The sequence below is a fragment of the Streptomyces blattellae genome (genome assembly GCF_009709555.1).
GTDB lineage: Bacteria > Actinomycetota > Actinomycetes > Streptomycetales > Streptomycetaceae > Streptomyces > Streptomyces blattellae.
The window spans coordinates 1-56565 of sequence record NZ_WJBG01000225.1; the positions used below are offsets into that span (position 1 = coordinate 1).

Consider the following 56565-nt stretch of genomic DNA (forward strand, 5'->3'; position numbering starts at 1 on the left):
GGACCTGCCGCGATACGCCGTCCCCCGACCACGACCCCACCGCGACCGTTCGCCCAACACAGCGGCCGCACCACGACTCAGCCCCCGCGCAGGACCCTGCCCGCATCCAGCCGCCCGACCCGATCCACGTCCTCCCGCCCCCCGTACCCTCACCACCACCGCCGGCCCGACCCCGCCCCAGCCGCTCCGCCGGACCTGCCGCGATACGCCGTCCCCCGACCACGACCCCACCGCGACCGTTCGCCCAACACAGCAGCCGCACCACGACTCAGCCCCCGCGCGGGCCCCTGTCCGCATCCAGTCGGCCGACGCGGTCCACGTTCTCGCGGTCCTCCGCGTCCTCGCTGGCCGTGCCGGCGAACCAGGCGTCGAGGATCTCCTTGAGCAGGGGTTCGGAGGTCAGGCGCAGGCTGAGCGCCAGCACGTTGGCGTCGTTCCAGCGGCGGGCGCCGTCGGCGGTGTAGGCGTCGGTGCACAGGGCCGCCCGCACCCCCGGCACCTTGTTCGCGGCGATCGACGCGCCGGTACCGGTCCAGCAGCACACCACCGCCTGGTCCGCCGCCCCGGCGACGACATCCCGCGCCGCCGCCTCCGAACACGCCGCCCACTGCGGGTCGTCCCCGGTGTGCAGCGCCCCGTGCGTCACCACCTCGTGGCCGCGTGCGCGCAGCTCCGCGACGAGGGCCCGGGCCACGGGTTCGTCCATGTCCGAGGAAACGGAGATCCGCATGTCCGTGAGCCTACCGGTGTGGTGCCGGGCGGGCGATGCGGTCGAGGATCGTCGGCGGTGGGCCGATCCTCATCGGCAGTCCAGGAGAACATCCGGTTCCTGCGATCCGCTTCCCGCTGCGAGGGCGTCGAGGTGGGCCTGGATGTACGGCTTGGCGACCGTGTCGAGTTCGCCGTCCACGAAGGCGGGCTGGACGTTGACCTCGAAGACGACGCCTCCGTTCTCGACGGCCAGGTCGACGCCGGCGAAGGGCAGTCCGACCGAGGCGGTGGCGGCCACGGCGAGGTCGGCGAGTCGGGTGGGGAGGTCGTGCGGGGCGATGGGGACGGCGGTGGCGCCCTGGCAGGTGTTGCAGGGGGTGTCGGGCTCTGGCTGGAGGTGTTCGCGGGCGTGGACGACCCCGCCGCCCAGGACGAAGACCCGGAACTGGTGGCGCCAGCCGTCGGAGGTGACGTTTCCCGCGTCCCGGGACAGCATCCAGGCGGTGCGGCGAGCGGCGTAGAACGTGGTGGCGCGCTCCAGCTGATCGCCGGTCGTGATGTGGAAGACGTCGTTGCCGCCGGTCCCGACCACCGGTCGCGCCCAGGTGTCCCGGCCGAGCTTGTCGAAGGCGGCGGCAGCCTCGTGCGGATCCGGCGCGGACAGGACGACGGTCTCCATGTGGGCGATGCCGTCCCGCCGGAAGCGCTCCACCGTCAGACTCTTCTCCGTGGCGGCCCGCCAGGCGGTCACACCGGTGCCCAGGGTCACCACGTCATGGCAGGCGAGGAGGTGCTGGAAGCCCGCGAGCGCACGGCGGCGGTGCGGCGGGATCTCGTACAGGACGACGATGTCGGGCACCAAGCGCAGTTCCTGCTCCGGGACTTCGAGGCATAAGCGGTCGCCGTCACGGACGCCGATGCCGGTACCGCCCACGGCGAAGTGCCGGGCGTCGACACGGACCGGCGGCCCGCCGGTGAGCAGTTCCACGGCCCGGGCGAGGACATCCCCGCACCCTTCGGGCGACGTGGGGTCGGTGATCAGGGCGATGCACGGTCGGGACACAGCGGCCTCCAGCGGTACTCGACGCGCACGGTTGCCGCGCACCGGCGGTGATGCGGCCCGGACGCTGTCACGGGGTGTCGTTACACGCGGGGCGGTCATCGGCACCCGTCGCTCTTCACGCCGCGCCGGTCTGCGACCCGTGCCGGAACCGGACGGTGGCCGGGCCTGGATAGCCGGTGACCACGAGGTGGGGCTCGCCCTGCCGGATTCGTGCCGCAGGGCCGTGGCGCCACACTGTAGGCGCGCGGCGGGAGCCCGTACCAGGGCGCACGAACAGCCGCCTCCTGCCCCTTTCCCTGCGCCCTCCGCCCCCTTCCGTGCGCCCTGCCGGACGGGGAGGGGACCGCGCCGGTAGCGCCGCGGAGTGCCCGCCCACGTGACCAGCGCCGCCGAAGCATCGATACTGCCGGGAGCGGCTTCCGGGACCGTCGGTCCACAGCACAGTCATGCCTGACGGTCCGCGGGGCAGGTACGAGGTCAGGTCAGCCGGGCTCATCAGGAGGTTCCCATGAAGATGTTGATCAACGTCCCGGAGACCGTGGTCGCGGACGCCTTGCGCGGCATGGCGGCGGCCCATCCCGAGCTGACGGTCGACGTGGAGAACCGGGTGATCGTACGGCGGGACGCGCCCGTCGCCGGGAAGGTCGCCCTGGTCTCCGGCGGCGGTTCGGGGCACGAGCCGCTGCACGGCGGATTCGTGGGTCCCGGGATGCTCTCCGCGGCCTGTCCGGGCGAGGTGTTCACGTCGCCGGTGCCGGACCAGATGGTGCGGGCCGCCGCGGCCGTGGACAGCGGGGCGGGTGTGCTGTTCATCGTGAAGAACTACACGGGTGACGTGCTCAACTTCGACATGGCGGCCGAACTCGCCGAGGACGAGGGCATCCAGGTCGCGAAGGTCCTCGTCAACGACGACGTGGCGGTCACCGACAGCCTCTACACGGCCGGGCGGCGCGGCACCGGTGCCACGCTGTTCGTGGAGAAGATCGCGGGCGCTGCCGCCGAGGCGGGGATGCCGTTGGAGCGCGTCGAGTCGCTCGCCCGTCAGGTCAACGAGAACTCCCGCAGTTTCGGTGTGGCGCTGAGCGCCTGCACGACCCCGGCCAAGGGCAGCCCCACGTTCGATCTGCCGCCCGGCGAGCTGGAGTTGGGCATCGGCATCCATGGCGAGCCCGGCCGTGAGCGGCGGGCGATGATGACGTCGGGCGAGATCGCGGACTTCGCCGTGAACGCGGTGCTGGAGGACCTCGACCCCCGCAACCCCGTCCTGGCGCTGGTCAACGGCATGGGCGCGACTCCGCTGCTCGAACTGTACGGCTTCAGCGCGGAGGTGCAGCGGGTACTCACCGCGCGGGGTGTCGCCGTCGCCCGCACCCTCGTCGGCAACTACGTCACCTCGCTCGACATGGCCGGCGCCTCGGTCACCCTGTGCCAGATCGACGAGGAAACGCTGGGGCTGTGGGACGCGCCGGTGAAGACACCGGGCCTGCGCTGGGGCATGTGAACCCGGCGCGGGCGCAGTCAACGCACCTACCACGCAAGGAGATCCAGTGCTCGACGCCGATTTCTTCCGCCGTTGGATGGCGGCGACGGCCGTGTCCGTCGACCGGGAGGCGGAACGGCTCACCGCTCTCGACTCGCCCATCGGGGACGCCGACCACGGCAGCAACCTGCGGCGCGGGTTCACCGCGGTGACCGCCACGCTGGAGAAGGAGGCCCCGGACACGCCCGGCGGCGTCCTCACCCTGGCCGGCCGGCAGTTGATCTCGACCGTGGGCGGCGCTTCGGGGCCGCTGTACGGAACGCTGCTGCGCCGCACCGGCAAGGCCCTCGGGGACGCGGCCGAGGTGAGCGGGGAGGAGTTCGCGTCCGCGCTGCGCACCGGCGTGCAGGCGGTGATGACGCTGGGCGGGGCCGTGCCCGGCGACAAGACGATGATCGACGCGCTGGTGCCGGCCGTGGACGCCCTCGACGACTCCTTCGCCGCGGCCCGCGCCGCCGCCGAGCAAGGGGCCCTCGCCACAACGCCGTTGCAGGCCCGCAAGGGCAGGGCGAGTTATCTCGGTGAGCGCAGCATCGGGCACCAGGATCCCGGTGCCACCTCGTCGGCGCTGCTGATCGCGGCCCTTGCGGAGGCGGGCGGTGAGTGACGGCAAGCTCGTCGGGATCGTGCTGGTGTCGCACAGCGCGCAGGTCGCCGCGTCGGTGGCCGAGCTGGCGCAGGCGCTCGCGGGCGGCGGCACGGCGGTGCCCGTCGCCCCCGCGGGCGGCACCGAGGGCGGCGAACTCGGCACCAGCGCCGAACTGATCGCCGCTGCGGCCACGTCCGTGGACCGGGGCGCGGGCGTCGCCGTCCTCACCGACCTCGGCAGCGCGGTGCTGACGGTGAAGGCCCTGCTCGCGGAGGGCGACGAACTCCCTGACGGTACGCGGCTCGTGGACGCTCCCTTCGTCGAGGGCGCGGTCGCCGCGGTCGTCACGGCGGCGACGGGAGCCGATCTTGCGGCGGTGGAGGCGGCGGCTGTGGAGGCGTACACGTATCGGAAGGTGTGAGGAGCCGTGGACCCCCAACCGGGCCTACGTGAGCCGCTCTTCCACGACGGCGAGGCCGAGCGGGACAACGCCGGGATCATGAACCGGATGTCGGCGCGGCGCTCGGCGAGGTGAGCGAGGCGGAGTGGAAGCGGGTCCTCCGGGTCGACCTGACCGCTCCGTTCCTGTCTGTTCCTGTCCGTCCCTGTCCGCTTCTGCTGACGCGTGCGGTACTGCCGCACATTCCGGAGGCGGGCCGGGGGCCGTCGTGAACACGGCCTCCGAGTCCGGTCTGCTGGGCAACGCGGCGGGCGCCGCGTTCAGGGCGTCGAAGCAGGGCATCCGGGCGAACGGGCGGCACGCAGACCGCCCTCGTGGTGGACGCCGATCAGAGCGCCCACGGCCCCGCCGCGCTGGGCCCGCACTTCGTCGACATCGGCATGCCGTCCCGGCCCGAGGGGCAGGCCGCCGCCATCGTCTTCCTCGCCTGGACGCGGCGAACAACGTCAATGGCGTGACCCTGCCCGTCGACGGCGGCTGGGCAGGGGTCTGGCCTCCGCGCGGCGTCCGGGCGAGAGCGCCCGCTTCCGGCTCACCGCCCCCGCACGAACTGCCTGGCCAGCCGCTCCCCGACGAGGACGGCTCCGGCGTGGTCCTCGATGGGCCTGACCCGGCTGTCCTTGAACACGATGTAGGTGACGCCTGAATCCGTGCCGCCGCCCCGCGGGTCGGGGTCGACACCCAGGGCCTGGGCGGTGGCGTAGGACGCCTCGCCGATGAGGTCGTGCGGGCCGGTGTCGCCCACGACGGCGTACTGGACCCGGTCCCCGTGGACCACGGCGGCCACCGCGCCTCCGGCGACTCCGTGGGCACGGTGGTCCCAGATGGAACCGGGGACGGGCACGACGATGTACGGGAGGCGCTCGGCGTCCAACTGGCTGCCGTCGGACTGCTGATAGGCCGTGGTATCGGAGAAGTGCGGGTCGGCCCGGGCGTTGCAGTGCGGGCCGGGCCGGCCGTCGCAGTCGATGTCGAGGTCGGCCTTCCAGAAGACGGCGCCCTCGGTGCCGCACACCGCGATGGTCGCGGGCGCGTCGGCATCGCTGCGATAGCGGCCCTTGGAGACGGGGACGCAGTCCCGCACTCTGGCCAGCAGGTCGGCGGCGCTGACAGCGCTGTCGCGCCGCACTTCCGGCAGTCCTTCCCGGACGGCAGGTTCGGCGCGGGGAGCGGAGTACGCCGTCGGAGCGAGCACGGCGCAACTGGCCACGACCAGCACAAGGGACTGGACACGCACGATGTGGGGGCCTCTCCTCGGGGACACTGACGGTCGCCCGGCCCAATCTGGTGCCGTTTCGATCTTGCGTCCAGCATTGGCGGTCCGGAGGGCGCATGTCTCTGAAGATCCGACCGGGGCCGGGTGGCCGGACCCGATCGGCTCCGGCCACCCGGCCGCTCGCGCCGGCGCGGGATCAGCGACGACAGCGTTCCGCGCCACCGGCATGAACTCCCGATTCCGCAAGGGAAGTTCCGCCGCGAGGAGCTTCAGCATACGTAACTCCGCCAGGAGGCGGGCCAACGACCGGCCTCTTGATGTGATCACGTCACTGACGTCATATTGGTTCGGACCATTGCTGTCGTGCCGCCCCTTGGAGGCAGAGACGTGCGACACGTGCCCCCTCCCCTTGCGGATCCGGGCGAAGCTGCCGGACGGTACCTGGGGCGGCTTCTCGGCGGAACGCACGGTGACGACCGGCGGTTAGGTCCTGTCCGGCGGATCACGGCGGCGCCGCGCTCTTCCGCCGCACGAAGGAGCCCGTCACCTGTCCGGGCGCGGTCCGCATGCGGGACGGACGGGGGGCACGTTGGCTTTCCCTGTGGCAGCACGGGCGTTTCCCCGACCTCGGCGGCGCTAGGGATGTACCGCCAACCGTGCCGCCGGAGGGCAGTCCACATGCGCAACAGATCGCTACTCCTCCGCTCCGGCCTCACCGTGGCAGCCGCCGCCGCGCTGCCGCTTCCGCTGGCCGCGGGATCGACCGCCGCCACGGGGATCTCCGTGAGTACCAGCGGATCCACGGTCTCCGTCACGACCAGCGCGTGCACCCAGATCAACGGCCACTGGGGCACCGCCTCCCTCCTCAACAGCAGCCAGGCGAACTTCGCCCAGGGACGGCAGGTCGCGCTGTCCGGGACGAGCACCCAGCAGAACGCCGCCTGGTCCAGCGTGAGTCCTGGCACTTACACCGTCATCGTCATGTGCTCGAACAACAACACCGCGGGCACCCAGTCCGTGATCGTCTCGGCGGCCTCCACCCCCACGATCTCCGCCACGGCCTCACCGTCCCGCGGCGTGATGGGCGGCATGGGCGGCGGGAGCACGGACTACGGCACCCTCACCCTGGTGGCGGGCGGGGCGCTGGTGGGCACCGGAATCGCCGCCACCGTCTGGTACCTGCGCCGCCGCTCACGGCCCTCCCGGCTCTGACCGCGGACGCCGCGCCGCCTCACCGGCCGATGCGGTGAGGCGGCCCGCTGTCATGCTCTCGCGACGTCAGGAGCGGACGTACGCCCCCCCTGGCCCGGCTACCGGTTCTCCAGCCGCAGATGCAGTTCCGTCTCCTGGTCACCGGACGCACCGGTGGCCTCGTGCACGGAGAACAGCGAGTCGAGGGTGACACGGAACCGGTCGACCGCCCAGTAGCCGCCCTGCACGTCGGCCTCGACGGACGACTGCAGCCGGGCCGGGAGGGCACCCTCGTGGGCATCGGCGACGTCGAAGGTGCCGAGCCACACGGTCGGGCGGGTGTCCGAAGCCTCCTCCGGTACGTCGTCGGCGCACCGGTCGGACGCGAAGCACGCGCACAGTGTGTCGAACACGATCCGGGCGTCGTCCTTGGAACATCCGCTGATCTCCACCGAGACGTGTTCCGGGTGCGATCGCTCGCCGATCATCATGACCGCTCCTCTCGTGGCCGCGCTGCGGTGGCGCGGGCCCCGAGTGACCGCGCCCGCCTCCAGCAAACCACCATCTCGCCGAAGCGCACGACGGGCGGGGACTCAGCTCCGCGTGAACCGGTACGTCTTGCTGTCCGTCAGTTCGAGCTGCCCGAGTCCCGCTGGTACGGCTCGATGTAGTGCCCGTCGTACGTGGCGTCGGGGTCGCCGACGTGGTTCCAGCCACGGCTGAGCACGTCGAGGGGGATGGTGCCGATGCCGGTGTAGCGGTTGGGGCTGTTCGCCGGCGCCTCGACGGAGGTCAGGCCCTGGCTCTCGGTCAGCGGATCGGCGCGGTCGGATCCCACCTCGGTCCAGGTGTCCGCGGCGGAGGCGGGCGGGGCGGCGGACAGCACGACGGCGGCGGCGAGGGCGACGACACCGGTCAAGGCGGCGTGACAACGTTGCCAGGCGGCAGGCAGGCGCATGGGGCGACTCCTCGTGGGGGTGGGGGTGGGGTGCCGCTCGGCGGACAGTGTGGCGTGAGCGTGTCGTCATGTACAGACCAAATACAGAGCGGGAGGTGTCCGTTCGACGACGGATCCCTACGCGGCGACGGTTCGCTTCCTCACGGCTCCGATCACTTCCTGACCACTTCACCGGACGGGCGGCGCCGTGTTGAGGGATGGTGGAGGAGGGCGGCCGTGGCATCACGGAATCGGTAGAACGCGGTAGAACAAGGGGTGCCACGGCACGGGGGAAGACGTGCCGTGGCACAGAACGAAGGCGGTGCGTGCGATGGGTGCAGCCGGGCCACCGGTGGCCGAGGACGGCGGGCCGGTGCGGCCGAGCGGGCTGCTCGACGTGCTGGGCGTGGCCTCCGTGCTGCTCGACGCCCAGGGACGCATCGTGCTGTGGAGCCCCCAGGCCGAGGAGCTGTTCGGGTACTCGGCGCAGGAGGCACTCGGCCAGTACGCGGCCCGGCTGATGGTGCACGAGCAGCACGCCGAACTGGCCGTCAAGCTCTTCGCCGACGTCATGGAGACCGGTGAGGGCTGGGCGGGGGCCTTTCCGGTGCGGCACAAGGACGGCGGCACACGGCTCGTGGAATTCCGCAATCAGCGGCTCCTCGACGACCGGGGCGCGTTCTTCGCACTGGGACTCGCGGCCGACCAGAAGACCCTGCGCGGGCTGGAGCAGGACGTGGCGCTGTCGACGCGGATGATCGCGCAGGCACCCATCGGACTGGCCGTCCTGGACACGGACCTGAAGTACGTCTCGGTCAACCCGGCGATGGCGCGGACCAACGGCATCCCGGCCGAGGAGCACCTCGGCCGTACGGTCCAGGAGATGCTCCCGCAGGTGGACGCCGCGGCCATGGAGCGAGCCGCCCGCCAGGTCCTGGAGACCGGGATGCCGCTCGTCAACCAGCCCACCTTCGGCCGGACCCCGGCGGACCCCGACAAGGACCACGCCTGGTCGGTCTCGATGTACCGGCTGGAGGACACCCTGGGGAACGTGCTGGGGGTGGCCGCGTCGGTGGTCGACATCACCGAGCAGTACCGGGCGGGTGTCGAGGCCGAGACCGCGCGCCGGCGGCTGGCGCTCATCGCCGACGCCTCCGCACGGATCGGGACCACGCTCGACCTGGACCGCACCGCCCGCGAGTTGGCCGACGTCGCTGTGCCGGAACTCGCCGACGTGGCCGCCGTGGACCTGCTCGAAGCTGTGATGCAGGGCAGACGCAGCAGCCTCGGCCCCAGCGAGGCTGCGGTGATCCGCGCCCTGGCCGTCCGGGCGGAGCACGCCACCGAGGCGCTCGGCGCGGCGGACCCGCCCGGGCAGGTCGCGCGGTACGGTCCGGACCGCCTGGTCACCGAGTGCGTACGCACCGGCCGGCCGGTGATGGTGGCGCAGGTCAAGGACGAGGACCTGCCGCGCATCGCCGGCTCACCCGAAGCCGCGGACCTGCTGGCGCGGGCGGGCGTGCACTCCTATCTGGCCGTTCCGCTGATCGCCCGCGGCGAGGTGCTCGGCGCCCTCGACCTCAAGCGCACCCGCAATCCGCAGCCGTTCAGCGAGGACGACCTGCTGCTCGCCCGTGAACTGGCGGCGCGCGCGGCCGTGCAGATCGACAACGCGCGCTGGTACCAGAACGCCCGCGACGCCGCCCTGACCCTGCAGCGCAGCCTGCTGCCCAGCCATCCGCGCATGACGGGCGGGCTTGAGGTCGCCTCCCGCTATCAGCCCGCCGGGGCCACCAGCGAGGTCGGCGGCGACTGGTTCGACGTCATCCCGCTGGACGGCGGCAAGACGGCGCTCGTCGTCGGCGATGTGATGGGCAGCGGCATCACGGCCGCCGCGACGATGGGGCGGCTGCGCACCGCGACGAACACGCTGGCCTCCCTCGGCCTCGACCCGTCGGTGCTGCTGGAGCACCTCGACCGGATCACCCAGGGCCTGGACCACTCCATCGCGACCTGCCAGTACGCCATCCACGACCCTCATCTGCGGCAGTGCCGGATCGCCAACGCCGGGCATCTGCCACCGGTCCGCGTCCGCGCCGACCGCGCGCCGGAGCTGCTCGAACTCCCCACCGGGGCGCCGCTCGGCGTGGGCGGTGTCGCCTTCTCCACGACGACCGTCAACCTCGAACCCGGCGACCGGCTGGTGTTCTACACCGACGGCCTGGTCGAGACCCGCCAACACCCGCTCGACGAACGGCTGGACGCGTTGCTGGTTCTGCTCGAAGGCCCCGACCGCCCGTTGGAGGAGCTGTGCGACGTCCTCCTTCGCACGCTGCACCACCCCGACAACTCCGACGACGTGGCCCTGCTCATCGCCCGTGCGCAGCACCCGGCGTAGTCGCACGGGCGATGAGCAGGGCGGGGTCGGCGGGACGGATGGGCCGTATTCACAGGAACTGATTACCGGCGTCTTACCGGCCGCATTCCACAATCATACCGAGGCATGGCATGCGGCATGCGGCTACCGGATGCCTCTGTGAGAGGAGCGAGCAGTGACGCACAATCCGGAGCAGGAACCTACTGCCGGCGGCGAACAGCCCGATTGGCTCATCGAGTCGCCGACGGCTCCCGACCAGCGCGGGCCGGACTGGGAAGTCCTCATGGGGCCGGGCGGCCCCGAGCCGGAGTGGACACCGCCAGGAGCGGCCCTGCGCGAGCGGTGGTACCGCCGGTCCGCGCGGGCCCGCGCCCTGACCACGGCGGCCACGGTCGTCGCCCTGGGCCTCGGTGGCACGGTCGCCTACGCCGCCACATCCTCGGGCTCAAGCGACAGCGCCTCGGCCGCGGCGAGCGGCAGTTCCTCGGACACTTCCTCCGACACCTCCTCCGACGACGATAACAATGACCGTCCTTGGGGCGGACCGGGCATGTGGTTCGGTGGTGGCTCGGCAGCGCACGGTGAGGCGACCGTCGAGGACGGCGACGACTGGGTCGTCCAGATCTGGCAGTCGGGCACCATCGAGGAGTTGGACGGCAACGAGATCACGGTGAAGAGCGAGGACGGCGCCGAGTGGACCTGGACGGTGGACGAGGACGCCACCATCTATCACGACGGCTCGTCGAGTTCGGAGATCGATGATCTTGAGGAAGGCGAGACGGCGTTCCTGTCCGGTACCCGGTCCGACGACGACACCCGGACCGCCACCCGTGTCGCCACAAGTGACTCGGAAGACGACGAGGACGGGGACGACGACGCGGCACGGACGCCGGGTAGTTGGCGCTTCTGACTCCCCCGGTTCCGACTTCCCCGGTTCTGACTTCCCCGGTTCCGACTTCCCCGGTTCTGACTTCCCCGGTTCTGACTTCCCCGGTCAACCGGACGACGACCCTGAGCCCTCGAAAAGCGAGGCGGCGGCCTGACCACGCGTCAGAGGCTGCCGATCACGACATGCGCGTAGAGCTCCTCCGACACCGCCAGACGCGTCGTCAGACCGGCGCCGAGGAAGGCTTCGACGGCCGCCGGTGCCTGCCGCTCGCTCGTCTCGACCAGCAGACAGCCGCCCGGCGCAAGCCATCGGGGTGCCTCGGCGGCGACGCGGCGCAGGACATCCAGTCCGTCCGCGCCGCCGTCCAACGCGACCAGCGGCTCGTGGTCGCGCGCCTCCGGGGGTAGCAGCCCGACCTCGCCGGTGGGGACGTACGGCACATTGGCCGCGAGGATGTCGATCCGGCCCCGCAGTTCACGCGGGAGCGCCTCGAACAGGTCGCCCGCGTGCACGTGTCCGCCGACGTCGGGGACGTTGCGCCGGGCGCAGCACACCGCCGCCGGATCGATGTCGGCGGCGTGCAGTTCGACCTGCCCGAGCGCGGCGGCCAGGGCAGTGCCGACCGCACCCGACCCACAGCACAGGTCGACGACGACGGACGCGCCCGGAGCCTGGGCAAGGGCCTGTTCGACGAGGAATTCGGTGCGGCGGCGGGGGACGAACACACCGGGTTCGACCGTGATGCGCAGTCCGCGGAACTCCGCCCAGCCGAGGACGAGTTCAAGGGGCAGTCCGTTAGCGCGACGGCGCACCATGGCGGCCAGTTCGCCGGTGTCGCGGGCGGCGCCCAGGATCAACTGGGCCTCGTCCTCGGCGAAGACACAACCCGCGGCGCGCAGGGTGGCGACGACGCCGTCGTACGAGGACGGGGACGGGGACGGGGAGGAAAGAGGTGGCATGAAAGCCGAGAGCCTTTCGGGAGCTGAAGGGCGCTCTCGCGGTCACCTAACGTCGGCGATCCGCGCCGGTTCGAGGGGCGAGCACCCGAGCTGACACAGCGGTAATGGGTCTCACCTCCTCGGGCTCTCACGGCCGGGACACACCGCGACCGGACGGCAACAATAACCCGGATCCGGCGAGCAGTTGTCACCCTGCAGCTTGAATACCACTAAGTTGCACTCGCAACCATCAGGGTGAGGGAGGTTCCGTGAACGCAACCGACGTGACCGATGAGACGGTCGTCCGCGCCGGCGGGCCCGGCGCGGACATGGCGGTGGAGACCATCCAGCGCGAGATGACCGTCTTCGCACGCCGCGCGCGGGCCTCGGCGGGTCGCATCCACCCCGAGCTGTCGCTGGTGTCGTACACGCTGCTGGGGCACCTGGAGGAGTGCGGCGGCTGCCGCGCCATCGACCTGGCCGCGCACTACGCTCTCGACAAGTCCACCGTGAGCCGCCAGGTCGCCGCGCTGGAACGCACCGGACTCATCGAGCGACGGCTCGCCCCGGAGGACCACCGCGTACAGGTCCTGCACCCGACGGAAACCGGCCGGAGCATCCTCACCCAGGTCACCGAAAGCCGCCGAGCGGCCTTCCACGAACGCCTCGCGGACTGGCCGCGGGAGGACCTTGAGCGGTTCGCCGCGTATCTCGTGCGGTACAACGGGTGGTCCGCGGCGGTCACGGAGGACCGCTGAGGTCAAGTCGGCGGGGTCGAGGGACCAGGACCAGGCTAGGGGGGCCGGGGTCCGGAGCCGGGGGCCAGGGCCGGAGCCGGGGCCAAGGCCAGGGCCGGAGCCGGGGCCAAGGCCAGGGCCGGGGCCAAGGCCAGGGCCGGGGCCGGGGCCAGGGCCGGGGCCAAGGCCGGGATCGACGGTGAGGTCGGAGCCGGGTGGCCGCGAGCGGGGCGGGATCGCGCGAGAGTAGCCGCGAGCAGGGCCGGATCACGCGAGTTGGTCGAGCATCTCCGGCACGTCCGCGGGGCCGAGCCGGACGGACTCCGGGGCGGGCGCGGAGGCCAGCCCGTCGTCCACGAACTGCACGTCCTCGATCCGGAACGTGATCTCCCAGTCGTCCGGAACTCACCCCCGCGAACCCCAGCAGCGGTATCTCGGTGCCGGGCCCGGCGAGCGCGGCGGCATCCGTCCCGTCGGCGGCGTCGGGGCCGCTCGGCGAAACGGGCGCGCGGGCCGGTCAGCGCCGCGAGGGCGGGGTGGTCGAGGACATGACCTGTCGCGGCCTCGCCCCTGGCCTCGGGCTGCTCCGGCTCGTACGCCTGCATGGGCCACCGAACCCGGCAGAGCGAGCAAGAAAGATCGGCGGGCCACTATTCCCGGAGCGCTGGAGACCCGACACCGCCTTCATGACCGCGGACTCGCCCCCGGGCACAGGCAGACCCGCAGGCCACGTACGGTTGACTGCGTAAGCACCCATCACGTCCGATCCCACGGGCCGTCACGCGCGGCGGCCTGGAGGCAGCACCCGCATGAATGTCACCCGAGGCTTCACCGGACGCCCGCGCGTCGACGACCCGGGGCTCCCGCCCGGCCAGTACGACGCTGGCGACGACTGGCCCGTCCTGTCCGCGGAGGTCACCCCCGAACTGGCGCCCGCCGACTGGACCTTCCGTGTCGACGGCCTGGTCGAGGAGCCCCGCACCTGGAACTGGGAGCAGGCACGCGGGCTGCCGGACTCGGTGTACGAGGGCGACATCCACTGCGTGACGAGCTGGTCGAAGTTCGGCGTGCGGTTCGGCGGCGTCTCGCTGGACGCCTTCCTCCATGTGGTGCGCCCACATGTGGCCGCCACACACGCCGTCGCCTACTCGCACACCGGATACACCACGAACCTGCCGCTCGCGGACCTGACCGGCGGACGGGCCTGGATCGCCTGGGAGTACGACGGTCAGCCTCTCGCGCCCGAGCACGGTGGTCCGGCGCGACTGCTGGTGCCGCATCTGTACTTCTGGAAGAGCGCCAAGTGGATCGCGGGCATCCGGCTCCTCGACCACGACGAGCCGGGCTTCTGGGAGCAGAACGGCTACCACGCCCGCGGCAACCCCTGGGAGGAACAGCGGTACTCCGGTGACTGAGACCTTCACTCCCCCGACGCGCTTCGCCGTGCCCGGGCGGATCTCCGTGAGCAACCGGGCCGCCGGCGTGTGGCAGAACGCCACGATCACCGAGATCCGCCGCGAGACCCCGCACGCCGCCACCTTCCGGCTCGCCGTGCCCGACTGGCAGGGGCATCTGCCCGGCCAGCACCTGATGCTGCGGCTGACCGCCGGAGACGGCTATGTGGCCCAGCGCCACTACTCCATCGCGTCCGCGCCCGACGCCTCTGGGCATGTCGAGCTGACCCTGGATCACGTCGAGGGCGGCGAGGTCTCGGGCTGGTTCCACACCGTGGCCCGGCCGGGTGACCGGCTGGAGGTACGCGGGCCGCTCAGTGGCTTCTTCGCCTGGCCCGGCGACCGGCCCGCCCTGCTGATCGGCGCGGGTTCCGGCGTCGTACCGCTGATGTCGATGGTGCGGCACCACCGTGCGCGGGGCCTGTCCGTGCCGCTGCGGCTGCTGGTGTCGGCGCGCGGTCCTGAAGAGCTGATCTACGCGCGCGAGTACGGCGCCGAGACGACGCCCGTGTTCACGCGGAGTGCGCCATACGGCGTACCGGTGGGTCGTATGGCAGCCGCACATGTGGTCCCGCTCCTGGCCGACCAGCCTCCCGGTGGGTGGGAGGCCTATGTGTGCGGCTCCAACGGGTTCGCCGAGCACGCCTCACGACTGCTCGTCGCGGCAGGCCAGCCGGTCGAGCGCATCCGGATCGAACGCTTCGGCTGACCGACCGCCACGTCCACGGCCGATGGGCGTGGCCGCCCCCGCTTAGGCCACTCGATGTGGGCACTCGTAGGCGTGACGGCGAGGAGGTCGACATGCGAACCCTGGTGCGCGGCTGGCGCTGGCGGCCCAGCCCGCTGCGGCGCCGGTCGGACATCGTGGAGGCATGGACGGTGGTGGTCGTCGCCGTCCTGCTGTGTGTGGGAACGCCGCTGGCCGGAGCGGTTGCGGCCTGGTGGGCTCATGGCGAGGCGCGGGACACGGCGGCGGCCCAGCGTGCCGAACGCCGCCAGGTGCGGGCCGAGGTGGTCGGCGCCGCCTCGGGCTCGGTGCCGAGCACGCAGGGCGGGACGTCCCCGCGCCGGATGACCGTGCGCTGGACGGAGCCGGGTCAGGGGGAGCGTACGGCCAGGGCGCTCGTGCCGCCGGGCAGCCGGCCGGGTGAGAGGGTCCACGTGTGGTTCGACTCCCGGGGCCGCAGCGTAACGCCGCCACTCGACAGCTCCGGGGTGTGGCAGCACACGCTCGCCATGGGCCTGTGCGCCACAGGCGGTGCAGTCGCCGTGGTGCTCCTCGGACATGGGGCCGTACGCCATGTGGCCATGCACCACCGGCTGACCGAGTGGGAGCGGGAGTGGGCCCGCACAGAACCGGAGTGGACACGACGCTGGGCCTGATCGCCAGGGCGTGTTTCGAAGGTCTTCGAAGGTCCCGCGCCGCGCGGCAGCCGGGAACGTCACGCCGGGGCCTGCGCCTGCCGCTCCTGCATCCGGCGCGCGATGCGCCCGTGGGCGCGCAGGGCGTCCGTCAGCCCCGGGAGGACAGGCTCGCCGCGGTCGACGAGGATCCGGCCGCCGACGACCGTGGTCCAGGCCCGCGCGGGTCCGCAGCGCAGCCAGGCCTCGACGGGGTCGCTGAGCGCCCCGGCCAGCGCCACCTCGTGCAGGTCCCAGACGACCAGGTCGGCACAGGCCCCGGGGCGCAGCCGCCCCAGTTCGTCGGCGCGGCCCAGACAGCGGGCCGAGCCACGGGTCGCGATGTCGAGGGCGTCCCGCGCGGTCATCGCCCCGGGCCCGCCCCGGTAGCGACCGAGCAGCAGCGCCGCCCGGGTCTCCATCCAGAGGGAGGCGTGGTCGGTGGAGGCGGAGCCGTCGCAGCCGATACCGACGGGCAGCCCGAGTTCGCGCATCTCCCGCACCGGCGCGGTACCGCCGCCGATGAGCATGTTGGAGCTGGGGCAGTGCGCCACTCCGACGCCCGCGGCGGCGAGGCGGCGCAGTTCGTCGCCGTTCGGGTAGATGCAGTGCGCGACCCAGGTGCGGTCGCTCATCCAGCCGGTGTCCTCGAAGTACTCCACGGGCCGGCAGCCGTAGGTCTCCAGGCAGTAGACGTCCTCGTCGTGGTCCTCGGCGAGATGGGTGTGGAGCCGTACGTCGTACCGCTCGGCCAGTTCGGCGGTGGCCGTCATCAGCTCCTTGGTCACGGAGAAGGGCGAGCAGGGCGCGAGCGCGACCCGCACCAGCGCACCCGGCGCCGGGTCGTGGTGCGCCTTGATCAGCCGCTCGCTGTCGGCGAGCACCTCGTCGGTGGTCTGGGTGACGCTCCTCGGCGGAAGCCCTCCGTCCGCCACGGAGCGGGTCATCGAACCGCGGGTCGCATGGAAGCGGAAGCCGATGTCCCGGGCGGCGCGGATCTCGGCGTCGACGAGCCGCGGGCGCGGATGGACGTAGAGGTGGTCGGAGGAGGTGGTGCAGCCGCCCATGAGCAGTTCGGCCATCCCGACGTACGCCGACACGTGGGCGGCCTCCTCGTCGAGGACGGACCAGAGGGGGTAGAGCGTGGTCAGCCAGTCGAACAGGGAGCCGTTCACCGCGGGCGCGTAGGAGCGGGTGAGGTTCTGGTAGATGTGGTGGTGCGTGTTGATCAGGCCCGGGGTGACGAGCCGTCCGGCCGCGGAGACTGTCATGGCGGCCTCGGGTTCCGTTCCGGGGCCACCCACCCCGGTGACCCGGCCGCCCTTGACCGCCACCCAGCCGCCCGGGATCTCCAGGTCCCCGTCCACGACGAGCAGTTCGGCGTCCCTGACCAGGAGTTCGGTGTCCTGGACCGGCGGATCATCGGCGAGCGACATGGCCTCATGGTAGGCGTCCGCCGGACACAGACCTGGTCTGTCGTCAGACCGCCCACGTACGGTGTGATCACTCGCACGCCCTCTTCGCAAAGGTGGTTGTCCATGGCCTTGTTCGACCTCTCCCTGGATGAGCTTCGCGCGTACCGCAGTGCCTCCGTGGAGCCCGAGGACTTCGACGCGTTCTGGGCGAAGACCCTGCAGGAGACACGCGAGCACGATCTGGACGCCCGCTTCGAGCCGGTCGACACGGGGCTGACGACGGTGCAGGTGTACGACGTGACGTTCGCCGGGTTCGGGGGTCACCCGGTGAAGGGCTGGCTGACGGTTCCCGCGGGGGCCGACGCGCCGATCCCGGTGGTGGTGGAGTTCGTGGGCTACGGCGGCGGGCGCGGTCTGCCGCACGAGCATCTGCTGTGGGCGTCCACGGGCCGGGCGCACTTCGTGATGGACACCCGCGGGCAGGGCAGCGCGTGGGGCGGCGGCGGGGGCACGGCGGACCCGGTGGCGGGCGCACCCGCGTATCCGGGGTTCATGACGCGCGGCATCGACGCGCCCGACGACTACTACTACCGCCGGGTGTTCACGGACGGCGTGCGTGCCGTGGAGGCTGCCCGTGCGCACCCGCTGACCGACCCGGCGCGCACGGTCGCGCTCGGCAGCAGCCAGGGCGGCGGCATCACCCTCGCCGTGGGCGGGCTGGTCCCGGACCTCGCCGCGGTGGCGCCGGACGTGCCGTTCCTGTGCGACTTCCCGCGTGCGACGACCTTGACGGACCGCAATCCGTACCGCGAGATCGGCAACTACCTCAAGACGCACCGCGGCCGCAGCGCCGACGTCCTGCGCACGCTCTCCTACTTCGACGCCGTGCACTTCGCGCCCCGCGGCAGCGCTCCCGCCCTCTTCTCGGCGGCCCTGGAGGACCAGACGTGCCCGCCGTCCACGGTCTTCGCGGCCTTCAACGCCTGGGCGCACGCGGACAAGACGATCGAGGTGTACGACTTCAACGACCACGAGGGCGGCGGGCCCTACCAGCAGGCGGTCCAGCTGAGCTGGCTGCGGTCGTACGCCTGAGAATCCGCCCGGCGTCTTCTCTCCGGTCCGACCAGTCGGTATGTTCATCGGGCCCGGGTCGCAGCGTCGCGGCCCGGGCTCGGCGACGGACCACGGAGGAGCCATGCCCGAGCACGAGCCGCAGATTCTCGGACACTGCGACACCCGCTTCACGGCGGTGCGCACAGCGTTCGAGGAGAACTTCCGGGACCGGGGCGAGCTGGGTGCCGCGGTCGCCGTCACCGTGGACGGCACGACCGTGGTGGACCTGTGGGGCGGATGGGCCGACGCGGCCCGCACGCGCGCGTGGGAGCGCGACACGCTGGTCAACGTCTGGTCGACGACCAAGGGCCCGGTGGCGTTGTGCGCGCACATGCTCGCCGACCGGGGGCTGCTCGACCTCGACGCGCCGGTGGCCGTGTACTGGCCCGAGTTCGCGGCAGCCGGCAAGGACAAGGTCCTCGTACGGCATCTGCTGTCGCACCGCGCCGGTCTGTCCGGTCCGCGTGAGCCGCACTCGCTGGATCAGCTGTACGACTGGGAGTTCACCGTCCGGCGGCTGGCGGCGACGGAGCCCTGGTGGGAGCCGGGGACACAGTCCGGGTATCACGCGCTGACGTACGGCTTCCTGGTCGGGGAGGTGGTGCGGCGCGTCTCGGGGCTGCGGCCCGGCGCGTTCCTGGAGCGGGAGGTGACCGGGCCACTCGGCATCGACTTCACCGTCGGGCTGCCGGAGACGGAGGCGGGACGGGCAGCCGAACTGGTGCATCCGCCGGCCGCGTCGAGCAGCGAACAGGCCGCGGCCTTCAGCCAGTTGAGCCCGGAGGCGCTCGCCGTGCTGGCCAACCCCCTGGTCGGCGCGACCGAGGCCAACACCCCCGCCTGGCGGGCCGCCGAGATCCCCGCCGCGAACGGCCACGGCACCGCCCGCGCGGTCGCCGCGCTGTACGGGATCTTCGCGGGCCGGGGCGCGCACGACGGCCACCGCATCCTCTCCCCCGAGGCGGCCGAGCGGGTGCGCGAGGGACAGGGCAGCTGCCGTGACCTGGTGCTCGGTGCCGGGTTCGAGCAGGAGACCGAGGCCGGGCTCGGCCTGTGGCTCAGTGGGCCGAACGGCTCGTACGGTCCGAACCCGCGGGCTTTCGGGCACGACGGCTTCGGCGGCTCCTGCGGTCTCGCCGACCCGGAGGCCGGGGTGTCGCTGGGCTATGTGATGAACCGGATGGGGCCCCACATAGCGAACGACCCGCGGAAGATGGCACTGATCGACGCCCTGTACGGCGCGCTGTGAGACGACGCCTGAGCGAGCGGGTTGCGCTCGAACCGGCGCCGGTCCCCTGCTGGAGGCGGTAGGCGTGGTGGCGGCCCAGGGTGCGGGAGGGGTAGTCGTACCAGTCGCGGGAGTCGGCGAACTCGCGTCCCCGGCCCTGCTGCCGAGCGCCTCTGTCAGCAGGGCGATGTGGTGCCCGCTCGGTACGGCGAGGACGACGTCGCCGGCGTCGAGGCCGTCGCGGACGAAGTCGGCGGTGCCGGTGCGCAGGCGTCCGGAACCGGTGCGCAGGTGTCCGGAACCGGCACGTCGGCGTGCGGCGGGCGGGTGTCGACCGGGGCCAGGCAGTGCGATCGGGAAATCCGACTCACTCGCTAAGCCGCCCGGCGACGCGCCACCACCATCCGCACACGCGGGCTGCCGTCCGGCCGCTGCCCGAACCCGGGCAGGGCGTGCAGCTCGACGTCGAATCCCGTATTCCCCAGCTCCCGCCGTACGTCCCCGAGCCGGAAGGCCCGGTAGTACATGACGAACGGCGGTCGCCACACAGCGTTGCGCACCCGCATCACGGTGTCGAAACCGAGCAGCATCCAATAGGCGGGGGAAGCGAAACGCGGCGGCGCGACCAGCGGGAAGGCGAAGCAGCCGCCAGGCCGCAGCACGGAGTGGACCTGCGTGAACAGTCCGGGCAGCTCACGGGGGAGAAAGTGCCCGAACGCCCCGAAGCTCACGACAAGATCGAAGCCGGCCGCGAAGGGCAGCGCACGGGCGTCCGCCCGCACCCAGTCGACCCGCGGCCCCGCCGACCGCGTCTTCTCCCTCGCCACGGCGAGCATCCCGGCGCTGAAGTCGACGCCGGTGACGCTCTCCCGGCACACCCGCCTCAGCACGTCGACGCCCGCTCCGGTCCCGCAGCACAGGTCGAGCCCGGCATCGAACGGGCCGATCCCGGCCAGCGCCCGCGCGACCGCGTCGAGCACCGAGTCCGGGGTCCGGAAGGGGGTGTGATCGAATTTCGGGGCGAGCAGGTCGTAGCCGCGCTCGACGGACGACAGCGCCTGGACGGCGAGTTCGCGGAGACGGGGGCCTTCGGGGCTGAACATTCGCGTCAGCTTAGGGGAACGGGACGGCGGGAGCACACGCGCGTCCACGACGCCCGCTGACCTCGTCGAGCGCGGCTCAGCCCGTCCTGCCGCCGCGCCGGGTGTCGATGCGCTCCCACTCGGCATCCCACTGCGCCATCCTCCGCCGGTCCAGCCCCGCCCGAGCCCCGTAGGAAACGCCGATCACGATCGCGCCCGCGATCACCCCGGCCAGGCCGCCCGCCAGGACCGACTGGAACCTGGCCTCACCGGGCGACACGGGCTCGGCCGCCAGGGCTCCGGACTGGTCGGTCCAGACGGTGATCCGCGACCCGGCGGGGGTGTCGGGCCGCACCTTGGCGAGGCCTGTGCGGGTCTTACCGTCCGGGGCGGTCCAGCGGGCGTTGGCCCACACCAGGTCACCGTCGGCCTGGCTCACGGTCGGCTTGTCACCCGCGTCCGCGACGAGGACGGCTGTGACCTGCTGCCGCTCCGCCCGCTGCCGGTCGAGGTCGTGCTGCACGGCGGCCTTGGTCGCCAGCCCCGCCGGCAGCACGCAGACGATGGCCAGGATCCACGCGCCGAGCACGAGCCAGGCCTCGACCACATCGATACGCCGCCGGAGCGGATTGCGCCGCCATCGCCACATCCGCACCTTTGGACGCTGCGTCGTCGCCATAGTCGACACCCCCTTGCCCGCGCCGACACCACACCCCCAGTGTCCTCCCGTAACGCGCTCCCGGCGCTGCGAGGATTCAGGTGATGCTGAACATGTCCGCGCCCGTGCAGGCCAGCCCGGCGGCCTGAACGCGATCACGGGAAGGCGGCGGTGCTGATGCCGGAAGCCCACCCGGGCTCCCCTCCCCCCATGCCGGCGAAAGCGGCGCCGGACCCCGCGACCGCACAGGCACCGAAGCCCGGCCCGGACAGACGCAGCCCGGGCAGCGGCCCGAGGGCGAGCCCACGGGCGGGGCGCGGCGGGAGCAGCGGGAGCAGCGGGAGCAGCGGGAGCAGCGGCCATGGTCAGCCTCCCAGGCGTGGGCCCGCGAGCCAGACGGCCGGGATGCCCGGATCTGCGCGAGGGCGGCGGATCCGCGGCGCAGTCGGGTCAGGAGCTTGCGCGCGAGGCCGGTCATCGGAACCTCCGGTGTCGTCGAGGAGCTGTCGCCCCACCGACGACCTGCGCCCAGCCGGTAGTTCTGCGGGGTCCCGTCGGCACCGGTCGCCCGCCCGGATTCGGACCAGCGCGTGGAAGAACACCACGCTCTCCTCCACGCGGAGGCGGACGCGGCGCCGGCCGCAGATGGTGCGCGCGTCGTCCGGCCGGTGGCGGCTGCACGAACCGCGTATCCCGCTGGCGTACGGCCTGCTGCCTGCCCGCTGAGCCTCATCTCACAGACGCGGCAGCGTACAGGGTGGTACGCTGCCGATAGCACTCGTGTTCGCCCGTCTGTCGGCGCCGGTGCCAGTTCTTCTCTCCAGTTCGCCGAACAGCCCGCCCTTTCCCGGTCGGCCCGTCGGCTTCCTGACACCACCTCGCAGAAGCGTTCGTCCGCCGTACGTATCCGGGGTGATGTTCCCCGCCGCCCGAGGCGCGTCATACGCCCTCCGGCTCGCGGATTTCCTCCCTCCCTTCCGCATGTCCCATGCCTTCCGTCCGTGAAAGGACAGCCCTTTATGACCACCACACTCGAACACCTTCCCCGTCAGCAGGAACCCCCGGCCCGGGCCGCCACCGGCGTCCTCGACATCGACGCGGGCGGCAAGGGTCACCTGCGCGCCGAGAGCTGCCTGCCCTCCCCGTCCGACCTTCAGGTCCCCGCCGCGCTGATCCGCCGCCACGGTCTGCGCAAGGGCGACCTCGTGGACGGGGTGCGCGGCACGCAGCGTGCGCTGACCGAGGTCGTACGGATCAACGGCCGACCGGCCGAGTCGCGGCACGGCCGCCGTCACTTCCGTGATCTCACACCGCTGCACCCGCGCGAGCGGCTCCGCCTCGAACACCCGGCGGCCGGTCCGACCGGGCGGGTCGCCGACCTGATCGCGCCCGTCGGCAAGGGCCAGCGCGGGCTCATCGTGGCCCCGCCCAAGACGGGCAAGACCGTCCTCCTCCAGCAGACCGCCGCCGCCGTCGCCGGCAACCACCCCGAGTGCCGACTGATGGTCGTGCTGCTCGACGAGCGGCCGGAGGAGGTCACCGACATGCGGCGTTCCGTGCACGGCGAGGTGTACGCCTCCACCTTCGACCGGGGGCCCAAGCAGCACATCGCGCTCGCCGAGCTGGTGATCGAGCGGGCCAAGCGGCTCGTCGAGGACGGCGAGGACGTCGTGATCCTCTTCGACTCCCTGACCCGGCTGTGCCGGGCGCACAACAACGCGGCCGCAGCCGGTGGCCGCACCCTCAGCGGCGGCGTCGACGCGACCGCGCTGACCGGGCCGAAGCGGTTCTTCGGCGCCGCCCGGCTGGCCGAGGAGGGCGGTTCGCTCACGATCCTCGCCACGGCGCTGGTGGACACCGGCTCGCGTGCCGACGACTTCTTCTTCGAGGAGCTGAAGAGCACCGGCAACATGGAGCTGCGGCTCAGCCGCGAACTGGCCGCGCGCCGCGTGTTCCCGGCCGTCGAGATCAACCCCTCCGGCACCCGGCGCGAGGAACTCCTGCTGCCTCAGGCCGAGTTGACGGCCGTACGCGGGCTGCGGCGGGTCCTGCAGAGCCGGGACGGGCAGAGCGGCCTGGAGACGCTCCTGGAGCGGATGCGCGACACGCCGGACAATGCGACCTTCCTTCGCCGGATCCAGCCGACGCTGCCCGCCTCCTGATGCGGGGTGTGCGGCATCCGGGTGCACGCACGCGGCGCTCGGCCCGGGCAGCGCGGCGCAGGGCGGGGGCGTTCCTAGGTTTCCGATATGACTATCGGATTTAGGTCCCGTGCGGTCGTGCCGACCTGCGTGCTCTGCGTTGCGGGCCTGCTGGCCCTCGCGCCGGCCGGCACCGCCGCCCACCCCGGCACAGACCCGGACGCGCCCGGACCACGACCGGCCACGCCACAGCCGGCCCTGCTGTACCGCCTGGGCACACAGGTCCGGCCGCACCCCCGGACACCCGGACTCCCGCCGGTCTCCGCGCTGTCCTGGGTGGTCGCCGACGCGCGCACCGGCGAGGTGCTCGCCGCCCACGACGCGCACCGGAAACTGCCGCCCGCCAGCACGCTCAAGACCCTGTTCGCACTCACCGTGCTGCCCGTGCTGCCCGGCGGCGTCCGCCACACGGTCGACGCGGAGGAGCTGTCGGATCTCGGCCCCGGCAGCAGCCTGGTCGGGGTCGCCGAAGGCCGTACCTACCGGGTGACCGACCTGTGGAACGGCGTCTTCCTGAACTCCGGCAACGACGCCGTGCACGTCCTTGCCCGGCTCAGCGGCGGCTGGCGCGCAACGGCCCAGCGGATGCAGGCCAAGGCCCGTGCCCTGGGCGCCCGGGACACGCACGTCCTGTCGCCGGACGGCTACGACACACCGGGCCAGGTGTCGTCGGCGTACGACCTGGCGGTGTTCGGCCGCGCGGGGCTGCATCACCGGGACTTCGCCCGGTACTGCGCCACGGCCGTGGCCGAGTTCCCGGGCGGGGGCGGCTGGTCGTACGACATCCACAACACCAACCGGCTGCTGACCGGCGCCGACGGCGTGGAACCGTATCCCGGTCTGATCGGCATCAAGAACGGCTACACCAGCAATGCCGGCCACACGCTCGTCGCCGCTGCCCGCCGCAGCGGGCGCACCCTCGTCGTCACGGTGATGAACCCTCAGGAAGGCGGCCGGCACACCGTCTACGAAGAGGCGCGCTCATTGCTCGACTGGGGGTTCGACGCCGCCGGGCGGGTCGATCCGGTGGGGTCGCTGGACGCGTTGCGGGCCAGACCGAGGCCGGCTCCGGAAGCCGTGCCCGTGGTCGCCACCGCCACCCCGGACACCCGGTCGGCCTGGGCGGCGAAAGGCGGGATCGCGGGTGCGGCCGTGCTGGGCGCCGGTGTGGTGACGCTGGTGCTGGGGCTGGTGGGCATCCGGCTCAGGCGGCGCTGACCGACCGGCAGCCACAGCAGCAGGCCGAGCGTGATCCAGGCGTACGTGTTGCTGCCGAGGAATCCGTCGATGCCGGAGGTGTCGTCGAACCACAGCCACACCACGCCGGTGCACGGCACCGCGTACAGACCGGCCGCCGGCCGAAGCTGCCGGGCACGGACCAGCACGGCGAACGCGGGCAGCAGCCACACCAGATGGTGCACCCACGTGATCGGGCTGATCAGGCACGCGGTCAGCCCGGTGCGGGCGAACGCCGCCGCCCAGTCGCCGACCGCGACCGCGCGGCGGGCCCGAACCGCCCACACGCCGAGGAGCACCACAATCAGCAGAATGATGCCGAAGTACACGCCGACCAGACCCAGGGCCGCATGCGCGGACGACGGCGCGATCAGCTCACGGACCGGCAGGGCTCCCGCCGTCTCACCTCCCAGTGCGAGAAAGGCGGTACCGGCCGGACCGAGAGCCTGGCAGCGACGGAGACCGGCGGGAGACGCCGTGGCCAACACCCGCAAAGCGTGTCAACGTCGAGTGGCCGGAAAGCGACTGGCCGCCCGTCGGGTGGCGGCCGACTTGTTACGCCACGGCGACTGCGTCGCCCTCGCGGGCGAGGCCGAGGGGACCGGTCCTGGTGCGCTTGCGACGTCAGGCCAAGGGTGAGCCGCTGCCCGCGACGACCTCCGGCCGCAGCAGGTCGGCCAGCCGCTCGGCGGGCAGCAGTCCCTTCTCCAGGACGAGTTCGGCGACTCCGCGTCCGGTGGCGAGCGCTTCCTTGGCGATGTCGGTGGCAGCCGTGTACCCGATGTGCGGGTTGAGGGCGGTGACGAGGCCGATGGAGTTCTGCACGCTCGCGCGCAGCGCCTCGGTGTTGGCAGTGATGCCGGACACGCACCGTTCGGCGAGGGTGAGGCAAGCGGCACGCAAGTGCGTGATGCTCTCCGACAGCGAGTGCAGGATGATCGGCTCGAAGGCGTTGAGCTGGAGCTGTCCGGCTTCCGCGGCCATGGTGATGGTGACGTCGTTGCCGATCACTTCGAAGGCGACCTGGTTGACGACCTCGGGGATCACCGGGTTGACCTTGCCGGGCATGATGCTCGAACCGGCCTGCACCGGCGGCAGGTTGATCTCGCCCAGGCCCGCGCGCGGGCCCGACGACAGCAGCCTGAGGTCGTTGCAGCTCTTGGAGAGCTTCACGGCGATCCGCTTGAGCACGCCGGACATCTGGACGAACGCGCCGCAGTCCTGGGTGGCCTCGACCAGGTTGGCCGCGGTGACGAGCGGGAGCCCGGTGATGTCCGCGAGGTGGCGGCGGGCCGACTCGGCGTATCCGGCGGGGGCGTTGAGGCCGGTACCGATGGCCGTGGCGCCCAGGTTGATCTCGTGGATCAACTCGACCGCCTCGTCAAGACGGCTGCGGTCCTCGTCGATCATGACGGCATAGGCGGAGAACTCCTGGCCCAGCGTCATGGGCACCGCGTCCTGCAACTGTGTGCGGCCCATCTTGAGTACATCGCGGAACTCGACAGCCTTGCGGGCGAAAGCGTCCTGCAGTACGGACATCGCCTTGAGCAGCCCATGCACCGCGAACACCGTCGCGACCTTGACCGCGGTCGGGTAGACGTCATTGGTTGACTGACCGAGGTTGACGTCCTCGTTGGGATGCAGGTACTCGTACTGCCCCTTCGCGTGGCCGAGCAGTTCCAACGCCCTGTTCGCGACGACCTCATTGGCGTTCATGTTCGTCGACGTGCCGGCGCCGCCCTGCACCACGTCGACGACGAACTGTCCGTGCAGCTTGCCGTCACGTATCTCACGACAGGCCTCGACGATGGCAGCGGCCTTCTCCGGCTCCAGCAGCCCGAGTTCCTCGTTCGCGAGGGCGGCGGCCTCCTTCACGGCAGCGAGCGCGTCGATCAGATGCGGGTAGGCGGAGATCGGCATGCCGGTGACGGGGAAGTTCTCCGTGGCACGCAGGGTGTGGATGCCCCAGTACGCGTCGGCGGGGACGTCACGGTCTCCGAGTAGATCGTGCTCGCGGCGGGTGACGGCGGTCATGAGGGAAGCGTCTCCTTCTGAGGGGTGAGGGTGAGCGCCCCTTCAGGGGCGCGGGGCTGTGTCCCTTCAGGGGCGCGGGGCTGTGTCCCTTCAGGGGCGCGGGGCTGTGTCCCTTCAGGGGCGCGGGGCTGTGTCCCTTCAGGGGCGCGGGGCTGTGTCCCTTCAGGGGCGCGGGGCTGTGTCAATGTGCGGCTCCGCCGCGTGGGCGAGACCGGCCGCACTCGGCCCCGCAGCCGCCGGACAAGAAGTCCGGCACGTCCTTAGGCGCAAGCCGAAGCAACAACCGGCTCCAGCGACGGAACGGGCCGCACATACCCGACCGACCGACCGCCCCCCAGCAGCGGCTCACCCGCGAACTCGGTCAGCAACTCAGGGTCCACGCCCGCGCGGGCGAGCGCCGCCGCGGCAACCGGCACCCGCGCCCGATTCGCCCCATCCGCAATCTTCACGGCCACAGACCGTCCGTCCGGCAGCGCAGCGACCTGCACGCCCTCGAACCCGTCCTTGGCGAGCAGTCCCGGCACGGCCCGCATGAGCGCGGCCACATCCCGCCCGAAGCCGGAGGCCATCTCGGCGTGGTCCCGCATCGCGTCGGCGACCCGGGCCTCAGGAGTGCCGGCTACCGCAGTCGTGATCCGCGCGGCGGCCCGAGCCAGCCCGTGCAGCGACACGGAGAACAGCGGCGCCCCACAGCCGTCGACGGTCACCTGGGCGATCCGCTGCCCGGTGAGATCCTCGACGATCTCCGCGACGGCCTGCTGGAGCGGGTGGCCGGGGTCGAGGTAGCCGTCGAGGGGCCACCCGTTGAGCACGCACGTGTAGAGCATCGCCGCATGCTTGCCGGAGCAGTTCTGCGCGAGCCGGGAGGGCGTCCGGCCGTCCCTCACCCAGGCGTCCCGGACGACGGGGTCGAACGGCAGGTCCGGGACATTGCGGAGGTCGTCCTCGGTGACGCCGGCCAGCTCCAGGATCCGCCGGGTCCCGGCGAGATGGCGTTCCTCTCCGGAGTGACTGGCCGCGGCGAGCGACAGCAGCTCTCCGTCGAGCGGAAGCCCGGCGCGCACCATGGCGGCGGCCTGGACGGGCTTGAGCGCCGAGCGCGGATAGAAGGCCGCCTCGATGTCGCCGAGCTGGAGCTGGACCCGGCCGTCGGTGCCGAGGACGACGACGGAGCCGTAGTGGATGCCCTCGATCACCCCGCCGCGTATCAGGTGGGCGAGGGGGGTGTGGCGGGGTTCGCGGATCAGGGGGGCGTCCGCGACGGAGCTGCTGTGCATCACTGCCTGGTCGGGTTCGGCCGATACGCGGTTCACGCGTCGGCTCCGGTGGGTGAGTTGCGCGCTGTACGGCTGCGGACGGCGTACCAGCCCGCGACCAGCGCCGCGACGATCAGCGGGAGGCAGAGCACGGTGGTGCGTCCGGCGCCGCCGTCGGCGTACATGAGGACCAGGACGGAGGCGAGGAAGGCCAGCGTCACGAGTTCGGTCCAGGGGGAGCCCGGCAGTCGGTAGCCGGGGCGGGTGAGTTCGCCCTTCTGGGTCTTCTGCCAGAAGAGCAGGTGACAGACCATGATCATGCCCCAGGTCGCGAGGATGCCGATCGCCGCGAAGTTGAGGACGATTTCGAACGCGTCGGCGGGGACGACGAAGTTGAGGCCCACACCGAGGACACAGATACCGCTGGTGAGCAGGATTCCGCCGTACGGAACCTGGCTGCGGCTCATCAAGGAGGTGAACTGGGGCGCGGAGCCGTTCATGGCCATGGAGCGCAGGATGCGGCCGGTGGAGTACAGGCCGGAGTTGAGTGAGGACATGGCCGCGGTGAGGACGACGAGGTTCATCACGCCGCCCGCCGCCGGAATGCCGATGTTGGACAGCACGGTCACGAAGGGGCTCTCACCGGCGCTGTACCTGTTCCACGGCAGCAGCATCGACAGCAGGACGACCGAGCCGACGTAGAACAGGGCCACGCGCCACATGATCGAGTTGATCGCCTTCGGCATGATCTTCTCGGGGTTCTCGGTCTCGCCCGCGGCGACGCCGACCAGTTCGACGGATGCGTAGGCGAAGACGACGCCCTGGATGATCAGCAGCATGGGCAGCAGGCCGTTGGGGAAGACGCCGCCGTGGTCGGTGATCAGTGAGGCGCCGGGGGTGTCTCCGTCGACGGGGTGCTGGGTGACCAGCAGGAAGATGCCGATGCACATGAAGATCACCAGCGCGCTGACCTTGACGATCGCGAACCAGAACTCCAGTTCGCCGAAGATCTTGACCGAGATCAGATTGACGGTCAGCACGACCGCGAGCGCGATCAAGGCGATCAACCATTGGGGGATGTCGGAGAACATGCCCCAGTAGTGCGTGTACGTGGCCACGGCCGTGATGTCGGCGATACCGGTCGTCGCCCAGTTGAGGAAGTACATCCAGCCCGCGGTGTACGCACCCTTCTCCCCCATGAACTCCCGGGCGTACGACACGAAGGCGCCGGACGACGGCCGGTACAGGACGAGTTCGCCGAGGGCCCGGACGACGAGGAAGGCGAAGATTCCGCAGACCGCGTAGGCGATGAACAGAGAAGGACCGGCGTCGGCGAGGCGGCCGCCCGCGCCGAGGAAGAGGCCGGTGCCGATGGCGCCACCGATGGCGATCATGTTGACGTGCCGGGACTTCAGGGACTTGCTGTAGCCCTCGTCGCCGGCATCGACATGGCCGGAACGTTTCTGCACGCCCTCGTGCAGGGACTGCTCGCTCACGCCTCGGGTCCGCCTTCCGTGGGGGTGTCGGTGCGCGCGGAGCGCACGATGTCGGTGAGGGTCGTCTCGACCCGGTCGAGGTGGTGGGTCATGGCGTCGACCGCGTCCTGCTCGCTGCCGTCCATCAGCGCCTCGACGATCGCCCGGTGCTCCCGGTTGGACTGCTCGCGCCGGCCGCCCAGCTCGTTGAGGAACGCGGACTGGCGGGCCAGTGCGTCGCGGATCTCCTCGATGACCCGGCGGAACACCGGGTTCTGGGCGGCCTCGGCGACGGCCAGGTGGAAGAGCGTGTCCATCGCGACCCACGCCGTGGTGTCCGTCTCCCGCTCCATACGGTCGAGAAGGTGGGCCAGGTGATCCAGGTTCTCCGGGGTGCGGCGTGCCGCCGCATACCCGGCGACCGGGATCTCGACATGGCGGCGCACCTCAAGGAGGTCACTGGCCACATAGTCGCCGAAGGTGGGGTCCTCGACGGCGTTGGCGACGACGAAGGTGCCCTTCCCGGTCTTGGAGACCGTCAGGCCCATGGTCTGCAGCGCCCGCAGGGCCTCGCGCAGCACCGGCCGGCTGATCTCCAGGGTGCGGCACAGCTCCGCCTCGGAGGGGAGCTTGTCCCCGATGGCATACTCGCCGCGCTCGATGGCGCCGCGGAGGTGCCCGAGTACCGCTTCCATGGCGCTGACGCGCCGCGGCGGCTGACTGGCTGTCCGGCTGTCTGACAGGTTCACGGGAGTGATACTCCGGGCGGCGGGTGGGAGCTGTCAAGCCTGGATGAAAGGAGAATTTCAGGGGTGTGCGGACTGAAGGCCCCACACCCCTGGGCGTCAGCTGTTCAGGACGCCGGTGCCGAGCAGGCCGAACAGCAGCAGGCCCACGGCGATGCGGTAGATGACGAAGGCGTTGAACGAGTGCTTGGCGACGAACTTGAGCAGCCAGGCGATCGAGGCGTAGGCCACCACGAAGGAGACCAGCGTGCCGACGACCAGCGGGGCGGCGCCCGCACCCGCGCCGAGGGCATCCTTCAGCTCGTAGATCCCGGCGCCGGTCAGGGCGGGGATGCCGAGGAAGAAGGACAGGCGGGTGGCGGCGACCCGGTCCAGGTCGAGCATGAGCGCGGTGGACATGGTGGCGCCGGAGCGCGAGAAGCCGGGGAAGAGCAGGGCGAGGATCTGTGAGCTGCCGACCAGCATCGCGTCCTTGAAGGACGTGTCGTCCTCACCTCGCTTGTGCCGGCCCATCCGGTCCGCCGCCCACATCACGCCACTGCCGACGATCAGCGAGCCCGCGACCACCCAGAGGGAGGCCAGCGGACCCTCGATGAGCGGCTTGGCCGCCAGGCCCACCGCCACGATCGGGATGGTCGCGGCGATCACCCACCAGGCGAACTTGTAGTCGTGGTGGTAGCGCTCCTCACGGTCGGCGAGACCGCGGAACCAGGCGGTCATGATCCGCATGATGTCCTTGAAGAAGTACACGAGCACGGCGGCGATCGCGCCGACCTGGATGACGGCCGAGAACCCGACGACGGCGTCGTCGTCCACCGGGATGCCCATCAGCCCTTCGGTGATCTTCAGATGGCCGGTGGAGGAGACGGGCAGGAACTCGGTCACCCCCTCGACGGCTCCGAGGACGACGGCCTGACCGACGCTGATGGCGCTCATGGGATCCCGTTCTGGGGAAGGTGGTCGACAGTGCGGTGACCAGTCTTACCGCGTGTCGGTGTGTTTCCGCGCCAGGCCCGGGCCTAGGCCCACACCGTCTGCGCGAGCCACACCCCGGCGAACGCCGCGCCCAGCCCCGCCACCACGCTGCCGACGACGTTGGCGACGGCGTAGAGCCCCGCTCCCGTCTCGGTGAGTCGCAGCGTCTCGTACGAGAAGGTCGAGTAGGTGGTGAGCGCCCCGCACAGACCGGTGCCGAGCAGGAGCTGAGCCTGGGAACTCGCGGCTGAGGTCAACAGGCCGAGGATCAGACACCCGGTGATGTTCACCGCGAAGGTGCCCCAGGGGAACACCGAATCGTGCCGGGACTGAACGGCGCGGTCGGTGAGATAGCGGAGCGGTGCGCCGACCATGGCGCCCCCGAGGACGAGCAGCCAGTTCACAACGCCTTCTTACCCTCCGTGTCCGATTCACCCGGTCCGGTGTCGCGGCCGGTGTACCGGATGACCTCGCAGTCGTCGAGGATGACGAGTCCTTCGGTGACGAGTTCGTCGAGCTGCGGCAGAAAGGCGCGGACGCGTTCCTCGGTGTCCACGATCACGATCGCGACGGGCAGGTCCTCGCTCAGGGACAACAGCCGTGAGGTGTGGATCAGGGAGGAGGCGCCGAACCCCTCGATGCCACGGAAGACACTGGCACCGGCGAGGCCCGCCGCGCGTGCCCGGTGCACGATCTCCGTGTAGAGGGGCTTGTGGCGCCAGATGTCGTTCTCACCGATGAAGACGGTCACGCGCAGTGCACTGCCGGTCAGCCTCATCATGACTGCCTCCGCTTCAGGACACGCCGGGTCCCCATGGCCGCGAGCCACACCGCCGTCAGAGCGGCGGACAGGGTCGCGGCGAGATAGCCCAGCGCGGTGCCGGGGCGGTCCGCGTCCACCAGCTTCTGGATGTCGACGGCATACGTGGAGAAGGTGGTGAAGCCGCCGAGCACACCCGTGCCGAAGAAGGGGCGCAGCAGACGGTGGGCGGCCCACACCTCGGTGATGACCACCATGAACACCCCGATCACGGCGCAGCCGACCACGTTGGTCCAGAAGGTCGCCCAGGGGAATCCGCCCGGCGTCGTCGGCCACCACAGGGCAGCGGCGTACCGGCCTGCCGCGCCGACACCCCCGCCCAGTGCGACCACCGCGACGACGGGCGCCTGACCGTGCCGGGCAGGCCGCTGCGATGTACGGAGCGTGGTGGTCTCGGGGGCTGTCATGTCGTGCGTCTCCTACTCGCCGGAACCCGGGCATGCGGTCGTCGCAAGTAGGGACCGTTGGCGGCATCCGTGCCGCGGTTCGGGTACGGCGGGCCCCACCGCCGTGCCGCGAGGACTGATCGCGGCCGGACATCAGGGTAACTCCGGCAGTCCGCGGGGTCACTTCGTGACCGGTGCCTCGCACACGGCCACGCCCCGCTCCCACAGGCTGCCGAGGATCAGGTGCCCGTTCGTCTCGCAGACGCTGGTGACCATGCGGAAGCGGGAGTGGCGGAGGGTCAGGTGGTGCACGACGGTGCCTTGGTCGTCGTAGGCCAGGACCCCGGACCATGCCGTCGGGCGGAAGGGGGCGCGCACGGCGAGGCGTGCGGCGCCGCGGCGCACGGTCGGGGTGGTGCGGTGGAGCAGGTCCAGCGGGGGGACACGCGGGCCGGCCAGGGAGACCCAGACGGGGCCCTCCGGTCCCGCGCGCCACAGGTTGTCCGGCATACCCGGGAGATCCTCGGCGAACGGTTCGGACCGTCCCGCCTTCAGCCCGGTGAGCCAGTAACGGGTGAGGCGACGAGCGCCGGTCTCGGCGACGACCAGGAAGGATTCATCGCCGCTCGCGGCGAGCCCATTGGCGAACTGGAGGCCCTCCAGGAGCACTTCGGGCCTGTCCGAGCCCGGGGTGAGACGGAGGAGGCGGCCCGTTCCGGTGTGCTCGACCAGATCGCCGATCCAGTGCTCCAGGGGGTAGCGGCGGCTGGAGACGGTGAAGCAGACACTGCCGTCGGACAGGGCGATCACATTGCTGCAGAACCGCAGCCGCTCCCCCGCCACCGAGTCGACGAGGATGCGGACGACTCCGTCACGGAGTCCGACGCGGAGCAGCCCGTGCACGGCGTCGCACACCAACAGGGCGTCGTCCGGGAGCAGTTCGAGTCCGAGCGGCCTGCCTCCGGTCTCGGCGAGGACCTCGACGCGCGCGGCGAACGGCTCCGTCAGTCCGTCGAGGCGCACGATACGGCCGTCCTCGACGCCGGTCAGCACCCGGCCGCGCGCGTCGGTCACCACGTCCTCGGGGCCGCGGCCGCCGATCGCGACGTAGTGCCGGGGGACGAGAGCGGTGGGTCCGTCCATGCGCGCCTGCCCTTCGTTCCTGCCCTGCGGAGCCGGCCGCGGCTACCAGCCCTTCTCGAACATCCGCGCCACCTCGGCGATCCGCACCTCGTCGCGCCGGTAGTAGGTGCGCAGCCGGATCTTCCTGGTGCGCAGCACGCCGACGGCGGCGAGCAGGCCCAGATGCGTTTCCGCGGCCGAGCGGGACACGCCGAGCTTCGCGGCGACGGCGGCCGCGGTGACGCCGTCCTCGACGGCGCTCGCGTGCCGCTGGGGCGGGAAGTGCGCGGCGGGATCCTTGAGCCACTCCAGGATGTCCAGCCTCCGCTGACTGACGGGAGTCCTCAGCATCTCGCCCCTCCGTCCCGGCCTCATCGGACCGCGTGTGCCCACTCTTGCGCAGTCCAGGCCGCCACGTCCGGAACTTCGCCACCTTTGTCCGGTATCGAACGTCCGTGCGCTCTGTATGGGGTGGAGCGTGCGCTCTGTATGGGGCGGAGCCGGCACGGACAGGGCCCGGCCGCACCGCGGCCGGGCCCCTTCCATCACTGGCTCAGCGGTGGCTGAACCATGCCATCGCCGGGAGTGCCCTGTCGTCGTAGCCGAACAGGGCCTGGTTCTCCCAGGCGTTGCCGGAGGAGGAGTCGGTGGGGTCCCAGCCGTTGCCGGTGACCGCCGTCCAGGTCGCCTCCCAGTAGAAGACACCGAGGCCGCGGCCGTTGGGAACGGCTTCCACGATGCTCGCGATGTCCTTCATCCACCGGGTCTGGCCGGATGTCGAAGCCGGGTAGCCGGAGACGAGTTCACCGCTGAGGTCGATGATGTTCTCGTGTGAGTCCTCGCTGTCGAGCCGGAACGGATAGGCCGTCTCGGCGACGAAGACCGGCTTGCCGTAGCGGGAGGCCGCGTCGTCCAGGGTGGTCTGGAAGTCGTAGAGCGAGCCGTGCCAGTAGCCGTAGTACGACAGGCCTATCGCGTCGAACCTCACGCCGTTCGCGACCGCCGAGTCGAACCACCAGCGGGTGCCGGACAGGTCGCCGCCCCTGGCGAGGTGCAGGGCGACGGTGGTGGACGAGTTGACGGCCTTGACGGCGTCGTATCCGCTGTTGAGCAGCCCGGCGAGCTGCGTCCAGTTGTCCGTGGAACCCTCGGACCACAGCATGCCGCCGTTGATCTCATTGCCCACCTGGACCATGTCGGCGGTGGTGCCCTGGGCCTTCAACGCGTTCAACACGTCGTACGTGTGGTTGTACACGTCCGACCTGAGCTGGCTGTACGAGTGGCCCGCCCACGCGGCCGGCTTGGACTGGGCGCCCGGGTCGGCCCAGATGTCCGAGTAGTGGAAGTCGACCAGCAGCTTCATGCCCTGCGCCTTGACGCGCCTGGCCGTCTCCAGCACGCGCGCCTTGTTGTTGTAGCCGTCGGCCGGGTTCACCCAGACCTTCAGGCGCGCGTAGTTCATGCCGGACGACCTGAGGATCGAGAGGGCGTCACCGGTCGTGCCGGAGCTGTTCCTGTAGACGCCGCCCTTGGCCTCGCTCTTGGCGAGCGAGGAGACGTCGGCACCATGGATCGACGTACTGGACGTGCCCGACGCGAAGCTCAGGTCGTCAACGTTGATCCAGTTGCCGGCGTTCGCGTCACTGTTGATGCTGATCGTGCACTGGTTGTTCGTCACATTGATCGGCACGACGATCCGGATCCACCCGCTGGCGGACACCGGCAGGTCGGTGCGCTGCTCCGAACTCCCGCAGTTCCTCAGGGCTATGTACGCCGAGTTCTGCCCGCCGCCGGAACGGACCCAGGCGGTCAGCTTGTAGTTGCCGTTGGTCAGCCCCGACAGGTACTGGTACGTCTCCACCTTGTAGGCGGAGGACGAGTAGTGGCTCAGCCGGTAACTCCCGCTGCGGCCACCGGCCTCGACGTACGAGGCGCCGGTCGAGCCGTACTCCGACCAGCCGGTGGGCGTGGCGACTCCCGAGCCGTCCGATTCGAACCCGGTGTTGGTGAGGGTGCTGGCCGCCTGGGCGGTCTGCGCGGGCAGGGCGGTGAGGGCGAGACCCGCCGCGAGCGGCAGCAGCAGGGCTCTCAGGGTGCGTCTGGGATGGAACATCGTCGTCCGTCGTCCCTTCGACATGAATGGAGATGGGGGTGCCCCCTCGCCGAGCAGGTGAGGGGTCCCCCTCCGCCCGCGGCTCTCGTGGCACGCGCGGGCGGAGGGGAGTCGGCTCAGCCGTCGAGTCGTACGACCCGCACGGCTCCCGCGGGGACCGCGAGACGGCCCGCGGCGCGTTCGCCCGTCAGCAGTTCGGTGCCGTGCGCCTCCAGCGGCACCTTGGCGTCGGACGGGCTGTGGTTGATCGCGAACAGGAACGTGCCCGAATCGCCGGTTCGGCGCACCACTTCGACGTCGTACGGCAGGTCGGCGCGCGGCGGGATACGGGCGTCCTCTGCGGCCCAGCCGAGCAGGGCGTCCAGGCCGTGTGCGTCGAGGCGGGTGGACACGTACCAGGCGGTGCCCTCGCCGAGGCGGTGCCGGGTGACGGCCGGGTGGCCGGCGGTGAGGCCGTCGGCGTACGTCCACACGGTCTCGGCGGCGCCGGGAACCACGAACTCGGTCCACACGTCGCCGGTGAGTTCGGAGCCGTCCGGGCCGGTGATCCGGACGCTGTCGCCTTCCAGGAGCGGCGAGAACTCCTCGACGGTCAGGCCGAGGACCTCCCTGAGCGGGCCCGGACAGGCGCCCTCGTGCACGGCGTCGTGCTCGTCGACGATGCCCGAGAAGTACGACACGACGAGGGTGCCGCCGTTCTCGACGTACTCGCGCACGTTGTTCCCGGCCGCCTCCGTCATCAGGTACAGAGCCGGCACGACGACAAGGGGATACCTCGACAAGTCGGCTTCCGGGTGGGCGAAGTCGACCGTGAGGTGACGGTCGTACAGGGCCTCGTAGAAGGAGTCGGCGCGCTCGCGCGCGTCGTGGTCCTCGGTGGGGCGCCACTGGAGGTTCTGCGCCCACCACGAGTGCCAGTCCCACAGGACGGCCACGTCGGCCCGGGTGCGGGTGCCGCGCAGCGGGCTCAACGAGTCGATGGAGGCGCCGAGTTCGACGACCTCGCGCCAGACGCGGGTGTCCGTGCCACCGTGCGGCAGCATCGCCGAGTGGAACTTCTCGGCGCCACGACGGGACTGCCGCCACTGGAAGAACAGGGCGCCGTCGGAGCCGCGGGCCACGTGGGTGAGGGAGTTGCGGGCCATCTGGCCGGGGGCCTTGGCGGGGTTGCGGGGCTGCCAGTTGACGCCCGACGTGGAGTGCTCCAGGAGCAGCCAGGGGGCGCCGTCGGCGACGGAGCGGGTGAGGTCGGCGGCCATCGCCAGGTTGACGTGGGTGCGGCGGCCGTCGGTGATCAGGTAGTGGTCGTTGGTGACGATGTCGACCTCGCGGCCCCAGGCCCAGTAGTCGACGGAGTCGCACTGGCTGAGTGCGGTCATGAAGTTCGTCGTGACCGGGACGCCGGGTGAGAGCCGGTGCAGGATGTCCCGCTCCATCACGAAGTTCTCGCGCATGGTGGCGTCGGCGAACCGCTTGTAGTCCAGCGCCTGGGCCGGGTTGCCGACGGTGGGCGCGAGCCGCGGCGGGTTGATCTGCTCGAAGTCGCCGTAGCGCTGGCCCCAGAACGCCGTTCCCCAGGCGTCGTTGACCGCGTCCACCGTCTCGTACGTCGTGGCCAGCCAGCGGCGGAAGTGGGCGGCGCAGGAGTCGCAGTAGCAGGCGGAGACCGGGACGCCGTACTCGTTGTGCACGTGCCATATCGCCAGCGCCGGGTGGTCGCCGTAGCGCTCGGCGAGCCGTGTGGTGATGTCAGCGGCGGCGGCACGGTAGTCGGCGTTGCTGTGGCAGATGGCCGCGCGCGAGCCGAACTCGTAGCGCACGCCCTCCGCGGTGACCGGCAGGGCCTCGGGGTGGGCGCGGTAGAACCAGGCGGGCGGGGCGGCGGTGGGGGTGCCCAGGTCGGCGCGGATGCCGTTCTCGTGCAGCAGGTCGAGCAGGCGGTCGAGCCAGCCGAAGTCGTACTCCCCGGGTGAGCGTTCCAGCAGCGCCCAGGAGAAGATCCCGACGCTCACCATGGTGACCCCGGCCTCCCGCATCAGCCGGACGTCCTCGTACCAGACGCTCTCCGGCCACTGCTCGGGGTTGTAGTCCCCACCGAAGGCGAGCCTGGTGAGGCCCCTGGGGGTGGTATCCGGCATGGATTTCTCCCGTTTGGTCGATCATTTGGGAACGTGCACACACAGCTGCGGCGACGCGATCCCAACATAACCGCACAGCAACAACCATTGACAAGTGTCCAGGATGTTTCTCTACTGTGAACGCTCACAGAAGCACCGCGAGCGAGCCGAGGGGAAGCCCCCCGGAGGTGAGCCGCGCAACAAGAGGGGCAGGTTCTCGCAGCAGGCGAGGACCCAGGTCAGGGGAGAGATCCATGCCGAACACGAAGCGCCGACGCCTCGTGGCAACCACCGTCGCCGTCACACTCGGTGCCACCGCCCTCGCCGCTTGCGGCTCGTCCGACGACGACAGCGAAACCGAATCGGGGCCGGTCTCGCTGACGTACTGGACCTGGACGCCCGGCATGGACAAGGTCGTCGACCTGTGGAACAAGGGCCAGGGCAAGGAGGAGCAGATCAATGTCACGGTGAAGAAGCAGGCGTCCGGCGACACCCTGGTCACCAAGATCCTCACCGCGCACAAGGCGGGCGAGGCGCCCGACCTGGTGCAGGCCGAGTACCAGGCGCTGCCGACACTGGTCAGCAATGACGCGCTCGCCGACATATCGGGTGACGTCGGCGACGCGCAGAGCAAGTTCGCCGAGGGCGTCTGGCAGCAGACCACGCTCGGCACGGACGCGGTCTACGCGGTCCCGCAGGACATCGGGCCGATGATGTTCTACTACCGCGAGGACCTGTTCAAGAAGTACGACCTGACGGTTCCGACGACCTGGGACGAGTTCGCCGAAACGGCCCGCGCGCTGAAGAAGAAGTCCCCGGACACCGACCTCACCACGTTCTCCGCCAACGACTCCGGCCTCTTCGCGGGCCTCGCCCAGCAGGCCGGCGCGCAGTGGTGGACCACCGAGGGCGACAAGTGGAAGGTCGGCATCGATGACGCGGCGACCCAGAAGGTCGCCACGTTCTGGGGTGACCTCGTCGCGGAAGGCGCCATCGACAACCAGCCGATGTACACCCCGGCCTGGAACAAGGCGCTGAACACCGGCAAGCAGATCGCCTGGGTCTCCGCCGTGTGGGCGCCGGGCACGCTGACCACCGCCGCGCCCGACACCAAGGGCAAGTGGGCCATGGCCCCGCTCCCCCAGTGGTCCGAGAGCGAGAACGTCACCGGCAGCTGGGGCGGCTCCTCCACCGGCGTCACCACGGACTCCGAGCACAAGGAGGCCGCCGCGAAGTTCGCCGCCTGGCTGAACACCGACGGCGAAGCGCTCAACGCGCTGGCCAAGGAGGGCGGCATCTACCCGGCCTCCACGTCCGCCCAGCTCAGCGGCGCCTTCCAGACCCCGCCGGACTACTTCTCCAACCAGGCGGACTTCTACACCGAGGCCGCCGAGATCGCGGAGACCACCGCGCCGTCCGCGTGGGGCCCGAACGTGAACGTCGCCTACACGAGCTTCAAGGACGCGTTCGGCGCCGCCGCCAAGAACAAGTCGGACTTCACCGACGCCCTGAAGACGATGCAGGACGACACGGTAGCCGACATGAAGAAGCAGGGCTTCGGAGTCTCCGAGTGACCAGCGCACGCCGGAAGTCGTACGGGGTCAAGGGGGCCCCGTACGCCTTCCTTCTTCCCGCAACGGTCCTCTTCCTCCTGTTCTTCGCACTCCCCATCGGCTACGCCCTCTGGCTCAGCTTCCGCAAAGTGCGGGTCTCGGGCCTCGGCCTGGGCTCCGGCGCCCGTACGGAGGTCTGGGCCGGCCTGGAGAACTACACCGACGCCCTCACCGACAGCGAGCTGGTGGACGGCGCGCTGCGTGTGCTGGGCTACGGCTGCATCGTGATCCCGGTGATGCTGGGCCTGGCCCTGCTGTTCGCGTTGATGCTGGACTCCGACAAGGTGCGGCTCGCCCCCTTCACCCGGCTCGCGATCTTCCTGCCGTACGCCATTCCCGGCGTGGTGGCAGCGCTGCTGTGGGGCTTCCTGTATCTGCCGGACGTCAGCCCGTTCTACTTCGTGCTCGACAAGCTGGGTCTGCCGCAGCCGGACCTGCTGGACGGCGGTCCGCTGTATCTCGCCCTGTCGAACATCGCGGTCTGGGGCGGCACCGGCTTCAACATGATCGTCATCTACACCTCCCTGCAGGCCATCCCGGCGGAGGTGTACGAGGCGGCGAAGCTGGACGGCGCCACCCCGGTGCAGATCGCGCTGAAGGTCAAGATTCCGATGGTGGCGCCGTCTCTGGTGCTCACCTTCTTCTTCTCGATCATCGCGACGCTCCAGGTGTTCAGCGAGCCGACCACCCTCAAGCCCCTCACCAACTCCGTGAACACGAGCTGGAGTCCACTGATGAAGGTGTACCAGGACGCCTTCGGCAAGGGCGACATCTACGCGGCCGCCGCCCAGGCCGTGATCATCGCCTTCGTCACGCTCGTGCTGTCCTTCGGCTTCCTGCGAGCCGCGAACCGCCGTACCAGGCAGGAGGCAGCACGATGAGTTCTCTTGCCGTCCGCAAGGCCGCGCCGGCCGCCGGCACCACGCCCGGCACCGCCCAGGGCCCGCCGCTGCGCCGCCGGATCGCCCTCATACCGACGATCACGCTGCTGATCGGCGCGATCTACTGCCTGCTGCCCGTCGCCTGGGTGGCGATCGCGGCCACCAAGTCCGGCAGTGAGCTGTTCTCCACGTTCACGTTCCTGCCGGGCAGCGGCTTCGCCGACAACATCAGGGACCTCAACGCCTATCGCGACGGCGTCTACTGGAAGTGGATGGGCAACTCCGCCCTGTACGCCGGTGTGGGCGCCCTGCTGTCGACGGTCGTGTCGGCGTTCAGCGGCTACGCGCTGGCGATCTACCGCTTCCGCGGCCGGGAGGCGATCTTCAACGTGCTGCTCGCGGGTGTGCTGATGCCGCCGGTGATCCTCGCCATCCCGCAGTACCTGCTGCTGGCGGAGGCGAACCTCACGGACTCGTACCTGTCCGTGCTGCTGCCGCTGATCCTGTCGCCGTACGGCGTCTACCTCTCCCGGATCTACGCCACCGCCGCCGTCCCGGCCGACGTGGTCGAGGCCGGGCGGATGGACGGCGCGAGCGAGTGGCGGATCTTCACCCGGGTCGCGCTGCCGATGATGGTGCCGGGGCTGGTGACGGTGTTCCTGTTCCAGTTCGTCGCCGTGTGGAACAACTTCCTGCTGCCGTACATCATGCTCAGCGACGACGAGAAGTTCCCGATCACGCTCGGTCTGTACACGCTCCTGGAGCAGGGCGCGAACACCCCGGCGCTCTACACCCTGGTGATCACCGGCGCCCTCATCGCGGTCGTCCCGCTGGTGGCGCTCTTCCTGGTCATCCAGCGGTTCTGGAGCCTCGATCTGCTCTCCGGAGCCGTAAAGTCATGACCATGAGCAATACGGGGGGCCGACGCAGACCGCCGACGATCCATGACGTGGCGCGCGAGGCAGGGGTCTCCCGGGGCACCGTCTCGCGTGTGCTCAACGGCGGGCACTACGTCAGCCCCACCGCCCAGGAGGCGGTCAACGCCGCGATCCGCAAGACGGGTTACGTCGTCAACCGGCACGCCCGCTCGCTGATCACCGGACGGTCGGACTCGATCGGCTTTCTGCTGACGGAACCGCAGGAGAAGCTCTTCGAGGACCCCAACTTCAATGTCCTGCTGCGGTGTTGCACCCAGGCGCTGGCCTCGCACGACATCCCGCTGCTGCTGATGCTGGCCGGCACGGAGGACGAACGGCGCCGGATAACGCGGTACATCACCGCGGGCCACGTCGACGGCGTGCTCGTGGTGTCCGGCCACTCCGGGGACCTGGTGGCCGACGAACTGCGCGAGGCGGGGGTGCCCGTCGTGCAGTGCGGCAAGCCCATGGGACGCGGCTCCAAGGTGAGTTACGTGGCCGCCGACGACCGGGACGGCGCCCGTGACATGGTGCGCCATCTGCTCTCGCTGGGCCGCCGCCGCATCGGTGTCGTGACCGGTCCGCTGGACAGCCCGGGTGGCGTCGACCGCCTCGCCGGGTACAAGGAGGTGCTCATCGAGGCGGGCGTCGGGATCGACGAGCGCCTCATCGTCTCCGGCGACTACAGCCGGGCCAGCGGCGAGGCCGGGGCCGAACGGCTGCTGGCGCGGGCCCCGGACATGGACGCCGTGTTCGTGGCCTCCGACCTGATGGCGCAGGGCGCGCTGACGGCACTGCGCCGGGCGGGCCGCCGGGTCCCCGAGGACGTGTCGGTGGGCGGCTTCGACGACTCCACCGCCGCGACGGAGTCCACCCCCGCCCTCACCACGATCCGCCAGCCCTACGACCGCATCAGCAACGAGATGGTGCGGGTGCTGCTGGCCCAGATCGGCGGCGAGGACCCGGCGGCGGTGATCCTGCCGACGGAGCTGGTGAAGCGGGAGTCGGCGTAGCCCCCGGTCGTACGCGGTGGGCCGGAGCAACCGGTGGCCAGGAGCCGAGAAGCCGCCCGCCACTCCCCCGTCCCAGCGTGCGACCAGCGGGTGAACCCCTCGGCGTGACCTGGCGCAGAAGGCGGGTGCGGACTGCTCCAGCATCCTGCCTGAGTCGTCTTTCGAGTGCCGTTCAGGTGTGGATGCATGTGCATTAACATGGGGTGTATGGCAGTCGACGCGGCCGAGGCTCGGCTTGAGGAACGCTGGCGGGACATCCTGTCGGTGCACGCACGCACGATCTGCGAGATCGACCGAGCGCTCCATCCGCACGGGCTGGGGGCGAGCGATTTCGAGGTCCTCGACATCCTCGCCTCCACCTCGCCCGAGCAGGGCGACCACTGCCGGGTGCAGAACCTCGTCGGCCGGGTCCATCTCAGCCAGAGCGCGCTGTCCCGGCTCATCGGCCGACTGGAGAAGGACGGCCTGGTGGAGCGCTCGGTGTGCGTGGAGGACCGGCGCGGGGTCTGGGTGGCCCTGACGGGCAAGGGCCGCGACCTGCACGCGGAGGTCCTGCCGTTGCAGCGGGCGGCGCTGGCCCGGATGCTGGGCGGCTGAAAAGGGCGGCGTTCAGCGGACCAGGCGGCCGAGTTCAGCAGCTGTGCGACACCGCCGCCGAGTTCGCCACCGCCTCCAGTGTGGTCGAACTCGGCGCGCTCACCCGTGCGGGCGGGCCAGCAGGGTCCGCACTCCCTCCGACGTGAGGGTCAGCGGATGCCGGGAGGCCCCGTCGATGGTGAGGGCCAGATCGTCGGCGGGCCACTGTGCGGCGAGGGCACCCAGCGGCACCAGTCGGTAGCGGGAGACGAACGGCAGCAGACCGGCCAACTCCGGTTCCGAGGTGAACACGGGCACCGTCGGTTCGCCTCCCGGATGCTCGATGACCGGCAGCGCCACGGCCCCGGGATCGGTGGCGTCCTCCTCGCTGACGTCGTCGGGCACGGGCACGAGCACGTCGGCGCTCGCGAGCGTGTCCAGCGCCGCCGTGTCCTCGGTGTTCTGGGCCAGCACATCCAGCGCGCGCTGGGCCGCGGTGGCGGTGGTGTGAGGTGTCTCCATGGCAGATTCCCTGGTAGCGGCAGTCGTACGGCCCGCTCGGAACGGAGGCGGGTCCTGCTCGCGTACCCCATCCGGAGCAGCGCATTCCTCCGAGATCAGGATGGGGCGGCGTGCACACGGCAAGTGGTCCGAGGTACCGACCGTATACCGCCAATCAGGTGCATGTGGGGGAATTCGGGGTGGTGCGGGGGCATCTGGTCCCGGGGCGTGCCTCGTGCGCCGTCCACCGGCATCACTCGACTGGCCCGGCCACGGGTAGCTGTAGTCGCGGAATGTGACAGTCCGCACATCGATTGTCACTCATGGCGACAGGAGAGAAGGGCGCCCCCGGCCGGCGCCGAACTGGCCGAGCTGATCGCGGCGTTGCTGTCGGCGCGGGTCACCGCGCGGCTGCGGCTGCCGTCCGCTCCCGCCGGACCGGGTACGTCGGCGGTCCGGCCGGTGGGGGCCGCACTGCCCACGCCGCCGCCCGCCGCCGTCGTACGACTGCCGGGGCCACGTATGCCGACGGGTCCCGCCGGTCTCGGTACGTCGGCCGCCCGAGCGTTCGCCCCCGGTCCGCCCGCGGAGGTGCCGCCCGTCGAACCCGGCGCGCGGCTGCACTGTCCGCCCGCCGTGCGTGACGACCCAGCCCTGGGCGAGACCGTCGACGCGCGGCTGGTCGAGTGGGCCGAGGAGGTCGGGATCTACCCCGGCCAGCTCGACAAGGTCCAGCGGGCGGGCTTCGGCCGACTGATCATGCTGGCGCACCCCGAGTCGGACGATCCCGACCGGCTGCTGGCGGCGGCCAAGTGCGCCCTGTCCGAGTGGTCCGTCGACGACCACTACATGGACGGCGAAGTGGAGGAGGCCCGGCCCGAACTGCTCGGGCAGCGCCTCGCGATCGCCCACTCGGTGATCGACCAGGCCCACCTTCCGCCGGCGTACGCGCCGCAGCTGGAAAAGGTCGTCCGGGCCGACCCGGTCATGCGGGCCCTGCGCGCGGGGCTCGGCGACCTGGCCCGGTACGCCACCACCAGCCAGGTGCGCCGGCTGCGCAACGAACTGTCCATCATGTTCGTGGCGTACAACCAGGAGGCTGTCTGGCAGCTGAGCGAACAGACGCCGCCTGTCTGGGAGTTCCTGATGCACCGGCACGAGAACAGCTTCGTGCCCTGCATGGTGCTCATCGACGCGGTCGCCGGGTACGAGCTGTCGCAGGGTGAGTTCGCCGACCCGCGGGTGCGCCGCGCCTTCACCATGGCGGGCTCCGCGAGCGTGATCGTCAACGACCTGTACTCCATGGGCAAGGAGAGCCCGACGGACTTCAGCCTGCCCCGGCTGATCGCCGCCGAGGACGACTGCTCCCTGGAGGAGGCCGTGGAGCGCACCGTCGACATCCACAACGAACTCATGCACACCTTCGAGGCGGAAGCGGCTGCCCTCGCCCTCACCGGCTCCCCCGAGCTGCGCCGCTTCCTGGCCGGCATCTGGGCCTGGCTGGGCGGCAGCCGCGAATGGCACGCCCGCAGCGCCCGCTACACCACCGCGACCTGACGCTGACTCACATCGCTTCACCAGCAAGGAGATCGATTCGCCATGTCCATCATCGAGACGCCCGTGCACACCGCACACCACGTCCTGCGCACCGCCTACCAGAAGTCGGTCGCCGCCTACTGGAACGCCGAGAAGAACCCGGTCAATCTCCGCCTCGGTGAGGTCGACGACCTGTACCACCACCACTACGGCCTCGGCGAATACGACCGGTCCGTCCTCGAAGGCCCGGCCGGCACCCGCGAGCAGCGCATGATCGAGGAGATGCACCGGCTGGAGACCGCGCAGGCCGACGTGCTCCTCGACCACCTCGGCGAGATCCGCCCCGAGGACCGTCTCCTGGACGCGGGTTCCGGCCGCGGCGGCACCAGCATCATGGCCAACGCCCGCTTCGGCTGCCACGTCGACGGTGTGAGCATCTCCGAGCAGCAGGTCGCCTTCGCGAGCGACCAGGCGATCAAGCGGGGCGTGGCCGACCAGGTCCGCTTCCACTTCCGCAACATGCTCGACACCGGTCTCGCCACCGGCTCCCGGCGCGGCATCTGGACCAACGAGACGACGATGTACGTCGATCTCTTCGAGTTGTACGGGGAGTTCGCGCGGCTGCTGGAGTACGGCGGCCGGTACGTGTGCGTCACCGGGTGCTCCAACGACGTCCAGGGGCTGCGGTCCAAGGCGGTCAGCAGGATCGACGAGCACTACACGTGCAACATCCACCCCCGCAGCGAGTACTTCAGGGCCCTCGCCGGGAACGGCCTCGTACCGATCGACGTGGTCGACCTGACGCCCGCGACGATTCCCTACTGGGAACTGCGGGCCCAGTCCGAGGTGGCGACGGGGATCGAGGAGGCGTTCCTGACCGCGTACAAGGAAGGCAGCTTCCACTACCTCCTGATCGCGGCCGACCGGATCTGACCCGGGACGACGACGGGTCGGGGGCGGCGGAGACTCCGTTGCCCCCGCGGCGGCCGAGGCCCATTCCCCACGGGCGGTCGGCGCCGCACCGGAAGATGCCCTGGGCCGGGCGGCCGCTGGGGCTCAGTAGCTGAGGGCGGCGGCCCAGTCCCCCCGGCCCTGGGGAGTCAGGTCGAGGACGTGCCACACCGGGCTGAGCAGGTCGATGCCTCGCTGGTCGATGTCGTCGGACATCCGAGGGTGCGCGGAGTAGGAGTGGCGCACCGACCCGTCGTCGTCGCGCGTGAACACGGACACCGTGGAGTCCTGGTTGCCCTCGGCGTCCTCGCTGCCCAGGTCGTATTTGAAGGTGCCGGTCCCGGCGCTGAGCAGTCGCAGGTTCGTCCACTTCCGGTTCCTGGCGTGCGCACGGAGCGTGGGCGGGTCGGCGGCGGCGACGATGGCGAGGTCGACGTTCTGCGCGAGGTGGCGGGCCACGCCGTTGAACCCGTCGCACCACATCGTGCACATGGGGCACGGCTCGGTCTGCTTCTTGCCGTACATGAGGTGGTAGACGACCAGGTCACGTCCGGGCCGGGTGAACAGTTCCGCCAGCCGCACGGTGTGCACGGGTGCGTCACCGGCGTCCAGATCGGCCGGGCCCTCCTCGAACACGTAGTCGTCGACGACCGGCCCCAGCGGCAACCGGCGCCGCAGGTCGGCGACGCGCTCGCGATGGCGCATCAGCTCGATCTCGGCCTGCCGCAGCTCCTCTCGGGCGGTGACGTATTCGGCCGACTCCTCGGTGAGACGGGTGGGACGCATCGCTACCTCCGGCCCCCGTTACAGTCTTTACTGGCTGACGGCCACGATCGGCTTCTCCCCACCACCGTATGCGCCGCGTCAGGACAGGCTGTCGATCTTGCTGCGGACCTTGTCCACGATGGTGGCCGGGAGCGTCGCGTAGCCCTGGAAGCTCAGGTCCTCCTGGCCCTTCGCGCCGGCGAGGTACGTCAGGAACGCCTTGGTGGCCGACCAGGTCGCCGGTCTGTTGCCCTTGTCGCAGACGATCTCGTACGTGACCAGGGCGATCGGGTAGGCGCCCGGCGCCTTGGTCGCGTAGTCGAGCCTGAGTACGAGGTCGCCGTCGGCGCCGGCGACCTCGGCACCGGCGATCGCCTTGGAGGCCGTGAAGACACTGGCGTCGACCGGAGCGGTGGCCCCGGTGGCGATCGCGACCGAGGGAATGTTCCGGGCGATCGCATACGACAGCTCGACATAGCCGATCGCGCCCGCGGTCTTCTTCACCTGTTCGGCAAGGCCCGAGGAACCCTTGGCGGACTGGCCGCCCTTGGCCTGCCACTCCTTGTTGTGCCCGTGCCGCCAGGCGCCCGGTGCGGCGGCGCTCAGGTAGGAGGTGAAATTGTCCGTCGTGCCGGAGGAATCGGAGCGGTGCGACGCCTTGATCGACGTCGACGGCAGCTTGGTGCCGGGGTTGAGTTTCGCGATCGCCGGATCGTTCCACTTCGTGATCTGCGAATCGAAGACCTTGGCGAGCGTGGGCGCGTCCAGGATCAGCTTGCTGACCCCTGGCAGGTTGTAGGCGATGGCGATCGGGCCGCCGAGCATGGGCAGGTGGACGGCCCGACCGCCGTTGGAGCAGACGCTGCGGGACTGGGTGATCTGGGTGGCGCTCAGTGCGGCGTCGGAACCCGCGAAGGCGGTTCTGCCGTTCAGGAAATCGGTCTGGCCGGCTCCGGAGCCGTTGCCTTCGTAGTTGATCCGGGTCCCGGGGCAGGCCCGCATGTAGTTCTTGATCCAGAACTGCATCGCGAACTCCTGCGCGGTCGAGCCGGAGGCCGGCACAGTGGCCGCCTTGCCGCACGTGACGCCGCCGGCGCCCGTGGTGGTCGGCGAGGCGGCCATGGGCGCTGCGCCGGAGGGCCGGGAGCTGCCGTTCGAGCCGCAGGCCGTCAGGAGCAGGGCACCGGAGACGATCGCCGAGCCGGCCACCAGGGTGCGCGGCCTTCTCTTGCGCTGAGGCTTCACTCTTCGGTGCTCCGTTCTTCAGACCGCCGGATCGGCGCGGCCAAGGGCTGTGGTGCCCTGTGGCCTCCGCAGCGCACGTCCGAGCAGCAACGCCCGCGTTCACTCGCAGTAGCCAAAGGTGACCATTAAGTCACCTTTGGCAAGGATGCCTTCGTCTCGAACGATTGCGCCACCGGAGATGCCGCCGGCGGCATCCGGCGGAAACGCTTCAGCGGCGACCGCCCGGTCACTTCCTGCGCCTTACCGGCGCTCGCTTCCCGGCGAATGCGCGGACGCCCTCCTGGGCGTCGGCGGACACGAGCGGACACCATCCGCTTGGGCCGTGCGGAGCGCGAGCGGACCGCTGGCTGCGATGCGGGGGCCGGCTCACGGGCGCCTGCGAGCGCTCCGCCAAGCCTGGTCATCAGGTTGACCCCACCGTGCGCGTGGGCGGCCCCGGCGGAGATCGGGGCGCCGGTGAGCGCGAGTACCGCCGCAGGCTGGCAGGGCAGTGCTCGGGGCAACCGCAGCAGCCCGCCGACAGCCGCGACAAAGTCGCGCTTCACCTACGGCAGCCCGAACTCCGCGTCCCGTGCGGCGGCGATCAGGCCGGCGGGCAGCGCCAGTTCACAGCCGTCGGCCAGGGCCCCATGGGCAGGTCATGACGGCATGGAGGGTCTTCAACGGACGGCGAGGATTTCCCCGAAGAGGGACGCGTTCAGTGACCGGCGCCCGCAGGGCGGGCGTCTGCGAGTGGTGCGCCGGCCGGAACTCAGCTGCGCAGTTCCGCCGGAAGCGGCACCTCGTAGGGCACAAGGTCGCCCTGATACGCCTGCATGCTGAGCACCTGCAATTCTGGAATGATCTCCATCGTGAGCTTGACCGGTTCGCCTTCGAAATGCGCGAACAGAGCCTCCTCGCTCTCCCACAATTCGGTGACCCGGAGGACGCAGGGATCGTCAAGATCGACTGTGAAGCGGTATATGAGGCTCCCCTTTTCCTTGTGCGTCCCTTCCATGGCCGCACGTATCGTGGGAAGGAAACCCTGAAGCGCGGTTTCGCTTGCCGCCTTCAGCGCCACCTCAATAAATATCATCACATCTCCTTTTCGTTTTCCGTGCACCAATAGCCGAACTGAACCCGCGCAAAGCGCCCTCACGTCGGCCGCGTCGCCGCGCGCGACGGCACCGCCCGCACGGACGGCGGTCTCTGAGTCCTCTCGGGAAAGTCAGAACAACCGCATGTCCGACCGTGCGACGAAGCCGATCCGCTCCTCGAAATCTTCGGGGCAACTGAACATCTCCACCGACACGTGCTCGTGCCCGCGCATGTAGGTCGCGAAGATCGGCTCCGCGCCGATTGGTGCCGGTATCTGATAGCCGCGCTTCTCAAGACGCTGGACGAAGTCCACCAGAGTCTCGCGATCGCGGAAGCCGAGCCCGATGTTCATGATGCCCTGGTCGCTCAGCAGGCGATCGTCGAGCACGCGCCCGGCCGGACGGCGATAGGCCATGATCTCGACCCTGATGTCGTTGAGCTTGACGCTAAATCCGTCGACGTCGGCGTCCTCGAAGCCCCATAGCCGCTCCCGGTCCATGTCGATCACGAAATCGCGGTCTTCGGGCAGTCCCAGATCGTCGATCCAGAATTTCCGCGCACCCTCCAGATCTTTCACCGACAGGGCGACGTTGGCGAGCGCGGGGAGCGAGGATTTCGCGTCATCCGCCGGGCCGGCACTGTCTTCCAGCACCTCGACCACGATGCCGGCATAGGGATCGCGGAAGGAGAAACGCCTCTGCCCGCCCAGTTCCACCGGATCGGTCAAGGTTCTCACGCCATGCGCGGCAAGCCGGGAAAGGCAGGCGTCGAAATCGGTCACCAGAATACCGAAGCGCCCCCATCCGATGTCCGAAACCTGCCAGTCGTCGGGCAGCGGCCGCTGCGGGGGCGCAACGTGCTGGAACATCTCGATCTGAGCGAACTTCTGACGTCCCGTCAGCCAGTTGATGAAGAGCGACGCATACGACCCGAGTTCCTGCACTTCGGCCACGCCCTGCCCGCACGCCAGTTCGCTGCGCGCGTCCTCAAAGCGGAACACGTCCATGTAAAAGCTTTTCGCCGCCGGAAGATCGTTGGCGCACAAGGCGATCTGCGAAATTTGAAATGCCATGGCCGGTCTACCTTCTCTCCGAAACGGTGGGAGAAATCACCCGATCACTTGCGTGCATCGAATGTCGACGCTGCACTGACGACGGGGCCTGGCCACGACCGGGCGCATCAAGCCCCAGGTCGAGGACAATCGGGGACTACGCGGGACAGTGCTGGTGGCCCCGCGCCACCGAGCACACGCCTCGGCCGTAGTCCGACTCTGCGAACCTAAGCGGATCGTTGTCCGCTACCGGTGGCAACGTAACCGCCAGATGTCCGGGTTGGCAACGGTCTTGCACGACTTCGCGCGCGAGTCAGGAAGGGACGAGCGGAGTCGGCCGCTACCTGGAGTGGACTGACGAGGAGTGCGCCGGCAGACGCACGCGACTCATTCCGGAGTCGGCTCAGCGCTTCGGGTGCCGTCCGTGCCTCGATCTCGCGTACGTATCCAGTCGTGCCGCTCCTCGGGCGGCGGCGCCTCGGAGTCCGCCAGCCAGACGATGTCGCGGTTCAAGTCCCGTACGTCCTCGCGCGCCCTCGCCACCGGCAGGATGCCGCAGACCCCGAACCCCAGGAGCGCGAAGATCGCTGCCGGCTCGCCTTGAGCCGGGTCCCTGAGCAGTCCCCCCGCCGTGAACGTGAACCCCAGGGTTGTCACGTAGCCGGTCAACACCACGAGCCACGTCCACAAGTGACAACTCCTGCAGAACCGCCGCAGTGCTTCGGAGCGGCTGACGTAACCGACGCGGAAGTCCTCGCCGCACTCTTCGCAGGTGAGCACAGCGGCGCGGCGAAAGCCGCTGTCGTCGGGCGTCGCGCGGACCGGTACCACCGCCGACACCGTGTGATCCGTCACCGTGACCACCGTGCCGTACACGTCCACGATCTGGCGCCGGGTGTGCACCAGCGGGACATATTGGGTACCGAAGCGTGAACCGGCCGTGCGCCCCAGTAGAGCCGAACCGCCCCCAACTGTCACCGGTCAAATCACGCGGGGTCCACTGAGCCGGAGTACACGGCCGCGCCGGTGTTCACGACTCGTCGCGCCTGGGCAGGCGCCAGTTCGGGCGCGGGAAGTGACAGGTGTAGCCGTCCGGGTAGCGCTGGAGGTAGTCCTGGTGCTCCGGCTCGGCCTCCCAGAACGGGCCGGCCGGCACCACCTCGGTCACCGCCGGTCCCGGCCACAGCCCGGACGCGTCGACGTCGGCGATCGTGTCCTGCGCGATGCCGCGCTGCTCGTCGTCGAGGTAGAAGATGGCTGAGCGGTAGCTGAGGCCGATGTCGTTGCCCTGCCGGTTCCTCGTGGTCGGGTCGTGGATCTGGAAGAAGTACTCCAGGATCGTGCGGTAGTCGGTGACCTTGGGATCGAAGACGATCTCGATCGACTCGGCGTGCTTTCCGTGGTCGCGATAGGTGGGCTCGGGCTTGCCGTTGTCGCCGCTGTAGCCCACTCGGGTGCGCACCACTCCGGGAAGCGCCCTGATCAGCTCCTGCATGCCCCAGAAGCAGCCGCCCGCCAGCAGCGCCCTCTCCTCGGCGTCACTCATGGCACCTCACCTTTCTGTCGGCGTCGGTCCGCGCAGGGGTCCAGGCTCGCACGTCGGCCAGGGAACCACTTGGTCACCCGCTTGACCGGTGACTTACGCAGACAAGATCATCACCAGTCAGGGTGACGAAGCCCCGGCAAGGTCGGCCCGCGTCCGCGACGGCCACGGCGGGCCTCGCGTCCGGTGCGTTCGCCCTCGGCGGCTCCGCCGACGGCGCGACCGAGACCGCCGAGACCGCAGACCCCGACCTGCGCGTCGGCGGCTGTCCGGTCATCGCCGCCGCCCGGCCGCCACGCCGACCCCGAGGCCAAGGCCCTGGTCCAGGTCGCCGGCCTTCCTGCCCGCCCCGACGAGAGCGCCGATGCTGATACGGACTGCGGCCCCGCCCCCTCTGCCGTACGGATGTCGCGCTCAGCTCTTCAGCCGGTGCGGATGCGCGGGGTACACCCCGAGAATGCGCACCTCGGTGGAGAAGAAGCGCAGCTCGTGCAGGGCGAGGGCGACGCGCTCGTCGTCGGGGTGGCCCTCGACCTCCACGTAGAAGCGGCTGGCGTTGAGCCCGGCGCCCATCTGGTAGCTCTCGATCTTGGTGAGGTTCACCCCGCTGCTCGCGAAGCCGCCGAGCGCCTTGTACAGCGCGCTGGGGATGTTGCGAACGCTGAAGAACAGGCTCGTCATCGTCGGCTCCCCCGTGCGCGGAGCCAGCTTGGCGTCCCGGGAAAGGACGACGAACCGTGTGGTGTTGTCCGGGTCGTCCTCGACCTCGGCCCGCAACACGTCGAGGCCGTACAGCCCGGCCGCTGCGGGCGGGGCCAGCGCCGCGTGCCCCGGGTCGCCGAGTTGGGCCACCTCACGCGCCGCTCCGGCCGTGTCGTCGCTGACGAGGGTGCGCCAGCCGCCCTCCCGCAGCACCTTGCGGCACTGTCCCAGCGCGTGCACATGACTGCGTACGCACTCCACCTCGTCCAGCGTCGCGCCGGGCACCCCCATCAGGTCGAAGCGGATGGCGAGGAAGTACTCGGCGACGATGAACAACCCAGACTCCGGCAGCAGGTGGTGCACGTCGGCGACGCGTCCGGCCGCGGAGTTGTCGACCGGGATGACGGCGACGTCGGCGGTGCCGAGCGTCACGGCGTCCAGGGCCTGCTCGAAGCTGGTGCAGGGCAGTTCGCCGCCCGCGGGGTAGAGGGCGCGCGCGGCGGTCGCCGAGTTGGATCCTGGCTCACCTTGGTATGCGGCGGTCGTCACCGTGTTCAGCCTTCCTGGGGGAGATCTTTTCGTGGGGCAGCACGAGCTCCGTCGCACACCGCACCTGCTGAAGTATCGGTGAACATGACTCGCTCAGGTTCACCGAGGGGTACCGGTCGGCGGTCCCGCACGACGCGAGAGTGTGGTACGGCGAGCCGCTCCTCGACGGACGGGGCAGACCCTGCCCGGCGGAGCGGGCCGCAGCCCAGTGCACGGCGGCGGGCCAGGCTCAGCCTTCGTCGTGCACCGTGCTGCGGCCCTTCGGCTGCCGCGGCGGCGGTGGACGGGGCAACCAGCGTGTCGTCCACCTCGGTCGCGGCGGGCTCGTCGGCGCCGCTGATCGCCACCGCCCCGCTGTCCGACCACGGCAGCTGCACGCCCATCGCCCTGTTCGTGATCGCCGCGGCCGTCCTGACCATCGTCGCCGTCGGGATGGCCGAGGATGGTTCGCGGCAAGGAAGGCCGCGCTCTGCCTCGGGGGGCCGGACCCGCCCTCGTGACCTGGCGGACGTCGAGCAGTCCGCCGGCGCCGTGCCCGCGTCGGCGCATCCGGCGGACGCGCGTACGGCCTGATCAGCTGCCGGTGCGGCAAGACGGGCGGCCCCGTGCGCGCGTGCGTGCGGGGCCGTCACTTCGGTGCCGGTGCCGACAACCGGTGCAGCCGCAGGGCGAGTTGGATCTCCAGGGCACGGGCCGGGCTCTGCCAGTCGTCGCCGAGGAGGCGGCCGACCCGTTCCAGGCGCTGGGCCACCGTGTTCACATGGACGTGCAGACGGTCCCTGGTACGGGCCGGGCTCATGCCGCAGGCGAAGTAGGCGTCGAGGGTGCGCATCAGGTCGGTGCCGCGGCGCTCGTCGTAGGCGACGACCTGGCCGATGGTGCGGTCGACGAAGCCGGCGACGTCCCGGTCCCCGGCGAGGAGCAGTCCGAGGAATCCGAAGTCCTCCGCGGCGGAGCCGTCACCATGGCGGCCGAGCAGTCGCAGCGTGTCGAGGCAGCGGCGGCTCTCCTCGTAGGCGGCGGCCACCGCGTCCGGGCGGGCGGCGAGATCCGCCACGGGGGCGGAGGCGCCGACGGTGACCGCCTCGTGGACGGCCGTGCCGAGGTGTGCGGCGGTGCGGCGGGCCAGTTCGGTGGCGGTGTCCCTCTGGTCGAGGGGCAGCAGCAGGACCGTGCCGCCGTCGCGGGCGGCGGCCAGTCCGTGCCGGGTGGCGGCCAGACGGGAGGCGGCGCCCCACAGGCGCCGGCGGGCAGCCGCCTCCTGGTCGGCGTCGTCGGCGACGCCGTCGAGACGGGCGGCGAGGATCACATGGGTGGCGTCGAGGTCGGCATGGAGTCTCGCCGCGCGCTCGCGCAGCAGGCGGGGGTCGTGGGCGCGGGCGTCCAGCAGGTCGTCGAGGAGTTCGCCACGGACGCGTTGTTCGGCCTCGGCGGCGGAGCGCCGGGCGAGCAGCAGGAGGGAGGTGACCGTCGCGGCGCGTTCCAGGGTGCGCTGGTCGACGGGGTCGAGCCCGGGATGGCCGCGCAGCACGAGCGCGCCGAGCAGTTCGCCGCCGGCGGCCACGGCGGCGATCCAGTCGCCGGCGTGCCGCACGGCGTGTCCTTCGGACCGGGATGCCTCCAGGGCCTCGGCGGGTGCGGCGGACGCCTCGATGAACTGGACGGTGCCGTCGAGGACTTCGGAGACGGCGGCGGCCACGTCGTGGACCCCGCCGCCGCGCAGCACGAGTCCGGCGAGCCGGTCGTGGACGTCGGAGGCGCGCTCGATGACGCCGCTGCGGTCCTGGATGATCTCGTTGGCCTTCTCCAGGCCGGCCAGGGCCGAGCGGGTCTCGGCGAGCAGGTTGGCGGCGTCGATGGCGGCCGCGGCGAGCGCGGCGAAGGAGCCGAGCAGCGCGATCTGCTCCCGCTCGAAGACCCGGGCCCGCCGGTCGGCCGCGAACAGGACTCCGATCACGTGGTGCCCCAGCATGAGCGGCACGCCGAGGATGGCGACCAGGCCCTCGTCCCGCACGCCCGTGTCGATGGTGAGGGTGTGCCGGAGGCGGTCGTCCTTGAAGTAGTCGTCGGTGACGTACGGCCGGGCCGTCTGGGCGACGAGGCCGCCCAGCCCCTCCCCCATCCCGATCCGCAGCTGCTGGAAACGCGCGGCGACCGAGCCCTCGGTCACCCGCATGTAGGTGTCGCCCCGCTGCGGGTCGTTCAGGCTCAGGTAGGCGACGTCCGTGCCGAGCAGGGAGCGGGCGCGCTGCACGATCGCCTGCAGGACGGCGTCCAGGTCGCGCAGGCCCGCCAGGTCGTGGGCCGTCTCGAACAGCGCTGACAGCTCCGCCTCCCGCCGGCGCCGTCCCTCCAGCTCCGCGCGTACCCGCAGCGCGGTCCGCTTGGCCCCTTCGAGCGCTGCGATCCACTCGGCGGGGCGGCCCTCGGCACGGGCGAGGAGCACCGGCTGATCGTAGGCCTCGGCGGAGGCGCCGCGGGCCAGCAGTTCGAGGAACGGCGCCTCGGCGCTGCCGAAGGGCGCTCCGGCACCGGCGGCGGAGCGTTCGGCGGACTGCACGTGATCGTGGGACATGGTCACAGGATTCCCCATCGCACCGCCGGCCCGTCAGCCCTGTGGACAACCAGGCGGGCCCGCGGCACCGGGCCCGCTCAGTGGGCGATCCAGCCGCCGTCGAGGACAAGGGACGTGCCCGTGACGAAGGACGCCTGCGGACCGCACGGATACGCCACGGCCACGGCCACAGCCACAGCCACAGCCACCTCCTCCGGTTCGATCAGCCGTGTGGGGTGCGCACTCAGGTGGGACACACGCAGTTCGAGGTGACTCCATGTGCCGCGCCTTCGAGGGCCGTGGTCTTGGACAGTCCTTCCAGTCCATGTTTGGCGGCCACATAGGCCGACTTGAAAGCCGGGGCGCGCAGCCCATGGACGGAGGACACATTCACGATGCGGCCCCGGCCCTGCCCGTACATATGGGGCAGCGCGCCGCGGATGAGCCGGAAAAAGGCCTCCAGCATCGCGGTGAGTACCGTGTGGAAGACGTCGGGCGGGAACTCCTCAATGGGGCGGACGAGTTGCAGCCCGGCGGTGTTGACGAGGACGTGCGTGCCCGCCGCGGCCTGTTCGGCGGCGCCCAGGTCGGTGAGGTCGAGGACGTGCGGCTCGACCGTGCCGACCAGGTCCCGGGCCCCTTCGGCGAGTGACTCCAGGCCCTCGGCGTCCGGGTCGACCGCTTTCACCGTGGCCCCGGCCGCCGAAAGCCGTAGCGCGCAGGCGCTGCCGATGCCGCGTGAGGGCGCCGCTACCCGCCATGGCACGACCCTAGGCGGCGCCCACGCCCCGCTGCATGGGCTCGGAATCAATACTTCAGCCGGAACTCATGGGGTCGAACCATGTGGGTGCGTCTGCGTCGGACAGTGCCTGTTTGATCCGCAGCAGTCCGAACTCGTTCAGCTCGGGCAGGGCGTCCACGTCGAACCACCCCACCTCCAGCGACTCGTCGTCGTTGACCCGCGCCTCACCGCCGACGGCCCGGCAGCGGAAGGTGATGTCCATGTACTGGCAGATGTCGCCGTTGTCGTAGGTGACCGGATCCAGCGCCTGGACGAGCACGACCCGCTCGGCGACGCATCGCACGGCGGTCTCCTCCTGGACCTCCCGCACCGCGCAGGCCGCGGGCTGCTCCCCCGGATCCGGGATGCCGCCGATCACCGACCACCTGAGGGTGTCGGTGCGACGGCCCAGCAGCACTCTGCCCTCGTCGTCGAAGACGATGGCGGTCACTCCGGGGAGCCACAGCAGCTGTTGGCCGGCCGAGGCCCGGATCGTGCGGATGAAGTCAGGAGTAGCCATACGACCGAACCCTAACGGGACTGCCGGCTCGCCCAGGGGGAGTTACGACGGCGTACGACTACACCTCGCCAGCGCGTCGCCCGCGCACACCGGCCCCGACGGCCCAGCCGAGCCCGCCCGCGGCGATCACCACCAGGGCGATCTCCGGCAGGATGCCCAGCTTCGTGGCAGGCGTCTCGGAGGAGCGCAGCGGCACCTCCTGGACCAGCGAGTCGGCGACGAACATGCCCGTCTTCTGAGTGACCTTGCCGTCCGGCATGATGATCGCGCTCACCCCGCTGGTCACCGGCACGGTGACGGTCCGGCTGTG

53 protein-coding genes and 5 pseudogenes (1 of these 58 only partly in view) are annotated in these 56565 nt (G+C 70.8%); 23 read left to right on the forward strand and 35 right to left on the reverse strand.

Going from position 1 to position 56565, the window contains the following annotated elements:
• Positions 1-268: 268 nt before the first annotated feature.
• Complete coding sequence (locus GFH49_RS32135) at positions 269-730, reverse strand: RpiB/LacA/LacB family sugar-phosphate isomerase (protein WP_155059581.1); 462 nt, start codon at positions 728-730, stop codon at positions 269-271.
• Between the two features lie 69 nt (positions 731-799).
• Entirely contained in the window at positions 800-1774 is a 975-nt protein-coding gene (locus tag GFH49_RS32140; protein ID WP_155059582.1) for an ATP-grasp domain-containing protein, read from the reverse strand.
• Between the two features lie 508 nt (positions 1775-2282).
• Here GFH49_RS32140 and dhaK point away from each other — a divergent pair.
• From dhaK to GFH49_RS32160, 4 genes and pseudogenes are all read left to right on the forward strand, one after another.
• Positions 2283-3275, forward strand: a complete 993-nt coding sequence (gene dhaK / locus GFH49_RS32145) for a dihydroxyacetone kinase subunit DhaK (protein ID WP_155059583.1) — start codon at positions 2283-2285, stop codon at positions 3273-3275.
• A 46-nt stretch (positions 3276-3321) separates the two neighbouring features.
• Entirely contained in the window at positions 3322-3921 is a 600-nt protein-coding gene (gene dhaL / locus GFH49_RS32150; protein WP_155059584.1) for a dihydroxyacetone kinase subunit DhaL, read from the forward strand.
• Positions 3914-4324 (forward strand): PTS-dependent dihydroxyacetone kinase phosphotransferase subunit DhaM, encoded by a 411-nt coding sequence (locus GFH49_RS32155; RefSeq protein WP_155059585.1) that lies wholly within the window; start codon positions 3914-3916, stop codon positions 4322-4324. Before dhaL ends, GFH49_RS32155 begins: the two co-directional genes overlap by 8 nt.
• Positions 4325-4387: 63 nt before the next feature.
• A pseudogene (locus tag GFH49_RS32160) lies at positions 4388-4853 on the forward strand (SDR family NAD(P)-dependent oxidoreductase); the annotation flags it as partial.
• A gap of 42 nt (positions 4854-4895) precedes the next feature.
• Here the strand turns inward: GFH49_RS32160 and GFH49_RS32165 are convergent.
• A complete protein-coding gene (locus GFH49_RS32165) occupies positions 4896-5600 on the reverse strand; it encodes a glycoside hydrolase family 75 protein (protein WP_230396624.1) in 705 nt (234 codons plus the stop codon).
• A 657-nt stretch (positions 5601-6257) separates the two neighbouring features.
• Between GFH49_RS32165 and GFH49_RS32170 the strand changes: the two genes are divergently transcribed.
• On the forward strand, positions 6258-6791 hold the full coding sequence (locus GFH49_RS32170; RefSeq protein WP_155059587.1) for a hypothetical protein: 534 nt from the start codon (positions 6258-6260) through the stop codon (positions 6789-6791).
• Between the two features lie 98 nt (positions 6792-6889).
• On the opposite strand, the gene GFH49_RS32175 is transcribed toward GFH49_RS32170, so the two are convergent.
• Together GFH49_RS32175 and GFH49_RS32180 are read right to left on the reverse strand one after the other, a co-directional pair.
• Positions 6890-7258 (reverse strand): hypothetical protein, encoded by a 369-nt coding sequence (locus GFH49_RS32175; protein WP_155059714.1) that lies wholly within the window; start codon positions 7256-7258, stop codon positions 6890-6892.
• A gap of 146 nt (positions 7259-7404) precedes the next feature.
• Positions 7405-7728, reverse strand: a pseudogene (locus GFH49_RS32180) (hypothetical protein); the annotation flags it as partial.
• Positions 7729-8038: 310 nt separating this feature from the next.
• Between GFH49_RS32180 and GFH49_RS32185 the strand changes: the two are divergent.
• A complete protein-coding gene (locus GFH49_RS32185; protein WP_155059588.1) occupies positions 8039-10105 on the forward strand; it encodes a SpoIIE family protein phosphatase in 2067 nt (688 codons plus the stop codon).
• A gap of 154 nt (positions 10106-10259) precedes the next feature.
• Positions 10260-10994 carry a DUF5666 domain-containing protein gene (locus tag GFH49_RS32190; protein WP_155059589.1) on the forward strand — a complete coding sequence of 245 codons (735 nt, stop codon included), beginning with the start codon at positions 10260-10262 and terminating at the stop codon, positions 10992-10994.
• Positions 10995-11134: 140 nt separating this feature from the next.
• Here the strand turns inward: GFH49_RS32190 and GFH49_RS32195 are convergent, their stop codons facing one another.
• A complete protein-coding gene (locus tag GFH49_RS32195; protein ID WP_155059590.1) occupies positions 11135-11932 on the reverse strand; it encodes a putative protein N(5)-glutamine methyltransferase in 798 nt (265 codons plus the stop codon).
• Between the two features lie 308 nt (positions 11933-12240).
• On the opposite strand from GFH49_RS32195, the gene GFH49_RS32200 reads away from it, so the two are divergent.
• The gene (locus tag GFH49_RS32200; protein WP_155059715.1) at positions 12241-12669 is read left to right on the forward strand and encodes a MarR family winged helix-turn-helix transcriptional regulator; all 429 of its coding nucleotides are present in this window, start codon (positions 12241-12243) and stop codon (positions 12667-12669) included.
• Positions 12670-12918: 249 nt separating this feature from the next.
• Here the strand turns inward: GFH49_RS32200 and GFH49_RS32205 are convergent.
• Positions 12919-13253, reverse strand: a pseudogene (locus GFH49_RS32205) (GNAT family N-acetyltransferase); the annotation flags it as partial.
• Between the two features lie 204 nt (positions 13254-13457).
• Between GFH49_RS32205 and GFH49_RS32210 the strand changes: the two are divergent.
• The 3 genes from GFH49_RS32210 (at position 13458) to GFH49_RS32220 (ending at position 15485) form a co-directional block, all read left to right on the forward strand.
• On the forward strand, positions 13458-14063 hold the full coding sequence (locus tag GFH49_RS32210) for a sulfite oxidase-like oxidoreductase (protein ID WP_155059591.1): 606 nt from the start codon (positions 13458-13460) through the stop codon (positions 14061-14063).
• The gene (locus GFH49_RS32215; protein ID WP_155059592.1) at positions 14056-14811 is read left to right on the forward strand and encodes a ferredoxin reductase; all 756 of its coding nucleotides are present in this window, start codon (positions 14056-14058) and stop codon (positions 14809-14811) included. Before GFH49_RS32210 ends, GFH49_RS32215 begins: the two co-directional genes overlap by 8 nt.
• 92 nt (positions 14812-14903) lie before the next feature.
• The gene (locus tag GFH49_RS32220) at positions 14904-15485 is read left to right on the forward strand and encodes an Rv1733c family protein (RefSeq protein WP_155059593.1); all 582 of its coding nucleotides are present in this window, start codon (positions 14904-14906) and stop codon (positions 15483-15485) included.
• Positions 15486-15544: 59 nt separating this feature from the next.
• Here GFH49_RS32220 and GFH49_RS32225 read toward each other — a convergent pair whose 3' ends face one another.
• On the reverse strand, positions 15545-16939 hold the full coding sequence (locus tag GFH49_RS32225) for an 8-oxoguanine deaminase (protein WP_155059594.1): 1395 nt from the start codon (positions 16937-16939) through the stop codon (positions 15545-15547).
• Between the two features lie 102 nt (positions 16940-17041).
• Here GFH49_RS32225 and GFH49_RS32230 point away from each other — a divergent pair, with 102 nt between their 5' ends.
• Positions 17042-18010, forward strand: coding sequence for an acetylxylan esterase (locus tag GFH49_RS32230; protein ID WP_155059595.1), 969 nt, complete (start codon positions 17042-17044; stop codon positions 18008-18010).
• Positions 18011-18113: 103 nt separating this feature from the next.
• Positions 18114-19280 carry a serine hydrolase domain-containing protein gene (locus tag GFH49_RS32235; RefSeq protein ID WP_155059596.1) on the forward strand — a complete coding sequence of 389 codons (1167 nt, stop codon included), beginning with the start codon at positions 18114-18116 and terminating at the stop codon, positions 19278-19280.
• A 353-nt stretch (positions 19281-19633) separates the two neighbouring features.
• Here GFH49_RS32235 and GFH49_RS32240 read toward each other — a convergent pair whose 3' ends face one another.
• Complete coding sequence (locus tag GFH49_RS32240) at positions 19634-20362, reverse strand: class I SAM-dependent methyltransferase (RefSeq protein ID WP_155059597.1); 729 nt, start codon at positions 20360-20362, stop codon at positions 19634-19636.
• A 76-nt stretch (positions 20363-20438) separates the two neighbouring features.
• Positions 20439-21020 (reverse strand): Rv1733c family protein, encoded by a 582-nt coding sequence (locus tag GFH49_RS32245; RefSeq protein ID WP_155059598.1) that lies wholly within the window; start codon positions 21018-21020, stop codon positions 20439-20441.
• A gap of 998 nt (positions 21021-22018) precedes the next feature.
• Here GFH49_RS32245 and rho point away from each other — a divergent pair.
• Positions 22019-23161, forward strand: coding sequence for a transcription termination factor Rho (rho, locus tag GFH49_RS32250; RefSeq protein ID WP_155059599.1), 1143 nt, complete (start codon positions 22019-22021; stop codon positions 23159-23161).
• Positions 23162-23248: 87 nt separating this feature from the next.
• The gene (locus GFH49_RS32255) at positions 23249-24418 is read left to right on the forward strand and encodes a D-alanyl-D-alanine carboxypeptidase family protein (RefSeq protein ID WP_155059600.1); all 1170 of its coding nucleotides are present in this window, start codon (positions 23249-23251) and stop codon (positions 24416-24418) included.
• Between the two features lie 305 nt (positions 24419-24723).
• Here GFH49_RS32255 and GFH49_RS40665 read toward each other — a convergent pair.
• From GFH49_RS40665 to GFH49_RS32325, 13 genes and pseudogenes are all read right to left on the reverse strand, one after another.
• Positions 24724-24924: pseudogene (locus tag GFH49_RS40665) on the reverse strand (polyprenol phosphomannose-dependent alpha 1,6 mannosyltransferase MptB); the annotation flags it as partial.
• A gap of 136 nt (positions 24925-25060) precedes the next feature.
• Positions 25061-26470, reverse strand: coding sequence for an aspartate ammonia-lyase (aspA, locus tag GFH49_RS32265; protein WP_155059601.1), 1410 nt, complete (start codon positions 26468-26470; stop codon positions 25061-25063).
• A 260-nt stretch (positions 26471-26730) separates the two neighbouring features.
• Positions 26731-27747 (reverse strand): asparaginase, encoded by a 1017-nt coding sequence (locus GFH49_RS32275; RefSeq protein ID WP_155059717.1) that lies wholly within the window; start codon positions 27745-27747, stop codon positions 26731-26733.
• 32 nt (positions 27748-27779) lie between these two features.
• On the reverse strand, positions 27780-29222 hold the full coding sequence (locus GFH49_RS32280) for an amino acid permease (protein WP_155059602.1): 1443 nt from the start codon (positions 29220-29222) through the stop codon (positions 27780-27782).
• Positions 29219-29896, reverse strand: a complete 678-nt coding sequence (locus GFH49_RS32285; RefSeq protein WP_155059603.1) for a FadR/GntR family transcriptional regulator — start codon at positions 29894-29896, stop codon at positions 29219-29221. Before GFH49_RS32285 ends, GFH49_RS32280 begins: the two co-directional genes overlap by 4 nt.
• A gap of 150 nt (positions 29897-30046) precedes the next feature.
• Positions 30047-30883, reverse strand: coding sequence for an undecaprenyl-diphosphate phosphatase (locus GFH49_RS32290; protein WP_155059604.1), 837 nt, complete (start codon positions 30881-30883; stop codon positions 30047-30049).
• A gap of 83 nt (positions 30884-30966) precedes the next feature.
• Positions 30967-31326, reverse strand: coding sequence for a fluoride efflux transporter CrcB (gene crcB, locus GFH49_RS32295; protein WP_155059605.1), 360 nt, complete (start codon positions 31324-31326; stop codon positions 30967-30969).
• Positions 31323-31703 carry a putative PII-like signaling protein gene (locus GFH49_RS32300; RefSeq protein ID WP_155059606.1) on the reverse strand — a complete coding sequence of 127 codons (381 nt, stop codon included), beginning with the start codon at positions 31701-31703 and terminating at the stop codon, positions 31323-31325. The genes crcB and GFH49_RS32300 overlap by 4 nt, the downstream gene beginning before the upstream one ends.
• Positions 31700-32149, reverse strand: coding sequence for a FluC/FEX family fluoride channel (locus GFH49_RS32305; protein WP_155059607.1), 450 nt, complete (start codon positions 32147-32149; stop codon positions 31700-31702). The genes GFH49_RS32300 and GFH49_RS32305 overlap by 4 nt, the downstream gene beginning before the upstream one ends.
• Positions 32150-32308: 159 nt before the next feature.
• A complete protein-coding gene (locus tag GFH49_RS32310) occupies positions 32309-33271 on the reverse strand; it encodes an SMP-30/gluconolactonase/LRE family protein (RefSeq protein ID WP_155059608.1) in 963 nt (320 codons plus the stop codon).
• 42 nt (positions 33272-33313) lie between these two features.
• On the reverse strand, positions 33314-33601 hold the full coding sequence (locus GFH49_RS32315) for an ArsR/SmtB family transcription factor (RefSeq protein ID WP_155059609.1): 288 nt from the start codon (positions 33599-33601) through the stop codon (positions 33314-33316).
• 202 nt (positions 33602-33803) lie between these two features.
• Complete coding sequence (locus GFH49_RS32320) at positions 33804-35363, reverse strand: glycoside hydrolase family 53 protein (RefSeq protein ID WP_155059610.1); 1560 nt, start codon at positions 35361-35363, stop codon at positions 33804-33806.
• A 116-nt stretch (positions 35364-35479) separates the two neighbouring features.
• Positions 35480-37501, reverse strand: a complete 2022-nt coding sequence (locus tag GFH49_RS32325; protein WP_155059611.1) for a beta-galactosidase — start codon at positions 37499-37501, stop codon at positions 35480-35482.
• Between the two features lie 233 nt (positions 37502-37734).
• On the opposite strand from GFH49_RS32325, the gene GFH49_RS32330 reads away from it, so the two are divergent.
• The 5 genes from GFH49_RS32330 to GFH49_RS32350 all read left to right on the forward strand — a co-directional run bounded on the left by GFH49_RS32330 (position 37735) and on the right by GFH49_RS32350 (position 42501).
• Positions 37735-39054, forward strand: a complete 1320-nt coding sequence (locus tag GFH49_RS32330) for an ABC transporter substrate-binding protein (RefSeq protein ID WP_155059612.1) — start codon at positions 37735-37737, stop codon at positions 39052-39054.
• Positions 39051-39974 (forward strand): carbohydrate ABC transporter permease, encoded by a 924-nt coding sequence (locus GFH49_RS32335; protein WP_155059613.1) that lies wholly within the window; start codon positions 39051-39053, stop codon positions 39972-39974. The genes GFH49_RS32330 and GFH49_RS32335 overlap by 4 nt, the downstream gene beginning before the upstream one ends.
• Positions 39971-40876, forward strand: coding sequence for a carbohydrate ABC transporter permease (locus tag GFH49_RS32340; RefSeq protein ID WP_155059614.1), 906 nt, complete (start codon positions 39971-39973; stop codon positions 40874-40876). Before GFH49_RS32335 ends, GFH49_RS32340 begins: the two co-directional genes overlap by 4 nt.
• Complete coding sequence (locus GFH49_RS32345; protein ID WP_155059615.1) at positions 40873-41904, forward strand: LacI family DNA-binding transcriptional regulator; 1032 nt, start codon at positions 40873-40875, stop codon at positions 41902-41904. The genes GFH49_RS32340 and GFH49_RS32345 overlap by 4 nt, the downstream gene beginning before the upstream one ends.
• Before the next feature lie 207 nt (positions 41905-42111).
• Positions 42112-42501 carry a MarR family winged helix-turn-helix transcriptional regulator gene (locus GFH49_RS32350; protein WP_155059616.1) on the forward strand — a complete coding sequence of 130 codons (390 nt, stop codon included), beginning with the start codon at positions 42112-42114 and terminating at the stop codon, positions 42499-42501.
• Between the two features lie 99 nt (positions 42502-42600).
• Here the strand turns inward: GFH49_RS32350 and GFH49_RS32355 are convergent, their stop codons facing one another.
• Entirely contained in the window at positions 42601-43002 is a 402-nt protein-coding gene (locus GFH49_RS32355) for an SseB family protein (protein WP_155059617.1), read from the reverse strand.
• Between the two features lie 363 nt (positions 43003-43365).
• On the opposite strand from GFH49_RS32355, the gene GFH49_RS32360 reads away from it, so the two are divergent.
• Both GFH49_RS32360 and GFH49_RS32365 read left to right on the forward strand, forming a co-directional pair.
• Complete coding sequence (locus GFH49_RS32360) at positions 43366-44538, forward strand: family 2 encapsulin nanocompartment cargo protein terpene cyclase (protein ID WP_230396625.1); 1173 nt, start codon at positions 43366-43368, stop codon at positions 44536-44538.
• Between the two features lie 42 nt (positions 44539-44580).
• Entirely contained in the window at positions 44581-45450 is an 870-nt protein-coding gene (locus tag GFH49_RS32365; RefSeq protein ID WP_155059618.1) for a geranyl diphosphate 2-C-methyltransferase, read from the forward strand.
• Between the two features lie 123 nt (positions 45451-45573).
• Here the strand turns inward: GFH49_RS32365 and GFH49_RS32370 are convergent, their stop codons facing one another.
• From GFH49_RS32370 to GFH49_RS32400, 7 genes are all read right to left on the reverse strand, one after another.
• Positions 45574-46254 (reverse strand): DUF899 family protein, encoded by a 681-nt coding sequence (locus GFH49_RS32370; protein ID WP_155059619.1) that lies wholly within the window; start codon positions 46252-46254, stop codon positions 45574-45576.
• Positions 46255-46332: 78 nt separating this feature from the next.
• Complete coding sequence (gene pstS / locus GFH49_RS32375; RefSeq protein ID WP_155059620.1) at positions 46333-47478, reverse strand: phosphate ABC transporter substrate-binding protein PstS; 1146 nt, start codon at positions 47476-47478, stop codon at positions 46333-46335.
• A 751-nt stretch (positions 47479-48229) separates the two neighbouring features.
• The gene (locus GFH49_RS32380) at positions 48230-48553 is read right to left on the reverse strand and encodes a putative quinol monooxygenase (protein WP_155059621.1); all 324 of its coding nucleotides are present in this window, start codon (positions 48551-48553) and stop codon (positions 48230-48232) included.
• A 132-nt stretch (positions 48554-48685) separates the two neighbouring features.
• Positions 48686-49627 carry a VOC family protein gene (locus GFH49_RS32385; protein ID WP_155059622.1) on the reverse strand — a complete coding sequence of 314 codons (942 nt, stop codon included), beginning with the start codon at positions 49625-49627 and terminating at the stop codon, positions 48686-48688.
• A gap of 366 nt (positions 49628-49993) precedes the next feature.
• A complete protein-coding gene (locus GFH49_RS32390) occupies positions 49994-50509 on the reverse strand; it encodes a hypothetical protein (RefSeq protein ID WP_155059623.1) in 516 nt (171 codons plus the stop codon).
• Between the two features lie 127 nt (positions 50510-50636).
• Positions 50637-51152, reverse strand: coding sequence for a peptide-methionine (S)-S-oxide reductase MsrA (msrA, locus tag GFH49_RS32395; RefSeq protein ID WP_155059624.1), 516 nt, complete (start codon positions 51150-51152; stop codon positions 50637-50639).
• Positions 51153-51563: 411 nt separating this feature from the next.
• Positions 51564-52400: a prephenate dehydratase gene (locus GFH49_RS32400; protein WP_155059625.1), complete on the reverse strand. Its 837-nt coding sequence runs from the start codon at positions 52398-52400 to the stop codon at positions 51564-51566.
• A 297-nt stretch (positions 52401-52697) separates the two neighbouring features.
• Here GFH49_RS32400 and GFH49_RS32405 point away from each other — a divergent pair, with 297 nt between their 5' ends.
• The gene (locus GFH49_RS32405) at positions 52698-52973 is read left to right on the forward strand and encodes a hypothetical protein (RefSeq protein WP_196218196.1); all 276 of its coding nucleotides are present in this window, start codon (positions 52698-52700) and stop codon (positions 52971-52973) included.
• Between the two features lie 55 nt (positions 52974-53028).
• Here GFH49_RS32405 and GFH49_RS32410 read toward each other — a convergent pair whose 3' ends face one another.
• The 4 genes and pseudogenes from GFH49_RS32410 to lnt all read right to left on the reverse strand — a co-directional run.
• The gene (locus GFH49_RS32410; RefSeq protein ID WP_155059626.1) at positions 53029-54975 is read right to left on the reverse strand and encodes a helix-turn-helix domain-containing protein; all 1947 of its coding nucleotides are present in this window, start codon (positions 54973-54975) and stop codon (positions 53029-53031) included.
• Between the two features lie 77 nt (positions 54976-55052).
• Positions 55053-55765, reverse strand: a pseudogene (locus GFH49_RS32415) (SDR family NAD(P)-dependent oxidoreductase).
• A 4-nt stretch (positions 55766-55769) separates the two neighbouring features.
• On the reverse strand, positions 55770-56255 hold the full coding sequence (locus GFH49_RS32420) for an NUDIX hydrolase (RefSeq protein WP_155059627.1): 486 nt from the start codon (positions 56253-56255) through the stop codon (positions 55770-55772).
• A gap of 58 nt (positions 56256-56313) precedes the next feature.
• Positions 56314-56565: the 3' portion of an apolipoprotein N-acyltransferase gene (lnt, locus tag GFH49_RS32425; protein ID WP_155059628.1), read on the reverse strand. 1359 nt of this gene lie beyond the right edge of the window; the window shows 252 of its 1611 coding nt (coding positions 1360-1611); the start codon falls outside the window, past its right edge; its stop codon occupies positions 56314-56316.

Bases quoted from the DNA above. Each gene is read 5' to 3' on its own strand.
- GFH49_RS32135 (WP_155059581.1), bottom strand. From the start codon at position 730: ATGCGGATCTCCGTTTCCTCGGACATGGACGAACCCGTGGCCCGGGCC.
- dhaK (WP_155059583.1), top strand. From the start codon at position 2,283: ATGAAGATGTTGATCAACGTCCCGGAGACCGTGGTCGCGGACGCCTTG.
- GFH49_RS32170 (WP_155059587.1), top strand. From the start codon at position 6,258: ATGCGCAACAGATCGCTACTCCTCCGCTCCGGCCTCACCGTGGCAGCC.
- GFH49_RS32175 (WP_155059714.1), bottom strand. From the start codon at position 7,258: ATGATCGGCGAGCGATCGCACCCGGAACACGTCTCGGTGGAGATCAGC.
- GFH49_RS32185 (WP_155059588.1), top strand. From the start codon at position 8,039: ATGGGTGCAGCCGGGCCACCGGTGGCCGAGGACGGCGGGCCGGTGCGG.
- GFH49_RS32195 (WP_155059590.1), bottom strand. From the start codon at position 11,932: ATGCCACCTCTTTCCTCCCCGTCCCCGTCCCCGTCCTCGTACGACGGC.
- GFH49_RS32200 (WP_155059715.1), top strand. From the start codon at position 12,241: ATGGCGGTGGAGACCATCCAGCGCGAGATGACCGTCTTCGCACGCCGC.
- GFH49_RS32210 (WP_155059591.1), top strand. From the start codon at position 13,458: ATGAATGTCACCCGAGGCTTCACCGGACGCCCGCGCGTCGACGACCCG.
- GFH49_RS32220 (WP_155059593.1), top strand. From the start codon at position 14,904: ATGCGAACCCTGGTGCGCGGCTGGCGCTGGCGGCCCAGCCCGCTGCGG.
- GFH49_RS32225 (WP_155059594.1), bottom strand. From the start codon at position 16,939: ATGTCGCTCGCCGATGATCCGCCGGTCCAGGACACCGAACTCCTGGTC.
- GFH49_RS32230 (WP_155059595.1), top strand. From the start codon at position 17,042: ATGGCCTTGTTCGACCTCTCCCTGGATGAGCTTCGCGCGTACCGCAGT.
- GFH49_RS32235 (WP_155059596.1), top strand. From the start codon at position 18,114: ATGCCCGAGCACGAGCCGCAGATTCTCGGACACTGCGACACCCGCTTC.
- GFH49_RS32240 (WP_155059597.1), bottom strand. From the start codon at position 20,362: ATGTTCAGCCCCGAAGGCCCCCGTCTCCGCGAACTCGCCGTCCAGGCG.
- GFH49_RS32245 (WP_155059598.1), bottom strand. From the start codon at position 21,020: ATGGCGACGACGCAGCGTCCAAAGGTGCGGATGTGGCGATGGCGGCGC.
- rho (WP_155059599.1), top strand. From the start codon at position 22,019: ATGACCACCACACTCGAACACCTTCCCCGTCAGCAGGAACCCCCGGCC.
- GFH49_RS32255 (WP_155059600.1), top strand. From the start codon at position 23,249: ATGACTATCGGATTTAGGTCCCGTGCGGTCGTGCCGACCTGCGTGCTC.
- aspA (WP_155059601.1), bottom strand. From the start codon at position 26,470: ATGACCGCCGTCACCCGCCGCGAGCACGATCTACTCGGAGACCGTGAC.
- GFH49_RS32275 (WP_155059717.1), bottom strand. From the start codon at position 27,747: ATGCACAGCAGCTCCGTCGCGGACGCCCCCCTGATCCGCGAACCCCGC.
- GFH49_RS32285 (WP_155059603.1), bottom strand. From the start codon at position 29,896: ATGGAAGCGGTACTCGGGCACCTCCGCGGCGCCATCGAGCGCGGCGAG.
- GFH49_RS32290 (WP_155059604.1), bottom strand. From the start codon at position 30,883: ATGAGCGCCATCAGCGTCGGTCAGGCCGTCGTCCTCGGAGCCGTCGAG.
- GFH49_RS32300 (WP_155059606.1), bottom strand. From the start codon at position 31,703: ATGATGAGGCTGACCGGCAGTGCACTGCGCGTGACCGTCTTCATCGGT.
- GFH49_RS32305 (WP_155059607.1), bottom strand. From the start codon at position 32,149: ATGACAGCCCCCGAGACCACCACGCTCCGTACATCGCAGCGGCCTGCC.
- GFH49_RS32310 (WP_155059608.1), bottom strand. From the start codon at position 33,271: ATGGACGGACCCACCGCTCTCGTCCCCCGGCACTACGTCGCGATCGGC.
- GFH49_RS32315 (WP_155059609.1), bottom strand. From the start codon at position 33,601: ATGCTGAGGACTCCCGTCAGTCAGCGGAGGCTGGACATCCTGGAGTGG.
- GFH49_RS32320 (WP_155059610.1), bottom strand. From the start codon at position 35,363: ATGTTCCATCCCAGACGCACCCTGAGAGCCCTGCTGCTGCCGCTCGCG.
- GFH49_RS32325 (WP_155059611.1), bottom strand. From the start codon at position 37,501: ATGCCGGATACCACCCCCAGGGGCCTCACCAGGCTCGCCTTCGGTGGG.
- GFH49_RS32330 (WP_155059612.1), top strand. From the start codon at position 37,735: ATGCCGAACACGAAGCGCCGACGCCTCGTGGCAACCACCGTCGCCGTC.
- GFH49_RS32340 (WP_155059614.1), top strand. From the start codon at position 39,971: ATGAGTTCTCTTGCCGTCCGCAAGGCCGCGCCGGCCGCCGGCACCACG.
- GFH49_RS32345 (WP_155059615.1), top strand. From the start codon at position 40,873: ATGACCATGAGCAATACGGGGGGCCGACGCAGACCGCCGACGATCCAT.
- GFH49_RS32350 (WP_155059616.1), top strand. From the start codon at position 42,112: ATGGCAGTCGACGCGGCCGAGGCTCGGCTTGAGGAACGCTGGCGGGAC.
- GFH49_RS32355 (WP_155059617.1), bottom strand. From the start codon at position 43,002: ATGGAGACACCTCACACCACCGCCACCGCGGCCCAGCGCGCGCTGGAT.
- GFH49_RS32365 (WP_155059618.1), top strand. From the start codon at position 44,581: ATGTCCATCATCGAGACGCCCGTGCACACCGCACACCACGTCCTGCGC.
- GFH49_RS32370 (WP_155059619.1), bottom strand. From the start codon at position 46,254: ATGCGTCCCACCCGTCTCACCGAGGAGTCGGCCGAATACGTCACCGCC.
- GFH49_RS32380 (WP_155059621.1), bottom strand. From the start codon at position 48,553: ATGATATTTATTGAGGTGGCGCTGAAGGCGGCAAGCGAAACCGCGCTT.
- GFH49_RS32385 (WP_155059622.1), bottom strand. From the start codon at position 49,627: ATGGCATTTCAAATTTCGCAGATCGCCTTGTGCGCCAACGATCTTCCG.
- msrA (WP_155059624.1), bottom strand. From the start codon at position 51,152: ATGAGTGACGCCGAGGAGAGGGCGCTGCTGGCGGGCGGCTGCTTCTGG.
- GFH49_RS32410 (WP_155059626.1), bottom strand. From the start codon at position 54,975: ATGTCCCACGATCACGTGCAGTCCGCCGAACGCTCCGCCGCCGGTGCC.
- GFH49_RS32420 (WP_155059627.1), bottom strand. From the start codon at position 56,255: ATGGCTACTCCTGACTTCATCCGCACGATCCGGGCCTCGGCCGGCCAA.